This window comes from Rhodococcus sp. 15-649-2-2 (genome assembly GCF_002258645.1).
Classification (GTDB): Bacteria; Actinomycetota; Actinomycetes; order Mycobacteriales; family Mycobacteriaceae; genus Rhodococcoides.
Genome location: NZ_NPFM01000016.1, coordinates 283,815 through 337,226, shown reverse-complemented (window position 1 = coordinate 337,226; position 53,412 = coordinate 283,815). Strand labels below are relative to the sequence as shown.

54 protein-coding genes (1 of these 54 cut by a window edge) are annotated in these 53,412 nt (G+C 63.8%); 29 read left to right on the top strand and 25 right to left on the bottom strand.

Annotated elements, in window-relative coordinates; translation table 11 throughout:
* Positions 1–521 precede the first annotated feature (521 nt).
* The 6 genes from CH305_RS09315 to CH305_RS09290 all read left to right on the top strand — a co-directional run bounded on the left by CH305_RS09315 (position 522) and on the right by CH305_RS09290 (position 8,348).
* The gene (locus CH305_RS09315; RefSeq protein WP_032401456.1) at positions 522–1,544 is read left to right on the top strand and encodes an ABC transporter substrate-binding protein; all 1,023 of its coding nucleotides are present in this window, start codon (positions 522–524) and stop codon (positions 1,542–1,544) included.
* Positions 1,537–3,168 (top strand): iron ABC transporter permease, encoded by a 1,632-nt coding sequence (locus CH305_RS09310; protein WP_256983633.1) that lies wholly within the window; start codon positions 1,537–1,539, stop codon positions 3,166–3,168. The genes CH305_RS09315 and CH305_RS09310 overlap by 8 nt, the downstream gene beginning before the upstream one ends.
* Before the next feature lie 11 nt (positions 3,169–3,179).
* The gene (locus CH305_RS09305) at positions 3,180–4,196 is read left to right on the top strand and encodes an ABC transporter ATP-binding protein (protein WP_094703466.1); all 1,017 of its coding nucleotides are present in this window, start codon (positions 3,180–3,182) and stop codon (positions 4,194–4,196) included.
* A 152-nt stretch (positions 4,197–4,348) separates the two neighbouring features.
* Positions 4,349–4,834 (top strand): MarR family winged helix-turn-helix transcriptional regulator, encoded by a 486-nt coding sequence (locus CH305_RS09300; RefSeq protein WP_032380909.1) that lies wholly within the window; start codon positions 4,349–4,351, stop codon positions 4,832–4,834.
* Positions 4,835–4,837: 3 nt separating this feature from the next.
* Positions 4,838–6,853, top strand: a complete 2,016-nt coding sequence (locus CH305_RS09295) for an MDR family MFS transporter (RefSeq protein ID WP_256983632.1) — start codon at positions 4,838–4,840, stop codon at positions 6,851–6,853.
* Positions 6,854–6,959: 106 nt separating this feature from the next.
* Entirely contained in the window at positions 6,960–8,348 is a 1,389-nt protein-coding gene (locus CH305_RS09290; protein WP_094703465.1) for a PQQ-binding-like beta-propeller repeat protein, read from the top strand.
* A 33-nt stretch (positions 8,349–8,381) separates the two neighbouring features.
* Here CH305_RS09290 and CH305_RS09285 read toward each other — a convergent pair whose 3' ends face one another.
* Entirely contained in the window at positions 8,382–9,935 is a 1,554-nt protein-coding gene (locus CH305_RS09285; RefSeq protein ID WP_094703464.1) for a succinic semialdehyde dehydrogenase, read from the bottom strand.
* A gap of 155 nt (positions 9,936–10,090) precedes the next feature.
* On the opposite strand from CH305_RS09285, the gene CH305_RS09280 reads away from it, so the two are divergent.
* The gene (locus tag CH305_RS09280; RefSeq protein ID WP_094703463.1) at positions 10,091–11,296 is read left to right on the top strand and encodes a lipase family protein; all 1,206 of its coding nucleotides are present in this window, start codon (positions 10,091–10,093) and stop codon (positions 11,294–11,296) included.
* A 73-nt stretch (positions 11,297–11,369) separates the two neighbouring features.
* Positions 11,370–12,122, top strand: coding sequence for a MerR family transcriptional regulator (locus CH305_RS09275; RefSeq protein WP_094703498.1), 753 nt, complete (start codon positions 11,370–11,372; stop codon positions 12,120–12,122).
* Here the strand turns inward: CH305_RS09275 and CH305_RS09270 are convergent.
* Positions 12,091–12,336 carry a WhiB family transcriptional regulator gene (locus CH305_RS09270; protein ID WP_256983635.1) on the bottom strand — a complete coding sequence of 82 codons (246 nt, stop codon included), beginning with the start codon at positions 12,334–12,336 and terminating at the stop codon, positions 12,091–12,093. The genes CH305_RS09275 and CH305_RS09270 overlap by 32 nt on opposite strands.
* A gap of 71 nt (positions 12,337–12,407) precedes the next feature.
* Positions 12,408–13,466 (bottom strand): amidohydrolase family protein, encoded by a 1,059-nt coding sequence (locus CH305_RS09265; protein ID WP_242640230.1) that lies wholly within the window; start codon positions 13,464–13,466, stop codon positions 12,408–12,410.
* A 113-nt stretch (positions 13,467–13,579) separates the two neighbouring features.
* Between CH305_RS09265 and CH305_RS09260 the strand changes: the two genes are divergently transcribed.
* The gene (locus CH305_RS09260) at positions 13,580–13,963 is read left to right on the top strand and encodes a DUF5313 family protein (protein ID WP_094703461.1); all 384 of its coding nucleotides are present in this window, start codon (positions 13,580–13,582) and stop codon (positions 13,961–13,963) included.
* 24 nt (positions 13,964–13,987) lie between these two features.
* Entirely contained in the window at positions 13,988–14,467 is a 480-nt protein-coding gene (gene rraA, locus CH305_RS09255) for a ribonuclease E activity regulator RraA (protein ID WP_037174863.1), read from the top strand.
* Between the two features lie 43 nt (positions 14,468–14,510).
* Here the strand turns inward: rraA and CH305_RS09250 are convergent, their stop codons facing one another.
* The gene (locus CH305_RS09250; RefSeq protein WP_032401466.1) at positions 14,511–15,350 is read right to left on the bottom strand and encodes an alpha/beta fold hydrolase; all 840 of its coding nucleotides are present in this window, start codon (positions 15,348–15,350) and stop codon (positions 14,511–14,513) included.
* Between the two features lie 103 nt (positions 15,351–15,453).
* Here CH305_RS09250 and CH305_RS09245 point away from each other — a divergent pair, with 103 nt between their 5' ends.
* The 3 genes from CH305_RS09245 to CH305_RS09235 all read left to right on the top strand — a co-directional run bounded on the left by CH305_RS09245 (position 15,454) and on the right by CH305_RS09235 (position 17,641).
* A complete protein-coding gene (locus CH305_RS09245) occupies positions 15,454–16,014 on the top strand; it encodes a TetR/AcrR family transcriptional regulator (protein ID WP_094703460.1) in 561 nt (186 codons plus the stop codon).
* Positions 16,015–16,059: 45 nt separating this feature from the next.
* Complete coding sequence (locus tag CH305_RS09240; RefSeq protein ID WP_094703459.1) at positions 16,060–16,428, top strand: glyoxalase superfamily protein; 369 nt, start codon at positions 16,060–16,062, stop codon at positions 16,426–16,428.
* Between the two features lie 64 nt (positions 16,429–16,492).
* Positions 16,493–17,641, top strand: coding sequence for a serine hydrolase (locus tag CH305_RS09235; protein WP_094703458.1), 1,149 nt, complete (start codon positions 16,493–16,495; stop codon positions 17,639–17,641).
* Between the two features lie 3 nt (positions 17,642–17,644).
* Here the strand turns inward: CH305_RS09235 and CH305_RS09230 are convergent, their stop codons facing one another.
* The gene (locus CH305_RS09230) at positions 17,645–18,556 is read right to left on the bottom strand and encodes an aminotransferase class IV (protein ID WP_179278237.1); all 912 of its coding nucleotides are present in this window, start codon (positions 18,554–18,556) and stop codon (positions 17,645–17,647) included.
* A 64-nt stretch (positions 18,557–18,620) separates the two neighbouring features.
* On the opposite strand from CH305_RS09230, the gene CH305_RS09225 reads away from it, so the two are divergent.
* The 4 genes from CH305_RS09225 to CH305_RS09210 are packed head-to-tail and all read left to right on the top strand — an operon-like array spanning position 18,621 to position 21,267.
* Positions 18,621–19,595, top strand: a complete 975-nt coding sequence (locus CH305_RS09225) for an aldo/keto reductase (RefSeq protein ID WP_032401469.1) — start codon at positions 18,621–18,623, stop codon at positions 19,593–19,595.
* Complete coding sequence (locus tag CH305_RS09220; RefSeq protein WP_052058558.1) at positions 19,582–20,067, top strand: GNAT family N-acetyltransferase; 486 nt, start codon at positions 19,582–19,584, stop codon at positions 20,065–20,067. The genes CH305_RS09225 and CH305_RS09220 overlap by 14 nt, the downstream gene beginning before the upstream one ends.
* 30 nt (positions 20,068–20,097) lie before the next feature.
* Positions 20,098–21,054, top strand: a complete 957-nt coding sequence (locus CH305_RS09215; RefSeq protein ID WP_256983631.1) for an ABC transporter substrate-binding protein — start codon at positions 20,098–20,100, stop codon at positions 21,052–21,054.
* Positions 21,055–21,069: 15 nt separating this feature from the next.
* Positions 21,070–21,267 carry a PLD nuclease N-terminal domain-containing protein gene (locus tag CH305_RS09210; RefSeq protein ID WP_032401470.1) on the top strand — a complete coding sequence of 66 codons (198 nt, stop codon included), beginning with the start codon at positions 21,070–21,072 and terminating at the stop codon, positions 21,265–21,267.
* A 4-nt stretch (positions 21,268–21,271) separates the two neighbouring features.
* Here CH305_RS09210 and CH305_RS09205 read toward each other — a convergent pair whose 3' ends face one another.
* Positions 21,272–21,628, bottom strand: a complete 357-nt coding sequence (locus CH305_RS09205) for a hypothetical protein (RefSeq protein WP_143545266.1) — start codon at positions 21,626–21,628, stop codon at positions 21,272–21,274.
* A gap of 118 nt (positions 21,629–21,746) precedes the next feature.
* Entirely contained in the window at positions 21,747–23,588 is a 1,842-nt protein-coding gene (locus CH305_RS09200) for an HNH endonuclease signature motif containing protein (protein ID WP_094703456.1), read from the bottom strand.
* Positions 23,589–23,755: 167 nt separating this feature from the next.
* On the opposite strand from CH305_RS09200, the gene CH305_RS09195 reads away from it, so the two are divergent.
* Together CH305_RS09195 and CH305_RS09190 are read left to right on the top strand one after the other, a co-directional pair.
* Positions 23,756–24,340 carry a hypothetical protein gene (locus CH305_RS09195; protein ID WP_037152344.1) on the top strand — a complete coding sequence of 195 codons (585 nt, stop codon included), beginning with the start codon at positions 23,756–23,758 and terminating at the stop codon, positions 24,338–24,340.
* Positions 24,341–24,402: 62 nt separating this feature from the next.
* Positions 24,403–24,927, top strand: a complete 525-nt coding sequence (locus CH305_RS09190) for a hypothetical protein (protein ID WP_094703455.1) — start codon at positions 24,403–24,405, stop codon at positions 24,925–24,927.
* A 6-nt stretch (positions 24,928–24,933) separates the two neighbouring features.
* Here CH305_RS09190 and CH305_RS09185 read toward each other — a convergent pair whose 3' ends face one another.
* Complete coding sequence (locus CH305_RS09185) at positions 24,934–25,404, bottom strand: hypothetical protein (RefSeq protein ID WP_256983630.1); 471 nt, start codon at positions 25,402–25,404, stop codon at positions 24,934–24,936.
* A gap of 42 nt (positions 25,405–25,446) precedes the next feature.
* Positions 25,447–26,700: a formamidase gene (gene fmdA / locus CH305_RS09180; RefSeq protein ID WP_094703453.1), complete on the bottom strand. Its 1,254-nt coding sequence runs from the start codon at positions 26,698–26,700 to the stop codon at positions 25,447–25,449.
* Positions 26,701–26,840: 140 nt separating this feature from the next.
* Here fmdA and CH305_RS09175 point away from each other — a divergent pair, with 140 nt between their 5' ends.
* Both CH305_RS09175 and CH305_RS09170 read left to right on the top strand, forming a co-directional pair.
* Positions 26,841–27,128 (top strand): FmdB family zinc ribbon protein, encoded by a 288-nt coding sequence (locus CH305_RS09175; protein ID WP_179278236.1) that lies wholly within the window; start codon positions 26,841–26,843, stop codon positions 27,126–27,128.
* A gap of 42 nt (positions 27,129–27,170) precedes the next feature.
* Positions 27,171–28,391, top strand: a complete 1,221-nt coding sequence (locus CH305_RS09170; protein ID WP_094703451.1) for an FAD-binding domain-containing protein — start codon at positions 27,171–27,173, stop codon at positions 28,389–28,391.
* Positions 28,392–28,425: 34 nt separating this feature from the next.
* Here CH305_RS09170 and CH305_RS09165 read toward each other — a convergent pair whose 3' ends face one another.
* From CH305_RS09165 to CH305_RS09155, 3 genes are read right to left on the bottom strand one after another with little or no spacing between them, the layout of a single operon-like run.
* Positions 28,426–29,199, bottom strand: coding sequence for a DUF4097 family beta strand repeat-containing protein (locus CH305_RS09165; protein WP_094703450.1), 774 nt, complete (start codon positions 29,197–29,199; stop codon positions 28,426–28,428).
* Positions 29,196–29,852, bottom strand: a complete 657-nt coding sequence (locus CH305_RS09160) for a response regulator transcription factor (RefSeq protein ID WP_094608999.1) — start codon at positions 29,850–29,852, stop codon at positions 29,196–29,198. The genes CH305_RS09165 and CH305_RS09160 overlap by 4 nt, the downstream gene beginning before the upstream one ends.
* Positions 29,843–31,117 (bottom strand): sensor histidine kinase, encoded by a 1,275-nt coding sequence (locus CH305_RS09155; RefSeq protein WP_218828578.1) that lies wholly within the window; start codon positions 31,115–31,117, stop codon positions 29,843–29,845. Before CH305_RS09155 ends, CH305_RS09160 begins: the two co-directional genes overlap by 10 nt.
* A gap of 135 nt (positions 31,118–31,252) precedes the next feature.
* Here CH305_RS09155 and CH305_RS09150 point away from each other — a divergent pair, with 135 nt between their 5' ends.
* Together CH305_RS09150 and CH305_RS09145 are read left to right on the top strand one after the other, a co-directional pair.
* A complete protein-coding gene (locus CH305_RS09150) occupies positions 31,253–31,885 on the top strand; it encodes a DedA family protein (RefSeq protein WP_032401568.1) in 633 nt (210 codons plus the stop codon).
* 38 nt (positions 31,886–31,923) lie between these two features.
* Positions 31,924–32,106, top strand: coding sequence for a hypothetical protein (locus CH305_RS09145; protein WP_230592311.1), 183 nt, complete (start codon positions 31,924–31,926; stop codon positions 32,104–32,106).
* Here the strand turns inward: CH305_RS09145 and CH305_RS09140 are convergent.
* The 9 genes from CH305_RS09140 to CH305_RS09100 all read right to left on the bottom strand — a co-directional run bounded on the left by CH305_RS09140 (position 32,094) and on the right by CH305_RS09100 (position 41,774).
* Complete coding sequence (locus tag CH305_RS09140) at positions 32,094–32,924, bottom strand: MerR family transcriptional regulator (RefSeq protein ID WP_094703449.1); 831 nt, start codon at positions 32,922–32,924, stop codon at positions 32,094–32,096. The genes CH305_RS09145 and CH305_RS09140 overlap by 13 nt on opposite strands.
* 37 nt (positions 32,925–32,961) lie before the next feature.
* Complete coding sequence (locus tag CH305_RS09135; protein ID WP_094703448.1) at positions 32,962–33,888, bottom strand: hypothetical protein; 927 nt, start codon at positions 33,886–33,888, stop codon at positions 32,962–32,964.
* The gene (locus CH305_RS09130; RefSeq protein ID WP_094703447.1) at positions 33,885–34,889 is read right to left on the bottom strand and encodes an ABC transporter substrate-binding protein; all 1,005 of its coding nucleotides are present in this window, start codon (positions 34,887–34,889) and stop codon (positions 33,885–33,887) included. The genes CH305_RS09135 and CH305_RS09130 overlap by 4 nt, the downstream gene beginning before the upstream one ends.
* A gap of 101 nt (positions 34,890–34,990) precedes the next feature.
* A complete protein-coding gene (locus CH305_RS29025; protein WP_179278235.1) occupies positions 34,991–35,482 on the bottom strand; it encodes a GNAT family N-acetyltransferase in 492 nt (163 codons plus the stop codon).
* 35 nt (positions 35,483–35,517) lie between these two features.
* A complete protein-coding gene (locus tag CH305_RS09120; RefSeq protein WP_094703445.1) occupies positions 35,518–36,609 on the bottom strand; it encodes an ABC transporter ATP-binding protein in 1,092 nt (363 codons plus the stop codon).
* A 21-nt stretch (positions 36,610–36,630) separates the two neighbouring features.
* Positions 36,631–37,797 carry a galactokinase gene (galK, locus tag CH305_RS09115; protein ID WP_094703444.1) on the bottom strand — a complete coding sequence of 389 codons (1,167 nt, stop codon included), beginning with the start codon at positions 37,795–37,797 and terminating at the stop codon, positions 36,631–36,633.
* Positions 37,794–38,939 (bottom strand): galactose-1-phosphate uridylyltransferase, encoded by a 1,146-nt coding sequence (galT, locus tag CH305_RS09110; protein WP_094703443.1) that lies wholly within the window; start codon positions 38,937–38,939, stop codon positions 37,794–37,796. Before galT ends, galK begins: the two co-directional genes overlap by 4 nt.
* Positions 38,926–39,741: a DeoR/GlpR family DNA-binding transcription regulator gene (locus tag CH305_RS09105; protein WP_032378862.1), complete on the bottom strand. Its 816-nt coding sequence runs from the start codon at positions 39,739–39,741 to the stop codon at positions 38,926–38,928. The genes galT and CH305_RS09105 overlap by 14 nt, the downstream gene beginning before the upstream one ends.
* Entirely contained in the window at positions 39,741–41,774 is a 2,034-nt protein-coding gene (locus CH305_RS09100; protein WP_094703442.1) for a beta-galactosidase, read from the bottom strand. Before CH305_RS09100 ends, CH305_RS09105 begins: the two co-directional genes overlap by 1 nt.
* A 211-nt stretch (positions 41,775–41,985) precedes the next feature.
* Here CH305_RS09100 and CH305_RS09095 point away from each other — a divergent pair, with 211 nt between their 5' ends.
* The 4 genes from CH305_RS09095 to CH305_RS09080 are packed head-to-tail and all read left to right on the top strand — an operon-like array spanning position 41,986 to position 47,297.
* A complete protein-coding gene (locus CH305_RS09095) occupies positions 41,986–43,281 on the top strand; it encodes an ABC transporter substrate-binding protein (RefSeq protein ID WP_032401573.1) in 1,296 nt (431 codons plus the stop codon).
* Between the two features lie 58 nt (positions 43,282–43,339).
* Positions 43,340–44,239 (top strand): carbohydrate ABC transporter permease, encoded by a 900-nt coding sequence (locus CH305_RS09090; RefSeq protein WP_032378859.1) that lies wholly within the window; start codon positions 43,340–43,342, stop codon positions 44,237–44,239.
* Positions 44,239–45,168, top strand: a complete 930-nt coding sequence (locus CH305_RS09085) for a carbohydrate ABC transporter permease (protein WP_080737122.1) — start codon at positions 44,239–44,241, stop codon at positions 45,166–45,168. The genes CH305_RS09090 and CH305_RS09085 overlap by 1 nt, the downstream gene beginning before the upstream one ends.
* On the top strand, positions 45,165–47,297 hold the full coding sequence (locus tag CH305_RS09080; RefSeq protein WP_256983628.1) for an alpha-galactosidase: 2,133 nt from the start codon (positions 45,165–45,167) through the stop codon (positions 47,295–47,297). Before CH305_RS09085 ends, CH305_RS09080 begins: the two co-directional genes overlap by 4 nt.
* A 9-nt stretch (positions 47,298–47,306) precedes the next feature.
* On the opposite strand, the gene CH305_RS09075 is transcribed toward CH305_RS09080, so the two are convergent.
* Both CH305_RS09075 and CH305_RS09070 read right to left on the bottom strand, forming a co-directional pair.
* Positions 47,307–48,563, bottom strand: coding sequence for a reverse transcriptase family protein (locus tag CH305_RS09075; RefSeq protein WP_256983627.1), 1,257 nt, complete (start codon positions 48,561–48,563; stop codon positions 47,307–47,309).
* 248 nt (positions 48,564–48,811) lie between these two features.
* Positions 48,812–49,390: a hypothetical protein gene (locus CH305_RS09070; RefSeq protein ID WP_094703441.1), complete on the bottom strand. Its 579-nt coding sequence runs from the start codon at positions 49,388–49,390 to the stop codon at positions 48,812–48,814.
* 142 nt (positions 49,391–49,532) lie between these two features.
* Between CH305_RS09070 and CH305_RS09065 the strand changes: the two genes are divergently transcribed.
* Both CH305_RS09065 and CH305_RS09060 read left to right on the top strand, forming a co-directional pair.
* Positions 49,533–50,054: a DUF3558 domain-containing protein gene (locus tag CH305_RS09065; RefSeq protein WP_256983626.1), complete on the top strand. Its 522-nt coding sequence runs from the start codon at positions 49,533–49,535 to the stop codon at positions 50,052–50,054.
* 25 nt (positions 50,055–50,079) lie between these two features.
* Positions 50,080–50,466 (top strand): hypothetical protein, encoded by a 387-nt coding sequence (locus tag CH305_RS09060; protein WP_094703440.1) that lies wholly within the window; start codon positions 50,080–50,082, stop codon positions 50,464–50,466.
* A 30-nt stretch (positions 50,467–50,496) separates the two neighbouring features.
* On the opposite strand, the gene CH305_RS09055 is transcribed toward CH305_RS09060, so the two are convergent.
* Both CH305_RS09055 and CH305_RS09050 read right to left on the bottom strand, forming a co-directional pair.
* The gene (locus tag CH305_RS09055; RefSeq protein WP_256983625.1) at positions 50,497–52,896 is read right to left on the bottom strand and encodes an ABC transporter permease; all 2,400 of its coding nucleotides are present in this window, start codon (positions 52,894–52,896) and stop codon (positions 50,497–50,499) included.
* Positions 52,893–53,412, bottom strand: the 3' portion of a protein-coding gene (locus tag CH305_RS09050) for an ABC transporter ATP-binding protein (protein WP_094703439.1). Its footprint extends 233 nt past the window's final position; only the last 520 of its 753 coding nucleotides appear in the window; its start codon lies off the right edge, out of view — the gene reads right to left on this strand; its stop codon occupies positions 52,893–52,895. The genes CH305_RS09055 and CH305_RS09050 overlap by 4 nt, the downstream gene beginning before the upstream one ends.

Sequence of the window (53,412 nt, the reverse complement as noted above, 5' to 3'; positions counted from 1 at the left end):
CGAACGGGAAAAAGGGGGCGCCGAAAAAAAAAAAGGTCCTTTCTTCCTCTCACGTAAGCAGCCACCACGCCCCGGTTGTTTTTCTTCCCCACTCCGGGTGTTTAGTTCTTTCCCCCCCCCCCCCCCCCCCCCGGATGTGTGTGGTCGAGAGAGTAGGCGAGGGGTACGACAAGCGAGCGGACGCCGGCGAGTCGCTGCTGATTACGGTCGCAGGACGACCGAGCACCTTGTTGGGTCCGGCAGAGCGAAGACAATGGAACAACTTCGTCGACGTAGCCGACGTCTCGACTCGGAACACGACCCGGCCCTTGCGGGCGATCTGATCCACGGTGCTCGGCCGATGACCCGAAAGTCGAGGATCTTCGAGGCATCGAAGAACTGGTCCAGATCGGCACCCCCTGAAACCATCGATTCGTTCACCCCGACGACATGTGCGGTTCCCACAACACACGTCAGCGCGTCGGTTACGGTCGGAAGCATGAGCAGCTTCCGTGCTCGATATTTCTCAGGAGAAGTCTGAAGTGAACATCGTTTCTCGCGTCGCCGCCAGTGGAATCCTCGGTCTCGCAGCTGCTCTCACCCTTGCGTCATGCTCCGAGCCTGCGGCCCCCGAGGCCGGCGGAGACGGTGCGAGCGGCACCCTCACGGTGTACACCTCGGAGCCGCAGGCCAAGATCGATGCGCTCAACGCCGAGTTCACCGCCGAGAATCCTGGCATCGACGTGCAGGTGTTCCGTGCAGGAACCGGCGATCTCAACGCGCGCATCGCCTCCGAACGGCAGACCGGTTCCATCGGTGCCGATGTTCTGCTCGCCGCAGACGCTCCGACCTTCGAGAAGTACAAGGCCGACGACTTGCTGCTGCAGTACACCCCGGCCGACGTCGATGCGCTCGATCCCGACGTCGTCGATCCCGACGGCTACTACGTGGGCACCCGCATCATTCCGACGGTCATCGCGTACAACACCGGGGCCGTCTCGCAGCCTCCGACGTCGTGGAAAGAACTGGCCGATCCGCGGTACAAGGGCCAGATCACGCTGCCCAATCCCGACGTGTCCGGCGCGGCAGCGTTCAACACCGCGGTGTGGCTCGGCCAGGAAGACCTCGGGCTTCCGTGGCTCACCGACCTCGTTGCCAACGAGCCCGTGGTCGCCGAGAGCAACGGCCCCGTCGCTCAGGCGGTTGCGGCAGGCACCCAGCCGGTCGGGATAGTCGTCGACTACCTGGTGCGCGAACTGGCCGAGAAGGGCTCGCCCATCGCCGCTTCGTATCCGACCGATGGCGTCCCGTACATCTCCGAGCCCGCCGGAATCTTCAAGGACTCGGCCAATCAGGAGGCCGCACAGAAGTACGTGGACTTCCTGGTCAGCAAGCGCGGTCAGGAGATCGCCGTCGAGCAGCAGTACCTGCCGGTCCGGTCCGATGTCGGCACGCCCGAGGGCGCGCCTGCTCTCGACGACATCGCACTGCTGAACCCGGACCTCGACACCATCACCGCCTCGCAGCCCGATGCCGTCGCTACGTTCAACGATCTTCTTGGCTGACCGCGTCACCTGGGTACGCGCCTGCCTGTGGCTGGCCGTCCTGGCTCTGATCGGCGCACCGCTGGCCGCCGTGGTCTCGATCGGACTCGGTGGCAACCACATTCAGGAGCTGCTCGACGGAGGAATCGCCTCGGCTGCGGCCAACAGTGTCGTATCTGCAGGTCTGTCGGCGGCAGCGGCGGTGGCGATCGCGACGATCATGGCCCTCGTTCTCGATCGCACCGATCTGCCCGGTCGCTCGGTACTACGTCTGATTCTGCTCAGCCCGTTGCTGATTCCGCCGTTCGTCGGCGCGATCGCGTGGACGGGACTGCTGGGCCCGAGCGGAATGATCAACTCGTTCTGGAACGAGACGTTCGGCGGCGGACCGCTGTGGAACATCTACGGCGGTGACGGCGTGATCTTCCTGCTGACCGTGCACTCGTATCCGCTTGCGTACCTGATCATCTCGGCAGCACTGCGACGAGTACCGGGCGATCTGGAACAGGCGGCTCGCATTGCCGGAGCATCACCGTTCCGGGCCATGCGCGACGTGACGCTGCCACTGCTGCGCCCGGCCCTGCTGGCATCACTGACGTTGACGGCCGTATCCAATCTTGCGGATTTCGGCATTCCGGCCCTGATCGGATTGCCCGAGCGCTACGTCACGCTCTCGACCATGGTGTACCGATACATCCAGTCGGGTACCGTCGATCGACCGCTCGAAGTGGTCTCGACCATCGGCATCGGACTCCTCGCACTCGCCGTGGTCGCAGTCGCGATCGATCGCATTCTCGGCCGCCGGTCGATTCAGTTGGACGGCGCAGTCACGGCCCCACAGTTACTTCCGCTGGGTTGCAGTCGAATTCTGGCAGGCGTCGCTGCATGGATCCTTGGGCTGGCCCTGACGGTGCTGCCGATCCTGACGCTGGCAACTCAGGCATTGTTGCCGGCCCCCGGCGTACCGCTCACCTGGGGAAATCTCACGCTGCAGAGTATCGAAAGTGCCGTCACTGCACCGGGAACCCTGGTGGGCATTCAAAATTCGGTGACGCTGGCCCTCGGGGCGGCTCTCGTCTGCGGATTCCTCGGCTTGGCCATCGGCGTGCTCACCACCCGCACCCGATCCCGCGACAACGTCGGCCTCGACCTGGCTGCCATGCTGCCGCAGGCAATTCCCGGCCTGGTCATCGCCGTCGGTTGGTTGATCATCGGACGCTACACCGGACTGTTCGACACCAAGTGGGTCATCTTGTGCGCCTACGTCATGGCGTTCCTCGCGATCGTCGTTCAAGCCGTCCGTGCGCCTCTGAGTTCCACGCCGACGGCCCTCGAAGAAGTCGCGAGATCCTCCGGCGCATCACATCTTCGGTCGCTCTGGGACGTGCCGTGGAAGATGGCGATCCCCGCCGCAGTCACCGGAGCGGTGCTCGTAGCCCTCACTGCAGTGCGCGAGCTGACCATGTCGGTGCTCCTCGTCGCTCCGGGCACACAGACCCTCGGCGTATCCATATTCAACCTGCAGCAGGCCGGCGACTACAACGCCGCCTCTGCCCTGTCCCTACTCGTCGCGCTCGTCGGATTCGCTGGTCTGGGCCTGGTCGCCTCCACCCGAGCCGGACGCCCGCAAATCCGACGCCGATAAGAAGGAACCCGATGTCTGCCATCACGATCGAACATCTCGGCCTCCGGTACCACGACGGCACGGTCGGCGTGGAGGGAATCGATCTCGACATCGCCGACGGAGAGTTCGTTGCACTCGTCGGGCCGTCGGGCTCGGGAAAGACCACACTGCTGCGCACAGTTGCCGGCTTCCTGACGCCCACCGCCGGTTCCATCTCCATCGGCCCGGATGTGGTGGCAAGCGAACGCGTTTCGACGCCTCCCGAGTCCCGCAGGCTCGGGATGGTGTTCCAGCAGCATGCGCTGTGGCCGCACCGCACCGTCGGCAGGAACGTCTCCTACCCACTCGAATTGTCCAAGGCATCCAAGGCGGAGCGCACGAAGAAGGTCGCCGACGTGCTCGGACTCGTCGGACTGCCGGGGCTCGAGAAGCGGGACCCCGCCACTCTCTCCGGTGGCCAGCGGCAACGCGTTGCGCTCGCTCGCGCTCTGGTCTCGTCGCCGCGGGCGCTGCTCCTCGACGAAGCTCTCTCGGCATTGGACGAGCCTCTACGCGATCGCCTTCGCCTCGAGCTTCGGGCGATGACGCGCGCAGCAGGGTTGACCGTCGTACATGTGACGCACGATCGCACCGAGGCCCTTGCCCTCGCAGACCGGGTGGTCGTCCTCGATCAGGGCACCATCGCGCAGGTCGGTACACCCGAGGACGTGGTGCGTGCCCCGAAGTCGGCGTTCGTCGCCCGCTTCCTGTCCGACGCCACCCTCATCGACGGCACCGTTGCCCACGGCACCTTCACCTCCGGCTCCCTCACACTGGCATCCGACGGCACCGGACCCGGGACACTCGCGGTCCTGCCGACCGACATCGAGATCGTGCCCGACGGCGGGATCAGCGGCACCGTGACCTCCTCGCTGTTCGGACGTGATGCCTGCGATGTGCTGGTGCGCAGCGACGACGTCGACTTCCGCTGCTCGGTTCGTGGACCGCGTCCACAGGTGGGCGACACCGTCGCCATGACCGTCCGGCGGTCGTTCTTCTACCCGCACTAGCTCTCCTGGACCGCGGACCGTTCGGATCTCCCCCCGAGCCCCAGCAGACCCGTCACTGTGATGCACCAGACAGGAATATTATTTGCTTAGCGCATGTATGTATATATATGGTTGCAGACAGCAAGTAAATCGAACTCAGTGTTGGAGTACTCATGGCAGTTCAATCCACGACGGCGGAGTCGCTGGTCGAAGAGGTCTTCCTCTTCGGGCGCACGCTGAAGCGGGCCGTGACCACCGGAGTCGAGGATTCACCGTTGCCACAGGCGCTGACCGGAGTTCTGGCCATCCTTGCCACCGAAGGTGAATGCAGACAGACCGACCTCGCCAGCAGGCTCTGCGTCAGCCAGTCCGCCCTCAGCCGGCAGATCGCGGACCTCGTCGACCTCGGCTACATCGATCGGCACCCCGATCCGGACGACCGAAGGGCGTCCCGGGTCTGCGTGTCGGACGAAGGTCAGGCTCGACTGAAACAAATTTGGGACAGGCGAGCACGACGCCTGGCAGAGATGTTGAGCGAGTGGAGTGAAACCGAGGCCCTCGATGCCCTCGATTCCATCCGCAAGCTCAACGACACGTTCACCGAAGACGCCCACGCCCAGCACCAGGACGTGGCCCGCATTGAATTGATTGCGAGATAAGACATGACCACAACAGCGGAGAATCCGCCCAATCAGGCAGTCGCCGATCCCGATGCGATGTCGCATCGCCAGATCCTCGAGGCCCTCACCGGTCTGCTGGCCGCGCTGTTCACCGCGCTGCTGAGCACCACCATCGTTTCGACCGCACTCCCGACCATCATCGGTGACCTGAAGGGCTCGCAGACCGCGTACGCCTGGGTCATCACCACCGCACTGCTGGCCAACGCCGCGTCGACGCCCATCTGGGGCAAGCTCGCCGACCTGTTCAACAAGAAGGTCCTGGTTCAGAGCGCGATCGTCATCTTCGTCGCCGGCTCGCTCATCGCCGGCTTCGCGCACAACGTTCCGCTGCTGCTCGCCGCTCGTGTGGTGCAGGGCATCGGCATGGGCGGTTTGACGGCACTCGTCATCGCCATCATCGGCACCATCGTCTCCCCGCGTGATCGCGGTCGCTACTCGGGTTACACCGGCGCTGTCATGGCCGTGTCGATGTCCGGTGGCCCCATCCTGGGCGGCGTCATCGTCGACAGCCCCCTCGGCTGGCGCTGGTGCTTCTTCGTCTGCGTGCCGCTCGCTGTCATCGCCCTCGGCCTGCTGCAGAAGACACTGCACATCAAGACCGTCCGCAAGGACAACGTCTCCATCGACTGGCTCGGCGCACTGCTGCTGACCGCGGGCGTTTCCGTTCTCCTCGTGTGGGTTTCGTTCGCAGGCAAGGCGGACTACTACGACTGGATCTCCCGTGAGACCGCTTACCTGGTCGGCGGCGGAGTTCTGCTGCTCGTCCTGACTATCATCGTCGAGGCTCGGCACAAGTCGCCGATCATCCCGCTCAAGATCGTCACCGAGCGCACCACCGGCCTGGCCATCGTCGCGTCCATCGCCGTCGGTGTCGGCCTCTTCGGAGCCACCACCTTCCTCGGCCAGTACTTCCAGACCGCTCGCGGCTACACCCCCACCGAAGCCGGATTGCTCTCGATCCCACTGGTGTTCGGCATGCTCGTCGCCTCCGTCGGCTCGGGTCAGCTCATCACCAAGTTCGGAAAGTGGAAGCCGTTCATCGTCACCGGTTCCGTTCTGCTGGTCGTCGGATTCCTGCTCCTGGGCACGATCGATCACGCCACCAGCCTGGTCACTGTCGGAATCTTCATCACCATCGTCGGCCTGGGTACCGGCATGCTGATGCAGAATCTCGTTCTCGCAGTGCAGAACACGGTCAGCGTGCAGAACGTCGGTGCAGCATCGTCGACGGTTGCCTTCTTCCGTACCTTCGGCGGCGCGATCGGCGTCTCGGTTCTCGGCTCCCTGCTGGCTACCCGAGTGGCCGAGAAGTCGGCGTCCGGTCTGACTCAGCTCGGCGTGGACAGCTCGGCCAGCGGCGGCGGCTCACTCGATCTGACGTCACTGCCCGCACCGATCGTCAGCGTCATCCGCACCGCCTACGGTGATGCGACCGGACGCATCTTCATGATCGCCGGCTTCGTTGCGATCGTCACGCTGATCGCAGTGATCTTCATCCCGAATCGCCCACTGCGCCAGACGATCGACATCGCCTCGACTCCCGCAACAGGACCGGTGGACGAGTCGAAGGATCAGTTCGCCGAGATCCCGTCCTTCGGTGCAACGCAGGAGTACGTCTCGACCGACTACGAGACAGAGTACGAAACCGATCGTCGCATCGAGAGTCGCCGCATCGAGGGTCGGCACGAGGCCCAGCCGGGGCAGCGCCCCTTCGAGGGTCTGAGCACCGACGCACGTGATCGACTGCTCGCCCTGCTGTTGCCCGAACCCAAGGACACGTTGGCCGCACTCGACGAGGCCGAGACCATTCGCGCCGAAGTTGTTGCACTGCAACAGGAACTCGATGCGAAGATGATCGACTTCGACGCAGTGTGCGAGCGGCTTCGTCGCCTCGGACTCAGTGAGGAGCAGATCGCTCGGGTGTTGGGAGACAACCACATTCCCGACAGTCGCAATCACTACGCCAATGCCGGACTGAACGGCCACAGCGTCAACTAGGCCCAGCACGACGAAGAATTCCCCGCACCCCGTCAGGAGTGCGGGGAATTTTCGTTCTCTATGCTGGCGGAACAGACCGCCCACCTTTTTCCCGGGAGCACCTTCCATGACACGACGTTCCCAGTTGTCCGCCGCCGCGGTGCTCCTGGCAACAGCCATCGTCTGCGCGGCGTGCGCGGCCGAGAAGCAGCCGCCTCCGGCCGGCACACCGGTCGACGGTGCCACCGGAGCGGCACCCGGTCTGGGATGGACCCTGTCGCCCTCGGACCTCGACGTGTCGGACGGGCAGTTCCGCGATCCCGTGCGAGGCAGCACGACCGACTCGATGGAATCCGGCTCCATCACCGACGGGTCGACGGTCGTCACCCTCGTCGGCCGTCCGGACGGACGAGAGTACCTCGATGCCACCCTGGTGGGTCTCGACATCGCCGACGGGGCGGTGCGCTGGCGTGTTCCGGCGGACGACATCGTGGGCTGCGGCAGGGAATTCGTCGACGGCGACGTCGTCTGCTATCGCGGCAACGACGGGTCGGGTTCCGAAATCCTCACTGTAAGCGGCGAATCCGGAGAGTCGACCACTCGGGACGCAGCATTCCCCATCACGAATCTGACGACGTCCGGCGGCCGCGTCTACACCTCGCATGCGGCGGACGAGGGTGCCGAGCCAACAGTATCGCGCGGCACCGCGGACGCTCTCGACGCCGACTGGTCGGTGCAGTTCGACTCGGCGCAGTCGCTTCACGCCTCCACGCTGCACACGGATAACGGAATCGGACTGTTCGACGACGATCAAGGCCTCTTCGCCTTCGACCTCGACACCGGCGACAATCTCTGGTCCAGAACAGCTCCCGATTGCGTTCGGTCCGGCGCTGCCTCGCTCGACGGCAGAGTTCGGGTGGTACGGACCGACTGCTCCGACCCCAGCACTGTCACGGGCTCGGAGGTCGTCGATACCGATGGAACCGCGCTCGCTGCAACGGCTTCCGTCACCCTGCAGCAGCCGTCGTTCGATTCTCCGGCCGAGTCGACACCGATACTGCTCGGCACCGGCGGATACCGACCGTCGGTTCCCGATCCGGTGTGGACCAACGACGGTCTGGTCTGGGCTGTTCCAGCGGACGTCTCCGAACCCGCCGCGCGATTCCTGGAAACGAACGGGCTCGCCTACGCCGTCGCGGGTTCGGTGGCGCTGCTCCGCAACAACGACACGGCCACCGAATCCGCAATCGACCTCGACACCGGAGCCACGTTGTGGAGTCGCGAGTCCGGCGGATTCGCCGAGGTCGGCGCACTGGACGGCGACGTCGCCACTCTCTTCGGCCCCGAGGTACTACGCGGCATCGACGTCAGAACCGGAAACACCGTGTGGGACATACCCACGACCGCACTCGACGACGAGGGAATCGATCTGCAGTCGTGGCCGACGTTCGACCGAGTCGGAACCGACTCGGTCTACAGCAGGGCACTGAGCATGTCGGTTCTACGAGCTACGTAGAACCTCCCCCGTCGTCGACGCCGCGGGGCCGGTCTACCGACCCGGGATGTACTTCAGCGCCTTGACGAACGGCGGCATGATCTTCGCCCACAACTTCGGCGGAAGTCCTCGCGGTCCACCGAGATTGAGCAGACGCGTCGTGGCGATCGTCTGCGATTCCGTGTACTTGAGCAGGCCCTCGGTGCCGTGCCTGCGGCCCATCCCGGACACACCCATGCCGCCCATCGGCGCGCCGGTGGTTCCCCACGTCGGCGCGTAGCCCTCGTCGACGTTGACGGTGCCCGAATGCAGCCGCGCCGCAATGGCTTCACCCTGCGCCTTGGTCTTCGCCCACACACTGGCGTTGAGTCCGTACTCGGTGTCGTTGGCCTTCTCGATCGCCTCGTCGACGTCGGTGACGGGGTAGATCGACACCAGTGGCCCGAAGGTTTCGGTTGCCGCGCACTCCATGTCCTCGGTGACGTTCGCCAGCAGCGTCGGCTCGTAGAACAGCGGGCCGATGTCGGGGCGAGCCTTGCCGCCTGCGATCACGGTCGCGCCCTTGACCTTTGCGTCGTCGACGTGAGACGAGACGGTCTTGATCTGATCCTCGGAGATGAGGCTGCCCATCTCGACGCCGAATTCGTAGTCGGCTCCGAGGGTCATGTTGCGCACCCGCTGACCGAACTTCTCGGTGAACTCCGCGGCGATCGACTTCTCGACGTAGATACGTTCGATGGAAATACAGAGCTGACCGGAGTTGGAGAAGCAGGCTCGGACGGCCGCGTCGGACACTTCCCGCAGGTTCGCACCCTTGGCCACGATCATGGCGTTCTTACCGCCGAGCTCGGCGGAGAACCCGATGAGTCGACGCCCCGCCTGCTCGGCCAGCAGCTGACCGGTGGCAGTGGAGCCGGTGAACATGACGTACTCGGTGTTCTCCACCAATGCGGTTCCCACCACCGAACCCGGCCCCGGCACCACGGCGAACAGGTCACGAGGAAGACCTGCCTTGTAGAGCAGTTCGACACAGGCGAGGGCGCAGTACGGCGTCTGACTGTCGGGCTTGAGTACCACTCCGTTGCCGGCCAGCAGGGCCGGAATGGCGTCGGACACTGCGAGGGTCATCGGGTAGTTCCATGGGGAGATGATCCCGACGATTCCCTTGGGCTGGTATCGAACTCGCGTCTTGGTCAGCACCGGCAGCATGCCGGTGACCTTCTTGGGTGCCAGCAGCTTCGCGGCGGTGCGCGCGTAGTGCCGCGAGGTCATCGCAATGTCGAGAACTTCTTCGAGAGCCGCGGCACGAGACTTGCCGGTCTCGGCCTGCGCCATGTCCATCAGCTCGTTGCGATGGGCGAGCACGAGGTCTCGGTAGCGGTGGAAGATCTCCGCGCGCTCGGACACCGGGCGCTTGGTCCATGCCGCCTGAGCTGCGCGTGCGCGTGCAATCGCTGCCGTCGCATCAGCAGCGGTACCGACCGGGATGGTCGCCAGCTCCTTGCCGGTGAAGACCTCGGTGATCGTTTTCGTCGGACGCGCTTCGGCGTCGGGAATGGCGATGAGATCAGCGAGCCGAGAGAAGGTCGAGGCGGACGGTGCAGGCATTTCGATGTCCCTACTGGTGAGTAGTGTTCGGAGTAACAGACAACCTACCTGGTCTTCGGCTCAGTTCACAGGGTCGAAGTCGGCCTATCCTGTGGCACGATGGGCAGTGGTCTACCGGACGTCGGGGCGTACGGAGCTACTGGGGTGGGAAATACATGCGCAAGGCATTCGTTTTGGCCGGAGCTGCAGCATTGATGCTGTCGTTCGCAGGGTCGGCTCAAGCAGATCCACTTCAGGACTTCATCTCGCCGCCGAGCGATCCCGATGCATATCTCCCCACCTCACTCGGTGATCCATGGTTCGATCCGCCTGCCGGATACGAGAATCTCCAGCCGGGAGCAGTGCTCAACCGTCGTGATGTCGCGGTGACACCCGGGGCGTCGTCGGTGCAGTTGCTCTTCCGCTCGACCGACTCCAAGAACCAGCCCATCGCGGCGTCGACGACGGTGCTGACTCCCAACGCACCGTGGACAGGAGGCGGTGACCGGCCCGTCATCGCGTACAACGAGGCAACGGACTCGCTCGGAAACAAGTGCGCGCCGTCGTACACCCTCCCGCGGGGCAACAACAAGGAGATCGATCAGGTACGGATTCTGCTCGATCGCGGCTACGCCGTCGTCGTCACCGACTATCAAGGACCTCGGCAGGCCTACTCGGCCGGTCTCGTCTCCGGACACACCGTGCTCGACGGCCTGCGCGCCTCCCAGAGCGCGGGAGTGGGCGCGGATGCACCGATCGGCATCACCGGCTACTCCGGCGGTGCCATCGCCTCGGGTTGGGCAGCGCAGTTGGCTCCCGAATACGCACCGGAGTTGAACATCGCCGGCGTCGCGTTCGGCGGTCCGCCGACCGACTACAAGATTCTGCAGACCTCGTTGAACGGTCAGATCGGATCGGGCTTGTTCACGGCGGCGACAATCGGACTGTCCCGGGAGTACCCCGAGATGCGGCAGCTCGCCAACGACAACGGCAAGCGACTGGCTCTGGCGCAGAAGGATCAATGCGTGGATGTGTTGTCCTACACGGGACTACTGCTGTTGGATCAGCGAAACCTCTCCAGCGTCCCTGACGTCTTCGAGCACCCGATCACCAAGGCCGTCGTCGAGGAAAACCGGATGGGCCAGAAGAAGCCGGACGCGCCGACGTACATCTACCAGGGCCTACAGGACTTCCTCATCCCCAAGGAAGGCGCCGAGGCCGTGCAGGACCAGTGGTGCGCCGCAGGCGCTTCGGTCCATCTCGAAGAGGTCCCGGGAGACCACACACTCGCCCAGTCCAACGGCCGTCCCGGCGCATACGATTGGCTCGCACAACGTCTCGCCGGCGTGCCGACCTCCGGCTGCGAACGCGTGATTCGCTAGTAGACTCGAGCTTCGTCTTGACCCTCACGCCACGGGAGGCAGCACAGTGTCCTTCGTGAGTGATTCGGCAGGCATGCAGGTCGGCGCGGTCTCGAAGTTGGTGGGTGTCAGCGTCAGAACGCTGCATCATTACGACGAGATCGCGCTGGTGTTGCCATCTGGGAGAACCCCCAAGGGCTATCGGACGTATTCGTCGGCCGATGTCGAACGGCTGCATCAGGTACTGACCTACCGCGAACTCGGGTTTCCGCTCGAGGTCATTGCAGCGTTGCTCGACGACCCGGCGGTCGACGCCATGTCGCATCTACGTCGGCAGCGCGACCTGCTCAGCGAGCGGATCGATCACTTGCACGCAATGGCTGCGGCCGTGGACAAGATGATGGAGGCGAAGAAGATGGGTATGCAACTGACTCCCGAGGAGCAGCGCGAGATTTTCGGAGACAACTGGCCCGGCGAGGAGTACGCCGAGGAGGCCGAGCAACGCTGGGGCGAGACGGACGAGTGGAAGCAGTCGCAGCAGCGAACGGCGTCGTTCACCAAGGACGATTGGAAGGCCGTCAAGGAAGAGACGGACCTACTGGAAGCGGATCTCGCTGCCGCGATGCAGCGGGGTGTGTCGCCGGACTCCACCGAGGCCGGGGAACTGGCCGAGCGTCATCGGGCATCGATCGAGCGGTACTACGACTGCGGTTACGAGATGCAGGTGAACCTGGCGGAGATGTACATCGCCGACGAGCGATTTGCCAAGCACTACAACGATATTGCCGCGGGACTGGCGCAGTACCTTCGCGACGTCATTGTCGCGAACGCTGCCCGTCAGGGTTGACGCGGGCCATCGCGGACCGCTCGTGTGCGGTCGATCCACCCCAGACTCCATGCCTTTCGTCCGTATCGAGTGCATGTTGCAGACAGCGCGCGATCACGGGGCATCGATCGCACACGAGCTTGGCCTGTCGCTCCAGGTTTCTCAACGAGTATCCCCGCAGCCCCCGGGGCGGGTAGAACATCGAGACCGGCATCGAGCGGCAGGCAGCATTCATCTGCCAATCCCACTGTTCGGAGATCGGTTGCAGTGCTTGCGCTTTCATCGGCATTACCCGCCTCCTTCGGATCAGAGTTTCAGCAGTCGGCGGGCGTTGACGGATGTGGCCGCGCGCCAGTTCTCGAGTCCGCCGTTCGCAGCACCGGCGTCGAGTGATCGCACTTGCTCCTGCACGCCGGTGATCGGCGTGAAGCAGTAATCGCTGCCGTACACCAGCCGATCGGGTCCGACGGTGGACAACAGCGCGGGCAGCTGCCGCGGGACCGGCGTACCGGCGAGGTCGAACCACAAGCGCTGCAGTACATCCGGCGTCGTCGGTGTCCCCAGGCCGACCTGCGTCCGGAAGAAGTCGACCCGATCCGCCAGTAGCGGCAGTACTCCGCCGCCGTGAGTGAACACCCAACGGATGTTAGGGAATCGGTCGACCACACCCAACAGAATCAGGTCGACGACGGTTCGCGCTGTGTCGAAGAGGAATTCGATCATCGGGGCCGGGCGCGCGAGAGACACGGCAGCGGAATTCGGCGGAGAGGTCGGATGCACGAACACAACTGCCGATCGCGCATCCAACGCGGCGAGCAGTGGCGTCAGCACGGCGTTGCCCAGGTACATCCCACCGGCGTTCGACATCACCGTCACTCCGTCGGCACCGAGCTGATCGAGCGCACGAATTGCCTCGACCGTCGAGTCGACGACGTTCGGGAGCGGTAGCGACGCAAAGAATCCGAGTCGGGGTCGACTCGCGACCACCCCGGCCCCGAAGTCGTTGACGCGTCGAGCAAGATCGGCCGCCTTGCCGTCGTCGCCGAAATGCACTCCCGGTGACGAGACGGACAGGATCGCTCTGTCGATCCCGCAGCCGTCCATCATCTGCAGGTGTTCGACCACCGACCAGCTCGGCCACTTCGGCATGCCGTCGGGAAATGCGATGCCCGACGCGAGGGCTTCGCGCAGGTAGAAGTCGGGAACCATGTGCGAATGGACGTCGATCACCCCGGTTGCGGCCGGGCCGGTGGAGGCCGATGCCGTAGCGGAGGTCAGTGTCGTAGCGGAGGTAAGTGTCGAGAGGGCAACCCCGGAGATCGTCGCGGCACTGAGGGTGCCCAGCAGGGTTCTGCGATCGATCACAGTGGAAGTCCTTCTTGTCGACGCCTCCGACTCAACTGACGTTATCGTCACATATGAGATAAACCGCAGTCAACGGTGAGATCTACCAACGAAGACGGGACTAGCATTGCGCGATGACCACCGAACGTACGACGCCCACCCCGCTGCAGTTTCTGGGCTATTCGTTCGGACGCACCCTGCCCGAGTCGATGCAGGACTGGGTTCGCAACGATCTCGTGGGCAACGGTGCGCAGGTCCGCTACATCGCCCGATTTATCGTGCCGATCATTCCGCTACTGCTGCTGTTCCTGCTGATTCCGGGTCCGCTGTGGATGTCGCTCGCGATGATGTCGCTGCTGTTCATCCCGCTGGTGTACTTCTCTATCGCCCTGATGAACGTCTATCGGCGGCATCGTCTGCTGATCCACGGCCTCGACCCGCAACTGATCAACGCCAAGGCGCAGAGCCGCGTCGACCGCACTCGCGACGACTACGAACGGCGTCACGGCCGCGGCTGACGAGCGAGCGATAGTCTGTGCCGCATGACTTCACCTGTGGAATTCAAGGCAACAGCTGATCTGGCCGACGAGATCGGTCCCGAGATCCGCAGCTGCGACACCCAGTTCATCCAGTTCGGCAAGCACACCGAGTTCGCGGGACCCATCACCACCATCCGCTGCTTCCAGGACAATCTTCTGGTCAAGCAAACGCTCAGCGAGCCCGGCAACGGTGGCGTCCTGGTGGTCGACGGCGATGCCAGCGTGCACACCGCGCTCGTCGGCGACATCATCGCCGGCCGCGGTGTCACCAACGGTTGGGCGGGCGTCATCGTCAACGGTGCGGTGCGCGACTCCGCGATCCTGCGCACACTCGAGATCGGCGTCAAGGCGCTGGGGACCAACCCGCGCAAGAGCACGCAGACCGGCTCGGGTGAGAAGAACGTGCCGGTCAGCTTCGGCGGCGTCACGTTCAACCCGGGCGAGATCGTCTACAGCGACCACGACGGCGTCGTCGCGGTCTAGCCCACGAACGGCGGCAGGCCGTAATGCCTGCCGCCGTCGGCTCTTACTTCACGAACGCGAGTAGCGCGTCGTTCACTTCCTGGAAGTGCGTCCACAGCAGTCCGTGGGGTGCGCCCTCGACCTCGACGTACGTGGCCTCGGGGAACGCCTCGTGGAACGGACGGCCCGTCGAATCGATCGGCAGGATGTTGTCCGCGGTTCCGTGCAGGATCAGCGTGGGCTTGCCGGATTCACGTACCTTCGCGACATCCGCGCGGAAGTCCTCGAGCCAGGTGGGTACGACGGCATAGGCCGCGACAGGTGCGCTGGTGGTGGCGGTGTTCCAGCTCGCGCGCACCGTGGCCTCACTGATTCGGCTGCCGAGGTTTTCGTCGAGGTTGTAGAAGTCCTTGTAGAAATTCTCGAACCAGGTGAACCTGTCTTCGCGGGCAGCGGTCTCGATACCGTCGAACACCGACTGCGGAACGCCGGTGGGATTGTCGTCCGTCTGCAGCAGGAACGGCTCCAGAGATGCGAGGAATGCAAACTTCGCCACGCGGTCGGTGCCGTACTTCGCGGCGTACCGAGCCAGTTCGCCTGTGCCCATGGAGAATCCGACCAGGATGACATCGTTCAGATCCAGCTCGGTGAGCACCTTGTCCAGGTCTGCAGCGAAGGTGTCGTAGTCGTAGCCGACGGTGGGCTTGCTCGACTGCCCGAACCCACGACGGTCGTAGGTGATGACGCGGTAGCCGGCGTCCAGTAGTGCGCGCGACTGACGTTCCCAGGAGTTGCCGTCGAGCGGGTAGCCGTGGATGAGCACAACGGGCTGTCCGGAGCCGTGATCCTCGTAGTAGACCTCGACGGGGGTGGAGTTCTCGGTTCCGACGTTGATGTACGCCATGATCCTGCCTTCCTGTGTCCTGAACATCGAGCGGGAGAACGGTCGTTCTCTCGGCATGTGGACTACTGTAGAGAACGTTGGTTCTCTCGGCAAGGGGTAAGCGATGACCAGTACGGAAATCGGACGGGCACAGGTGGTGAACGCCGCGGACGAACTGTTCTATGCGCGCGGCATCCAGGCGGTGGGCATGGACGAGTTGCGTGCCAAGGCCGGCATCTCGCTCAAGCGCCTGTACACGCTCTTTCCCTCGAAAACCGCCATCGTCGCCGAGGTTCTTCGTGGTCGCACCCGGCAGTGGACCGACGGCATCCACGCCGAAGCAGAGCTACACGGATCCCCTCGTGAGAAACTGCTGTCGATCTTCGACTTCTTGGACCACTGGTTTCGCCAGGACGACTTCCGCGGGTGTGCCTTCATCAACTCGTTCGGCGAACTGGGCGCAACCATGCCCGAGGTCGCCGACGCCGCACATCAGCACAAGAAGAGTTTCATCGAGTACGTCACTGCATTGGCCGTCGAAGCCGGATGCGAGCCGACCGTCGGGCTGCAGATCGCCTTGCTCGCCGAAGGCGCTCAAACTACCGCAGCCATTACCGAACTGGCCGAATCTGCTTCTGCAGCAAAGGCTGCGGCCGGGGTGCTTCTGGATTCGAGCCAACGGTAGCGCAACCCTGGCGCGGGCGGCGCTGGACATGCCACACTCGATGTCATGAAGGCTTTCGGCTCCGCAGTTCCGATTCTCCGCATCTTCGACGACGTCGAAGCGCGTGCGTTCTATCTGGACTATCTGGGCTTTTCGGTCGAATGGGAACATCGATTCGAGCCGGATCTGCCGCTGTACATTCGTATTTCACGCGGAGAGTGCATCCTGGATCTGTCCCAGCACTACGGCGACGGCACACCGGGATCGTCCGTCTGGATACCGATCGCGGATGTCGTGTCGTTCAATGCCGAACTCCTGCACAAGAAGAACCCACGCAGCCGACCCGGAATCGATCGCGATGCGCCGGGTGGGCCGACCATGACAGTGATAGACCCGTTCTCGAACAACCTCCGCTTCTGCCAGGTCGATCGCTGACTCATCGAAAATCACTGACATTTGACACTGAAAACCTTCGCAGGGTGGCGATAGCGTCGAAGACATGAGCAAGCAACGAATCCTCGCCGCCCTCACCGTCTCGACGTCCCTGCTGGTCAGCGGATGCACATCATCCGACGAGCCGTCAGCCGTCGAGCCGACCACCACGACGCCCTCGAGCGGAACCATCAAGACCGACGACGTCCAGGCAGCCTTGGACGCCCTGGTCGACGCCGGGTCCGTCGCCGCTGTTGCGCAGGTGCGCGACGGCGAGGATTCCTGGTCGGGAGCGGCCGGTCTGGTCGAACGCGGTGGAACCGAGGCTGCGTCAGCCGACGACCCCGTCCGGATCGCCAGCGTCACCAAGGCAATGGTTGCCGCAGTGGTGCTCCAGCTCGTGGACGAGGGGAAGCTCGCGCTCGATCAGCAGGTCGACGAGCTGCTTCCCGGTGTCCTGCCCAGGCCGGTGACCGTTCGCCAACTACTCGATCACACCAGTAGTGTTCCCGACTACTTCACCGGATTCGATTCCGCCGAGCAGATCGCCGCCCGCGCGAACGATGCCGTCACCGACGACGAGTTGGTCTCTCAGGCACTGGCCATGCCCTGGACGAGTGAGCCCGGTCAGGAATTCAACTACGCCAACACCAATTACGTCCTGCTCGGACAGATCATCGCCGACCTGGATGGCAAGTCCATCGGACAGTCGTTGCAGGACAGGATCTTCGATCCGCTGGAGATGGCCGACTCGACGTACCCCACCGATTCCACACTTGACCCCGATGCTCTGCACGGCTACGCGCTGGAGAACGGAAACTACACCGACGTCACCGATTACGACGCCAGTATCTGGTCGTCGGGAGCTGCCGTGGTCTCCACCGTGGCCGACATGAACACCTTCTTCAGAGCGCTGTTCGACGGCACGTTGATCCCGCAGAACCTGATCGACGAGATGCAGGTGATAACACCGTCCACCTACGGACTCGGCCTGCTGCTCGGCGGCGATGCCTGCAATCCTGGCGCGGGTGAGCTCGTGTTCGGCCAGCGCGGCAACGGGTTCGGCTACCGCACCTTCCAGTTCTCCAGTCCCGACGGACACCGTCAGGTATCGCTGGCCTGGACCACGGCGGCTCCGAATCCGGCCGCCGACCCTCTCGAGCAGCCGGCCACGAACGCGTTGATCACCGGACTCGCCTCGACCTGCCCGGCGTAGCACTCACAGCACACTCACCCAACCGTGGACCTCGTCGCTGGTGAGCGCGGCCTGGTGACGCTTACGGAGAGTCAGCGTCACTGGCCCGCTTTCCTTCGATCCGACTGCACGACCGTCGATTTCGTACACCGGGGCAACTCCGGCCGAGGTGCCGCAGACGAAGACTTCGTCGGCGATGTACAGCTCGGTGAGGTCGACGGTTCGCTCCTGAACCGTCAGTCCTTCTTCGCGCGCCAACGTCAAGATGGTTCGACGATTGATACCGTCGAGAATGTCGCTGGTGACGTCGGGGGTGACGAGCACTCCGTTCCGCACGAGGAAGATGTTCGCGGCACTCAGCTCGCAGACGTGGCCGTTGATGTCGAGAAAGATGCAGTCGTCGAAGCCACTGTCGATCGCATCCTGTTTCGCCAGAACGGAATTGACGTACGCTCCGTTCACCTTGGCGCGGGACGGAATGGCGTTGTCCGGGATACGCCGCCACACACTGGTCTTCAATCGCATCCCGTCCTGCGGGACAATGGGATTGGCGTCGTACAGGAAAATGGACACCGTGGTGTGCAGGCCACGCACCCGCGTTCCAGGGATCGACTCGTCGACGTGGACGGTAGCTCGAACGTAGACCTCGGTCGTCGGAGCGTTGGCGGCAACCACGTCCCGCGTTGCCTGTACGAATCGCTCGAACGTCCACTGCGAGGCAAACGTGTCGATGCCGATGATCTTGCAGGATTCGACGAGTCGCTGATAGTGATCGAGCAACCGGAAAGCGGTACGCCGTTCACCGTCCACCTGGACCGGGAACACCGTGTAGACACTGAGCCCATACAGAACGGCCGAGGTAGCAACCCCGAGCGTTGCGTCCTGCGCGTCCACCAAGCGATCGCCGAAATACACCTTCGAGTGCGGAAGAGCCATGCGGTGATGCTAGTCGTGGGGCAAGTCCGAGCGACAACGGTTTTCCCGTCGTAGTGTCGAGTACATGAGCGCACGCACCATACCGACCCGAACTCTCTGGAACGACGGCCCCGAGGTGGGTGCCATCGGCCTGGGCTGCATGGGAATGACCTGGGCATACAAGGCCGACGATCGGACGGAGTCCCCCGATCGCGTCATCGGGCACGCCTTGGACCTGGGTGTGAATTTCATCGACACGGCCGATGTGTACGGACCGTTCACCAACGAGGAAGTCGTCGGCAAGGCCATCGGTAGCCGACGCGACGAGGTGATCCTCGCGACCAAGGGTGGTCTCGTCTCCCACGTCGGCGACGCCGGAGAGCCGGTCATTTCGGGCCCCAACGGCAAGCCGGATCACCTACGTTCGGCAATCGACGATTCACTCCGCCGCTTGGGCGTCGACCACATCGATCTGTACTACCTCCACCGTCCGGATCCCGAGGTGGACGTAGAGGACAGCATCGGCGCGATGGCCGAGGCCGTGCACGCCGGAAAGGTTCGAGCGCTCGGTGTCTCGGAGTTCACCGTCGAGCAGCTCGATCGAGCCCAGCAGGTGCACCCGATTTCTGCCGTGCAGTCGGAGCTGTCCCTGTGGACGCGCGATCACCTCGCCACGTCGCTGAAGTGGACGCAAGACAACGGCGCGGCATTCGTGCCGTTCTCACCCCTTGGCCGCGGCTTCCTGACCGGCAACTTCCGCGGAACAGCGCCCGCCGCAGACGATTTCCGTGCTCGCCTGCCGCGTTTCAGCCAGGACAACCTCGACGCGAACCTCGTGATCGTCGACGCCATCGCAGCCGTCGCCGACGAGCTCGGTGCGACGCCGGCGCAGGTGGCCCTGGCCTGGGTTCTGGCGCAGGGTGAGCACGTGGTCCCGATTCCCGGCACCCGACGCACCTCGCGTCTGGACGAGAACGCGGGCGCAGCCTCGCTCACCTTGAGCCCGAACCACCTGGCTGCCCTCGACGCTCTGCCGGCTCCCGCCGGTGGTCGCTATTGAGATAGTTCGCGTCGCCCCTGCGGCCGATCTGGGCCTCGCCGAGCAGATCCTCGCGGTGCAGAAGAGTTCGTACGCAGTCGAAGCGAGACTGATCGGCGACGACCGCATCCCGCTGCTGCACGAGTCGGTGGACGAGCTGTGTGCTGCACAGGTCCACTGGCTCGTCGCGCGGCAGGGTGACGAAATCCTAGGTGCCGCAGCGTGGTCCGAGTCTGAGATCGATCGGCTGGTGGTGGCACCACGCGCACATCGCCAGGGCATCGGACGAGCATTGGTCGTGGTGGTGATCGAATCGATTGCGGGACAACGTATACAGGTGGCTACCGGGCGAGACAATTCACCGGCGCGCAGACTCTACGAATCGTTCGGCTTCGTGCACACCGAGAATCAACAGGTACTGCCAGGGTTGTGGCTGGCCCGCTACGAACTCGCGCATGAGCGGGACGAGCACGTCGACAGGGGACGGTTTTAGGGCCACCAGAACAAAGGGTAGCCTATCCCAATGCGCTCTCGAATTTTGACGTCCGCAATGCTCGACCGCCGTGGGTTCTTCCTGGCTGCCGGGGCGGTTGCGCTCGCTACCGCCTGCTCGCCTCGGGGCCAGGACGCGGCGGCCGCGACCTCGCAGACAGTGCGGATGACGGGCGACGGATTCGATGTCACCGTTCCCGCGCGCCCCACCCGCGTGGTCGTGATGGAGGGACGGGGAGATCTCGAATTCGCTCTGCTGGCCGGATATCCCATCATTGCTACCGGCAACACCTTCCAGCCCGGCGCGCGTCCCGCGGGACAGTTCGAGGGATTGCTCGACGCGCAGACCCAGGTCATCGGTGGACCCGACGGTCCGACGGCAGAGGAGATCGCGGCGCTGTCGCCTGACCTCATCGTGATGCGTGCCAACGGATGGCGACTCGACTGGTACGGAAACGAACAGCTCACCAAGATCGCGCCTGTCCTTCCCGTCGACGTGAACGAACCGGATTTCGAGCGGTACACCGTCGACCAGTTCTCGGCCATCGGTCTACTCGACACTGTGCAGCCGCGTCTGGACGAGTACCAGCGGACCATCGACGACGCGGCCGCGGTCACGAACGGTCGCAGAATCGCCCTCATCACCAGCGAACCGGTTGCCAAGGGATACGTCATCGTATGGACCAACTACCTCGGTAATGCGGTGGCCACGGACATGGGATTCACTGTCTTGCAAAACAACCCCGAGGACGAGGAGGGAAATTATCGCCTGTCGGTCGAGAATCTGAACCAGATCGCGGATGCGGAGTTCATCTTCCACCAGACGACCGATCCAACCCAGATCGACGGAATCGCCGCGTGGCAGAACCTCCCCGCTGTCGCCGCGGGTCGCAGTGCGGTAGTGGATCCACAGCTGAACAACGGATTGGTCATCACCGCAACCAGTTTCGCGAACAGGCTGATCGAGGTTGTTCGCAACGCGGATTGAGCTACCTTAGGAGCCATGGTTTCTGCCGGTGTCGCGATTGCAATCGCTTTGTACGCCATGGCACTTGCCTCGATCCTCCGTGACCCCAGCACGGGGCTTGTGGCCACGCTGGCGTGGGCATTCGCCGCGTTGATTCTGCCGATCATCGGGCCGATCATGTGGTTCGCCGTCGGCAAGCGCTATCCCTACGGACCGAGCGGCGGCAACAGATGACAGTTCAATATTCGATCGCGTTGCGCAGGTCGATGTTCACCAGATGCCTCACTTGGTCGCGAAGCCACTCGACCGCCTGCTGATCGGGTGCCGGCGTGTGGGCCAACAGCGTCCAGCGCAGACGAGTTTCTGGAGTCAGGTCGAACTGCAACAGGATGTCGGGGAGACTCTGCCACGGCGAGCTCCAGACAACGCGGTCGAACTCGCTGCTCTCGACGATGCGAGGTAGCGGCTGATCCTCGAACATCACCGGCCAGGCGAACCCCTGATTCTTCGGATGCAGATCTGGGCGCATGAGTGCTTTCCAGACGAAGAAGACCGGCGGCGACAACACCGCAGTCCTGCTCGCGAGAACCATCATCGACCCACCGTACGCAGGTACCGACTAGGGAGCCCTTCTATTTTCGCGCACGGCCGGTGCGGGCGCGATGTACCGACGACAGACAGACAGAGCTCTGCCGTGATGCTGCTGTAGGTCGTCACGCGGGTTGTCGTGGCTCCTCGTCTCCGGTGTCGCCAGTGTCGTCGTGGTGTTCGGGCGGATACAGGACTTCTTCTGGATGGTGTGCGTGATTGATCAGCCCACGGCGCTTGGGGTCCATTCCCGATGGTGGATGCCACAGGGTGCGGCCCGGATAGCGATGTCCTGCTCCGGTTTTGGTGGTCGCCCACTTGCCGGGGCCGGTGCCGACGAGTGCGTGGTGCATGTCGCAACCGAAGGTGAGGGAGTCGATGTCGGTGTAGCCGCCCTCGACCCAGTCGTCGACGTGATGGGCTTGGCACCAGGTCGCAGGGCGGGTGCAGGAGGGGAAGCTGCAGCCGCGGTCGCGGGCGATGAGGACGATGCGTTGGTCGGCGGAGGCGATGCGTTTGGATCGGCCGAGGTAGAGGGCGCGTCCGTCGTCGTCGAAGATAGTCAGGTAGTGGTGGGCGTGGGACGCCATACGGATCGCATCGCGGATGGACACGCGGGATCCGGTGCCGGTCATGGCGTAGCCGCAACCCGATTCGAGATCTTTCAAACTCATGGTGACAATCGCGGTGACGGGCAGGCCGCGATGGGTGCCGAGAGTTCCGGAGGCGAGTGTGTGCCGCAGTGCCAGTTTCAGGGCGTCGTGACGACGTTCGTTCTGGGTGCGCGTATCCCGCGCGGCGGCAGCGTCCCGCACTGCGGTGTCCGGTGCATCATCGTCATCGTCACCGACGGCGTCGGATCCGGAGTGACCGCCGGGTTCAGCAGTGCCTGCAGTGTCGTCGGAGCCGTCGTATCCGTCGGAGTCGCGCGTGTCGTCGGGCTCTGTGCGGCAACCACAGTCGGCACCGACTCCGCAGTCGCCTTCGCAGCATTCGTCGTCACCGCAGTCGCAATCACCGCAGTTGTCGTCACTGCAGTCGCTGGCCTCGTTGCAGTCCGTTCCATCCCACAACCCCGCATCGCTCGACCCTGCATCACCGGACGTCGGCTCGGGCCGTGATGCAGTGGACTTGCTGTCGCCTTCGCCCCCGTGGACGACCGACGTCGGGTCGGCCGGGTTGTTCACTCCCGGCTTCGCGGCTTTGGAGAACAAAGCCTCGAGGTAGGCCCGTAGTTCGGGGTCGACGCAGAAGCTTCCTTCCGACATCCCGTCGGCACCCTGCTCACCGAGATAGAAGAACGCATCGCGTCGTTTGCGTGGCTTGGGCTTCCCGTCCTCGTCCTCGTCCTCGTCGTAGTCGCCGTCGGGGTTGAGGATCGAGTCCAGGTGCGCCACCAGCGGTGCGAAGTCGTCGGGGAGTCTGGTCGAGGCGTAGCCCACCAATTGCTGTTCTGCGAGATCACGGGTCTGCGGGTCGACACTGGCAGGCAAGTGCTTGAAGAATTCGCGGATCATCTGCACATGCTTGGCATCGAGCAACCCCGCCCGCAATGCTGCCGCGGTATGCGGCAACAACGGAGGGAGGACTTCACCGGACAGTGCGGTGCGATCACCCAACTCCGCAGCCAGACGCACTTGAGCCCCGGCTGTTCGTGGGGTGATCCGCAGCATCCACGCCACCGACGACGGCACCGAGCCTGGGTACACATCGAGGCCGTGTTGAGCGATCAACTCGTTGAGCCAGGTGTACGAGTACGCCGTCACAGACCTCGTGAGTGTTTCCATGCGTTGGATCACCGCACGCCGGTCGGCGTTCGTCCACGACACCGACCCCTGCCCGGCCAGTTCGGCGACCGCGGACTCGACCCGGTCCACCAACACCGACAACTCGGGATCGGACACGACAGGGGGAGGCGGCACCGTCTCGATGCCGTCCACCCCTGATCCGCCGTCCCCCGAAAGCATGAACAGAATCTATCGCGACCCACCGACACACTTTCGAACACACGTTCCCAATTGACGGTTACACCACCGCGAGTAGTCCGATCCACCGGGTTGCTCGGTAGCGTCGTGGCAACGCATCAGATTGCGCCCAGGATCAGAAAGCTTGGTATCGACAGGAAGTGCACAGCATGACCGTGCGACCGTCCGACGATGCAACTGCCGCCGATTGGCTCGTCCACGCTGACCGCGATTGGTGGGACCTTGTCACCAGGGGCCCACTGGGGTACGAGAGCTACGCGCGGCTACGGTTCATCCCAGATCCGGAACACCCGACTCAACGCGAGGGCGAGGCTGACGTTCCATACGACGAGCGCTCGGAGACAGACCAATTGGCGATAGTCGTCGCGACACTGGCGAAGCACACGACGACACCACTGGACTGCTACTTCTGTGTGTGGGAGGGATGGGGCGTTCCAACGGTTCGGGGTGCCGCACGAATCAACTTGCCCGAACGGGGAGCGTTCCTGTTCCGAGGACCTGCGCTGGACCTGCTCAACTGGGAGCAGGCGCTCGATCCCCCGGGTTCCGAGAGTTTGCCGATTCCCTCGTTCGTCTGGCCCTCCGACCGCGCCTGGTGCATCGCCAACGACGTCGACCCCCACTTCGCCACCATCGGTGCCAGCTCATCAGCGATCGAGGACGTTCTCGCTGATCGTCGAGTCGACACTGTCAGCGACGATCCTGCCCGCCCACAACCCTGGTACAGCCATTGAGACACCATCGCGCCCAGTGGTCGAAAGACTCGCTGCAACAGGATGTATCGGAAGCCCTGTGGGTGGACGACAACCTGGGCGTCGTCCGGACGACGACGGTGGGCTCGCTTGTCCCCACTGTGTTCGACTCCTATGCCCGGATCCTGTATCCCCCTCTCGGTAGCGCGCCTCGTCCGACTCCGGCGAAACCCGTTGCACCCTCACGTGATCAGCTGGCACCCGTCCTCGAGGTACTCACTCGAAATACGACAACACCGAATGACTGCTGGTACGCCGTCTGGGAAGGCAACACCGTTCTCGACGTCATTCGCGACGCGGCACCGACCGCAAACATCGCCGGCTACAACTACTTCCTGTTGAGGGGACCGGTCGCACGCGCAACGGACACCCTCGGTGGGTTGTCACCGAATTTGTGGTGGCCCGCCGATCACGCGTGGTGCATGGCTCAACACTTCGACTTCCCCTGTGCGTATCTCGGAGGCAGCACGAAGACCGTTACCGACATTCTGGCGCTCGACAAGCTCGAAACCTGTTCCGTCCGCGTCGACCAGATTGTCACCGCGGGCCACGACGAGCACAACTACTGAGATGCCTCAACTATCCGGCGTAACAGTCTCGACAATCGATGCCTTCCATCGAACCCCGAATCCCGCAGGTCCTGAATCCCTTTGGTGATACTTGAGCGCACCGCTGTACGTCACGCTGAACATGCCCGGGTGTCGCGTGGCGGTCCACTCCTCACGTTGCACGAGAAGACCCGCCCGATCCAGGATGCGGAGACTGCCCTGCGGTCTTGTCTTGAAGTCCAACCACAGATACCTGTCCCACACCAAGCAACCACGCAGCACCACGTCACCAACCACGGCACTGTCGCTCATCATCGTGGTGAAGCCGTCGCCGAGATGAGCCACCCACTCAGTTCTGCCGTCGATATCCACGGCCTCGACCCGAGCCGGCACCTCGGTGCACACCTCCGCGGGGAGTTCCATCTGCTCGGGTGACGCCCAGTACGTCGTAGGTGTGAACACCGCGCCCACGGCAGGCTCGTCAGGCCACGGTTCCATGTCCTCCAGCATCCACAGTTGCGACATCTCGAGCGAAGTAGATCAGAACTGCGCTCTCGGCGCTCCCATTCCCGGGTCGATTTGGAACGGACCGCTTGCCGAGGGCGCGATCGGGAAATCGAAGATCGCAGTGGGGATGTACACGGTGGCACAGGAGTTCGGTATGTCCACCACCCCGGACAGGCGTCCTTCGATCGGGGCCGAGCCCAGCAGCAGGTACGCCTGCTCGGGGCTGTAGCCGAACTTGGTGAGGTAGTCGATCGCGTGCATGCACGCGTTTTGGTACGACAGGTCGGAGTCCAGATACTTCTGCTCACCGTCGACGGTCACCGAAATGCCCGAGAAGGCAATCCATTCCGAGTACTGCGGTGCAGTGTTGCCGGGCATGAAGATCGCGTTTTCGCTCACCCCGTAGGTCTCCATGCCACCCTTGATCAGGTCGACGTGCAGGTCCATGAAGCCGCCCATTTCGATTGCTCCACAGAACGTGATCTCCCCGTCTCCCTGCGAGAAGTGCAAGTCTCCGAACGACAGCTTCGCCCCCGGCACGAACACCGGATAGAAGACGCGGGTGCCCTTGGTGAGGTTCTTGATGTCCTGATTTCCGCCGTTCTCGCGGGGCGGTGCCGTCCGCGCGGCTTCGCCTGCAACGCGGGAGAATTCGTCGCCGCTCAACGATCCCAGAATCGCACCATCGAGTTCGGGAGCGAGAGCCAGCGGCGGGACACGGTTGGGGTCCGTGGCGATCAGCGCACCTTCACGAGCGTTCCACTTCGCCAACAATTGCGCCGAGGGTGCGGTCCCCATCAGGCCGGGATGGGTGATTCCGGTGTACTTCACGTGCGGGACGTGGCGAGATGTAGTGGTCTGCCCGGAAAAATCCCAGATCGCCTTGTACGCATCGGGGAATCGATCGGTGAGGAACCCGCCGCCGTTCTGCTTGGCGAAGATGCCCGTGTAACCCCAGCCCTGGCCGGCCAGCGGACCCGAATCCTCCTGCGGGATCGGACCGACGTCGAGAATATCGACGATCAACAGATCACCGGGCTCGGCTCCCTCGATATGGAACGGCCCGGACAGCGTGTGCACGTTGTTGAGCGGCGCATTCAGGATGTCCTCGGCCGAATCGTCGTTGCGGATGGCCCCGTCGAACCATTCGCGACAATGCGCTCGAAAAGACGTGCCGGGTTTGACCGTAACCGCCGCCGGGATATCGGGATGCCATCGGTTGTGGCCGACGATCTCCTGTTCGGTGAAGCTCTTCGACGAGTCGAGCGGAAACAGCAGTTCGGGCACTGGACACCTCCGGTTGCGCGGATTCTCCTCCCTCGATCATTGCACCGTCGTGAAGTATCCGGCTCGATATGCCGTGTAAATCTTGTATGACGTTGCGCCGGAACGCCACTGATTCGGCACCTCGCGCTACTCTCGGATGCGTGCCCACCTACAGCTTCCGCTGCGCACAGCGTTGCGCCCCCGTCGAGCAGAGATTCACCATGGCCGACGTTCCCGGCGAGGTGCCGTGCCCTGACTGTGGCGAGGCAGCTGCACGACAGATCTATTCTCCGGCCCTCGGCAGAGGAAACAGCGCTGCAATGAAGGCACACGACGCCTCACGCGCCACCGCGGACAAGCCTGCCGTCGTCTCGTCTCTGCCGGCCGCGGGCCGATCCGCAACCAGGACGACATCGAACCCGCTCCACCGCCGCCTGCCCCGCCCCTGACAGCTGCGTTTCCCTTCCGGGCCGACGGGGAAGTCCGACGGCATGCCCGAGCTACCCCCTCCCCCGTCCATCGCCGACGGCGCCGCCACCGACGATGTCGTCGCCTGGGTTGCCGAGTATCTGGGTGATCTGACGCGCGAGGGGCCGGATGGCATCACGGCGGGGGGCATCCGCGGCGGGCAGTCCGCTGCCGATACCGCCCTGGCTGGGCTGGACATCACCGGCTATGCCCGCGACCGCAGCACCGTCCTCCCGGTGAATCGCCGCGGTGCAAGCCGCATGTCGCCGTACATTCGCCACGGGCTGCTGACGCTTCGAGAAGTCTGGGACGCGGTCGCCGACGCTCCCCCACGCGACCGTTCCCGGTACCGCGACGAGCTCATGTGGCAGGAGTACGCCCGCCATCTCTACGCACGAGTCGGTACCGACTTGGGGCGTTCGCTACGGCGTGAGCAACCGCGGCAGCAGAACTGGACGGCGCAGCCCTGGGCCGAGGAGATGAACTGCATGTCTTCGGTGGTGGGTGAATTGCACGAGGACGGTTGGCTGGTCAACCAAACACGCATGTGGCTGGCCTCCCAGTGGGCAGTCCGTGCCGGAGCGACGTGGCGCGACGGCGAGGACGAGATGTTCGCCCACCTGCTCGACGGCTCTCGTGCCGCGAACCGCCTCGGCTGGCAGTGGACCGTCGGTACCGGAAGTGGGAAGGTCTACGGATTCAGCCGATGGCAGGTGAACAAGCGCGCCCCGTCGCTGTGCCGCAATTGCGCGCTGAAAGATGCCTGCCCCATCGAGAATTGGCCCGACGACGATCTCGGGCCGACGGTCGACGGGCCTGATCTGAACAAGGCTCCGATTCCCGCGGGCCCGGCACACATGGAAGGCGATGGTGCAGAACAGGTCTGGCTGACGGCCGAATCGCTCGGCACCGCAGACCCAGCACTGGCTGCGAATCCCGAGCGACCTGCCGTCTTCGTGTTCGACGAACCACTCCTGCGGAGACTGCGACTCTCCGGCAAGCGACTGGTGTTTCTCGCCGAGACACTCGGCGAGATCGCGTCGACCCGAGCGTTGGAGGTACGTCGCGGCCGAGTCTCCGACGAGCTCTCCGGACGATCGCTGGCCGCCACCTGGGCACCCGTTCCCGGCTTCTCCCGCATCGCCGACGCCATCGCCCCGGTCGAGTTGCATCCATGGCCCTGGCTGACGCGTCCCACCACATCCTCGGTCCGTTCGTTCAGCGCATGGCGTCGGAGTCATTGAACAGCAGCCATCGAACAGCAGCCGTTGACTGGAACTATCTACGCTGCACCGAGATCTGGCCTTCCTCACTGGTGATCGACACCGATCGCGGCGAACTCGGATCGTCGACCACGTCCGTCTCGACCTCCCCCTTCTCCGACGACGCATCGACGTCGTAGAATTCGGCCGCCGGAAGCTGGATCGTGCTGTCTCCCATCGTGTTCTGCACGAGCACCGAATCCGGTGGAACTCGCGAGTCCAGAACGACCTGCCCGAATGTCGTGTCGACCTCGATCGCAGACACCGCCGCGTCGGTGATGTCCACATCACCGAATCGGGTGGTCACATCCAGGGTTCCTGCGGAACCACGAGCGATCACCGCCCCGGACGCGGTTGTCACCGATGTCTGCGCATCCACGTTCGAGAGAACGACATCGCCCGCCATTCCGTTGATATCGAGTATCGACCCCGCGGGAATCCGAAGCTCGACATCGACGTCGCAGCTGCCACGATCTCGGTACGAACATTCCACCGCGATCTTCGATCCGTCGTCACTGATATCGACCGTCGGGATATCTCCCCGGTAGGACCCGTCGGCCCGGACGTGCACATCGGAATCGGGGCTCATCGACACCGTCACATGGGCAAACCTCGTCGTGAAAGCAAGGTTGTTCCCGGACACGGCATGGTCTTCGGTGTAGTCGAAAGACTGCATCTTCGGCGTGGTGAAGCCGTATGCAATCGCTGCCGTCGTAGCTGCACCGGCGGTGCCCACGACAACTACGGCAACCGACACGGCAACGATGTTGCGCCACAACACTTTCTTCATCGAATAGCTCCCAGGTATCGTAGAACGGCCATGACGCGGCGATGATCAGCGCTGTCGCCGAGCAGACCGAGCTTGGCGAAGATATTTCCGATGTGCTTCTCGACGGCTGCCTGACCGACCACCAGCGCGGCCGCGATGCCGGCGTTGGACTTACCTTCGGCCATAGCCGTCAACACTTCTCGTTCCCGCGGCGTCAACGAATCGAGAGGATCCGATCGCGGTGCGCGTGCCAGAATCTGCTGCACCACCTCGGGATCGATGACGGTACCGCCGTCCGAAACCGTCCGCACGGCGTCGGCGAAGTCGTCCACATCGGCGACACGATCTTTCAACAGGTACCCGACGCCGTCGGTACTCTGCCGGATCAACTCGGCCGCATACCGTTCCTCCACGTACTGCGAGAGCACGAGAACACCTACGGCGGGCCATCGTTGGCGAATGACCAACGCCGCGCGCAGACCTTCGTCCAGAAAGGTGGGCGGCATCCGAACATCGATCACGCACACGTCGGGGAGCGGGTCGGCAGCAGACATCGAAGCAAGTAACTCCGACGCATCGCCCACCTTGCCGATGACGTCGGCTCCACTGTCGGTGAGCAGTCGAGCGACACCCTCTCGCAACAGAACCGAATCGTCGGCGATGATCACTCGCACGGGATGCTCACCTCCAGACTTGTCGGGCCGCCGGTCGGTGAGATGACCGACAGGGTGCCGTCGATTCCGCTGAGTCGGTCCGCGAGACCGGCCAAGCCTCCGTTCGGAGCGATATGCGCACCGCCGCAACCGTCGTCGACCACCTTCACATGCACAGCGGACTCACTCCTCGTGACGTCGACTCGAACGCGGCCGGCGCTCGCGTGTTTACTGACGTTGGTCAGGGCCTCCGAGACGACGAAATAGACGGTCGCTTCGGCGGTGGCGTCCGGTCGTTGCGGCCCGGACAGAGCCGGGTCCACCTCGATCGTCACCGGCACCGAACACAGGGCCGCGACAGACGACAGTGCCGCATCGAGTCCTCGGTCGGTCAGGATCGGCGGATGCAGACCACGGGTGAGGGTTCGGATCTCGCCGATCGCATTCTTGGCTTCCCGGTGAGCGTCGTCCAGCAGTTCCTTCAGCACCGCATCGTCGTCCGCAGAGACGCGCGACTTCGCCTGCCCCAGTGACATCGCCACCGAGACCAGGCGCTGTTGGGCGCCGTCGTGCAGATCGCGTTCGATGCGGCGGCGCTCGGCATCTGCGGCGTCGACGACCCGTGCCCGGCTCACCGTCAGCTCGTCCACCCTCCTACTCGATTCGGACTGTCCGAGAAGCGCTGCGGCACTCCACCAGTCGAGTCTCGCCAAGCCGGTCACCAGCAAGGGCAATCCCGCAACGAAAGTGGCCAGGGCAGCGACGCCGACCAGTGCGACGAGCGGGTAGCCCACCCGATCACCGATTTCGAGCTGATTACCGACCGGGTTCGTCACGATCCACGCGAACGGTGCCGCTGCGAGAACGGGGAGAACCAGAAAGAGCGCGGGCAGCAGGAACACCAGGACAGCCGAGATCGGAATGCGAACAAGCCAGTAGCACAACGACTTCCATAGTCCGACGTCGCGGACGCACCAGACGAGCTTGCGCCAGCTGGTGGGATAGACGGTCACCGCCGGTCCCGCGATGGCGATACCCCTGGTGAAACCGATTCCGGCTCGAGCGGCGATATCCATCCATCGAAGCACCACTATCGTCAGCGCGAAGACCAGCACTCCGCTCAGCGCAAACGGGAGTGCGCACACAGCGAGTACCAGCAGGCCCAGGATCATCCAGCCGCCGAGGCCGGCCAGCATCGACGCAAGCAGCGAGCCCAGCGCCAGCCACCAGTTCGGAGATATCCAGGCCCTGAGCGGATTCAGGGGAATCGGTAGTGCCTCGTTCATGCGGATCAGCCTAAGTGGGCGCCTGTCGACTTGTCCCCACTGTGAACCCACGGCGCATGGTAGGGCACGCACTACCATCGATCGGTGGGACGACCGTGGTGTTTCCCGCTCTGCGGGCGAGAATATTCGACGGGTATGAACTTCAACCTATTCGACGTCGATCGCCTTTCGACCGTGCCGGTCTGGGTCGTCCTCGCAGGTGTCGTCGTGTTGCTGGCCTTCGAATCCGGCTCTCTGCTCGGTCTTTTCACGCCCGGGAACAGTGTGCCGATCACGCTCGGAGTACTGACATCGATAGACGTCGTACCGTGGTTTCCCGCTGTCGTCACTGCGGCGGTGGCGTCGAGCACTGGAGCTCAGTGGGCGCTCTGGCGCAGTCGCCGCAGCAAGACGATTCTCGGGTCGGGCCGGATCGAATCCGCGTTGCCGCGCACGCTGACCCGGGTGGTCCGCGGAGTGACTGCTTCGGCACAAGCACGACCACGCACAGTGGCGGCCGCAGGCCATCTCGTCGGAGGCATCCGCACCATCGCCCCTCGACTCGTTGCTGCCACCACCCTGCGACGGCGTGAATACGCGGTGATCAGTCTCGTCGCGGCCGGGGTCTGGGCCACCGCGTTGGTGAGTGTCGGCGCATGGCTGGGCGACCACACAGCCATCCGGACGGCTCTGGGATACGCCTGGATTCCGGCCGTGACGGTCGTGGTTGTCACCCAGCTCAGGCGTCGAACACGCTGGTCTTCTCCCGAACTTGTCGGAGCCCGGTGATATCAAGGATGTAGAAGAAACGACAGAAGGGAATTCGCGTGTCCACCAGCTTCGATACTTGCCACGGCACACTCGTGATCCACGCGGTCGGCGGTGCGGAGTGCACGGAGCCGGACTGCGTGGACCTCGAGTACGTCCGTCACTTCCTGGTGCTCGAGTGCGAAGAAGTCACCGGCGGCTGCCAGTGCACCGCGCTCGTCGAGCTCGCTCAGGCATCCTGACGTCGGACCACCGGCTGCTGGAGTTCGGTAACCCAGTTCTCCTGCGGCTGCGGCTCCGACACCAGGTAGAACTCCCGGCAGACGCCTGAGAGCTCATAGCCGTTGGCCTCGATCCACGCTATCAACTGCTCCCACGTTTCACCGATCGTGGCCATCGACCCGTGGTGCACGGTCGTGGCAGCCAGATCGACCGGCGGCAGTTCCCGTACCTCGTATCCCTCGCCGGCCACGACCTCAGGCCCCACCTCGAACGCGGCGTGCACGGTGATGCCCGTGCCGTCTCCGTCTTCGACGGCCTCGTACATGGCGATCGACGAAGGGCCGAACGTCACGCCGTGCCCGTCGAGCGTCTGAGCGAGTCGGGCATACATCGGGCCGATGACCGGGCCGATATTTGCGGGCCCGAACCCGGCGGCGGTCTCGGTGACGGCAGCGATGCGAGTGGCCGGCAACGATTTGGTGTCCACGGTGATCATCGAAATCCCTTCGGTGTGAGAGAGCCGCGCATCGATGCGACGCAGCCGAGCGGCGTCGAGATCGAGTCGACGGGCGACGTCATCGCGCTTGGCGGCAAGCATCTCGCGTAGACGGCCGTCGCTGACCTGGGCATGCACGATCTGCGTAACCTCGTCGAGCCGGAACCCGAGGTCCTTGAACATGAGAATGCGTCCCAGAACCTCGAACTGCGAGCCGTCGTACGAGCGGTATCCGGTGAACGGATCCACCCGCGCCGGCGTCAACAACCCGATCTCGTCGTAATGCCGAAGCATCCGAACCGAGACCCGGCCGATCGATGCGAACTCTCCAATGCTGAACATGACCCTGAAGACGATCCCCTCTCACACTGTGTGAGGGTCAAGCTTCTCGCGCAGAGCGCTCCTGATCCAGCCAGAACAACTGCCGATCGGCGCAGTCGTCGAACTCGCGCAACGAACAAGTCGAGCAGTAACGAAGATGTTGCGATTCGGGAGGAAATCTCCGCCGATAGGCATCGAGCCGGGGATCGGGCTCCGCATCCACGCCGGCCTCGCCCGGTGTGCTCTGAAAAGCCAAGCAGCAGCCGCCTTTACGACCGACGTAGCTCGGTCCACCGACATGGTCGACGAGCTTGATCTCGGGCGTGATGCGCCATGGCGCGGCAGAGGCGGCGAGGGCACGCCGCACGCGAGCGATCAGATCTGGATCGGGTCCCACGTGGAGTTGGTGCAGCGTGGTGAGTCCGAACTCGTCGGCTATCTCGGCCCACAGCGCGGCCCTGCCCACTTTGCCCAGGCCGCGACAGGCATCGAGAACAGGTTCCGACGCCGCAACGAGTGATTCGACGGCCATCTCGGCCAATCGATCATCGTCGCCCACGACGTGTATCCCTGCCTGGCCTGCCCAGGGATGACCGTCGACGACGGCAACCGGGGAGCTGCCGAAGTCGATCAGCTGAGCCCAGCCGTCGGGATGGAGACCGAACCTCACAAAGTCGGCACGCACCAGCACCGCAGCATGACCCGCGGCGAAGACGTAACCGACCGCGTCGGCAAGGCGTCCCGCAAACCACGAGGCCACCCACTTGGTTGCGGCTGCCGCCGACGCGCCGTCCTCGACCATGATCCGGGCGTGCACGTCCCGGAGAAGACGGGCGTCGTCGTCGAGTAAGTCGGCAATGGTGACCCACTGCCGTTCGTCGGCGGGTTCGAAACCGTCGTCGTGGCGAGTCTGCCGAGCTACGAGGTGCTGCTCGAGCCATGCCTGCGGAGTCTCGGCAACCAACGGAATCGAACCGACCTTCACAGCAGGTTGGCCTCGGCCCAGTCGAGGTTGGCCTGGGCAGTGAGCGGCGAGCCGTAGAACAGGTCACCGTCGATGGTGAACACGTTGCCCGCGCGGGCCGCAGGCAACGCTTGCCACAGCGGCGACTGGATCAGGCCGGCACTCTGCGCCAGATTCGGCTCGACTCCACCCTCGACGGGGTTGACGCGCAGAACGATGATGTCTGCGTCGCTGAGCATGCCGATCTCTTCGTACGAGATGTCGGAGCGACGCGATTCGACATCGGGCGGTACGGCATCGGCGAAGGCAAGGCCCAGATCCTCGTGCAGAACTTGATTGGTCTGCATGTTCGCCTGCGCGATGTAGAACACTCCCGCATCCATCGGTCCGACGTACGCGAATCGAGCGCCGTTCCAGCGGGCAGACATGCGCTCCGCGACCGCTGCTGCTCGCGCGTCGTATTCGGATATGAAGCGGTCGGCAATGTCGGCTCGATCGAATGCGTCGGCAATCAGTCGGAGCTGATTGCGCCATCCCGAGCCGTCGGAGAACTCCTCGGGCAGCGAGAACACCGGCGCAATCGCAGACAGAGTGTCATATTCCTCCGCACCGCTGTAGCTGGCCGAGGTGTGCAGAATCAGATCGGGACCGAGTTCGGCGATCTCCTCGAAGTTCGGTGGATAGGTGGCCAACGACTTCACACCCTCGAGGCGTGACGCCTGGTACGGGGGAAAGGCACCGCCGCTCGACGTCGCATATGCCGCGGCGACCGAAAGGCCCAGCGTCAACGCCATGTCGGTGTCCGTCGCGTAGATCGCCAGCAACCGTTCGGGCGACAGCGGGTAGTCGACCTCGCCGAAGGCACCAGTGAACGACCGCGTCGTCGGTGCCGAATTCTCGGCGGACCCCGTAGCGCTGCATGCAGTCAACAGCCCTGCTGCGCCGAGCAGAGTCAAGAATTCACGCCGCGTTGCGGCCTCGACAGAAGGGGCGGGCACTGCGCACGGCAACGTGATTGTCATGTGTGGGCTCCTCGAGCAACCAGCCAATAGTGAAGGCTAACCTTACCATCGCGGATGCGATGCCAGGGGTGTCCGCCTTACCGAGAATCGAGGGTCGATGGTCAGCGCGCGACGCTGATTCGATATCTGACCTCCGCCACGCGGCGGTCGAGTAGCTCACCACCGGCATGCTCGAGTGTCGCGATGGACGCGCAATTATCGACCTCACACACCGCCGTGATCTCCGAGAAGCCAAGACTCGCTGCCACTTCGAGCATGTCGGCGAGCGCTCCGGTAGCAACTCCACGGCCACGTTCCGACGGCCGCACCCCATACCCGAGGTGACCCAACCGCTCGATGTCCTTCTCAGTGCCGTGCCTCAGCGCAATTCCGCCCAGCACTCGCTCGCCCTCCACCATCCAGCGATAGGTGCACATCGTGTCGCCCCGAAGCCGATCGATCCAGTCCGAGAAACCCTGCTCGGTGGCGACATCGTCATCTGCGGTCAAGCCGAACCCGTCCTCGTGGAGGCCCGGACCCCAATCGCTGTGCGCTTCCAACCAAGCTTCGCGCAGGTCGACCGTCGGAGCGGCCAGTGTCGAGTGAACCGTCACAGATACCCGCCTCCGTTTTTGATCAGTCCACCAGCTCAGGGGCGCAGATTCAATCCCGTCTTCGTCGAGAAGTAGTGCACCGTCTCGGCGCGCGGGGCAATTCGAATGACGTCTCCCTGGGAGGGGGTCGCGATGTCGGGGATCCGGGCGATGATCTGCGCCCCCAGCGTGCCGAGATTCGACGCGTCCTCGACGGTGCGGCCGTAGATGTAGGCATCTGCACCGAGTTCCTCGACGACGTCGACGACGATGTCGGTACCGGAATCGGACAGCGTCCACGCTTCCGGTCGCACGCCCATCGTCACGCGGCTGCCGTCGATGCGGTCGGCAATCGATCGCTCGATGGGCACCGTCAGCGATCCGATTTTCGCGGCACCGGCGACAACGTCCACCTCGAACAGGTTCATCGCGGGCGAGCCGATGAAGCCTGCAACGAACGCATTGACCGGGCGCTCGTAGAGCTCCTTCGGGCTGGCGCACTGTTGCAGCACACCGGCTTTCATGATCGCCACCCGATCGCCCATGGTCATGGCCTCGACCTGATCGTGGGTGACATACACCGTGGTGGTGCCGAGCCTGCGCTGCAGCAAGGAGATCTGTGTGCGGGTCTGGACACGTAGCTTGGCGTCGAGATTCGACAGCGGCTCATCCATGAGAAACACCTGCGGGTTCCGCACGATCGCACGGCCCATCGCAACGCGCTGACGCTGACCACCGGAGAGCGCCTTGGGTTTACGGCCGAGGTAGTCGGTCAGGTCCAGAATCTTCGCCGCTTCCTCGACGCGTCGGCCCACCTCTGCCTTGTCCATACCGGCGATCTGCAGCGCGAAGCCCATGTTCTTCGCGACGGTCATATGCGGGTACAGCGCGTAGTTCTGAAACACCATCGCGATGTCACGTTCCTTGGGTGCCAATGAAGTGACGTCGCGGTCACCGATCTTGATGGCACCGTAGTCGACGTCCTCCAGCCCGGCGAGCATGCGCAGCGAGGTGGACTTTCCGCAGCCGGACGCGCCGACGAGAACGAGAAATTCGCCGTCCTCGATAGCGAGATCCAACGACTCGACCGCTGCGACATCCGATCCCGGATACAGCTTGGTCGCTCCTTCGTACGTGACCTGTGCCATGGGAGTGCTCCTTTGTAGAGGTTAGAAGAATCGATGCGCGGAGCCGGCGGGCTCGGCACGGAGAAATGTGGGCTGTGGCAGTCCGGCTCGTGCTGCACTGGAGTCGATCTCGACCACCACGGCGTCGACGATGTCCGACGGCACCAGGGCAATGGCCGATCCGCCGAATCCTCCGCCGGTCATGCGAGCCCCATGAGCACCTGCGCGAAGCGCTGCGTCCACGGCACTGTCGAGTTCCGGAGAGCTGACCTCGTAATCGTCTCGCAACGACACGTGCGAGGCCGTCATCAACTCACCGAGTTCGGAGCCTGCGGCACCGCGGTCCAGTAGCTCGGCTGCCTGCTCCACCCGCCCGATCTCACTGATGACGTGGCGAACTCGGGAGAGCAGAGTGTCGTCGACGAGGCGCGAGGCGGTCTGCTCGAGATCGAGGCCGCGCAGCGTCGTGACCCCCAATTCGGCGTACGCGGTGTCGAGCGACTTCCGACGCGCTCCGTACTGACCGTCGACCAGCCGATGTGGTGCGTTGGTGTCGATCACCAGCAGCCTGGTTCCCGACGCATCGAGGTCGAGGGGAATCTGACGCGTCGACCCGTCGAGACAATCGAGCAGCAGCGCGTGTCCCGGCTGAGCCGACATCGCAATGTTCTGATCCATGCCGCCCGTCGACGCACCGGCGATCTCGTTCTCGGCTCGAATGCTGGCGTCTATCAGAATGTTTCGATCGACCTGCAGATCGAACAACTCGCTGAGTGCCAGGGCGAACGAGCACTCGAGGGCTGCCGAACTCGACAGGCCCGAACCCACCGGCACCGAGGAGTGCACGGCAACATCGACTCCGCCTATCCCGTGCTCCTGTAGCGCCCAGGCCACGCCTGCCACGTACGCGGCCCATCCCGACGGTGTGCCAGGGCCGATTTCCGCGAGCTCACCCGTCCACGACTCGTCGGTGTGTGTCGACACGGCGCGCATCACCGTGTCCTCGCGACGACGTACCGCGACCGCGGTGGCGTACGGCAACGCGAACGGCAATACGAGACCGCCTGCGTAATCGATGTGCTCACCGATCAGATTGACTCGGCCCGGAGCGATCCACACGCCATCGGGTTCACCGCCGAACGCGCTGCGAAACAGCGCTGCGGCCCCGTCGGCGAGATCTTCCTCGGCGACGACATCGAGCCACGTCATCCGAGAACCTCGCGCAGTCGATCGGCGATCCGTTCCGGCGTGGTGTCGTTGACCCACGCACCCATCGCCGATTCGGATCCAGCCAGGAACTTCATCCGACCCGGTGAGCGCATCATCGAAAACAGTTGCAGGTGAAGCCGTCCCAGCTCGCGGCCGGCTCCCACGGGAGCTTGGTGCCACGCCGAGATGTACGGCACCTCGTCCACACCCTCGAAGAACGCATCGACTCCGCGCAACAGATGCCGGTAGACCTCGGCCAGTTCGTCACGCTCGGCATCGTTCAACTCGGCGAGGTCCGCCACATCGCGACGAGGGGCGAGGTGAACCTCGACCGGCCACCGCGACGCTGCAGGGACGTAGGCGACCCAGTGCTCGGCGTCGACGACAATGCGTCGACCCGAACGCAGTTCGGCAGCGAGGACATCGGCCAGCAGTACTCGTCCGGTGTTCTCGAAGTGCTTGCGAGACTGTCGCATCAGCGCATCGGTCCGGGGCGGGAGGTAGGGGTAGGCGTAGATCTGACCGTGCGGGTGCGTCAGCGTGACACCGATTTCCTTGCCACGGTTCTCGAAGCAGAAGACCTGCTGCACGCCGGGGATCGCGGAGAGCGCAGCGGTGCGGTCGGCCCAGACGTCGATGATGGTGCGGACCCGGGAGAGCTCCAGAGCGACGAAAGAAGCATCTGGATCGCTGGCGAAACAGATCACCTCGCAGCGGCCGGTGCCGGGCGCGAGCGGCCACAGCGCCTCACCGTCCACCTCTGTCGGAAGCGTCTGCTGTGCAGCAGTTTCCGATAGTGACGGGAATCGGTTCTCGAACACGACCACGTCGTAATCCGCAGCCGGAATTTCCGTCGCCGGCCGGTCCGGTAGGCTCGGAGCCAGCGGCGACGCGTCGGCCGGCGGCAAGAACGTCCGGTCCATCCGCTGAGCGGCGATGACGATCCATTCGCCGGTGAGAACGTCGAATCGCATCTGCGACTGCGACATCGACGGCGCGAGGGCACGAGTATCTACCAGGTCGCGGGTGGCTCCACCGGACACATACGGCTCGGTGTCGTCGTAATAGATCAGCTCTCGACCATCGGCCAGAGTGGTCGACGTCTTGCGCAGTGCGTGCGTCGTAGCGTCATGCGCGGTCATCGAGTACTCGTTCCTCGTTCGTGTCGACAGGGCCTCCGGCGATCACCACGTCGTCGACCACCTCGGACAACGCGTCCTGCACGCCGGAGTCGAGTCCGGCATCGGTGACGAACACGTCGACGCGCGAGAGCGGGATGGTGTTGGCGAGCGCACGGACACCCCACTTGGTGTGGTCGGCCAGCACGATGACGCGGCGGGACGACGCCACCAGCGCCTGATTGGTCTGTGCCTCCATGAGATTGGGGCAGGTGAGCCCCGATTCGATGTCCACCCCGTGCGTCCCGAGGAACAGCATGTCCAGGTGAATGCTCTGCAATGCGCTGACCGTGAGCGGACCGACCAGCGCGTAGGAAGGCGTGCGTTCCCCGCCGGTCAGCAACACGGTTTGATCCGTCCGGCCGCCGGTGTGAAACAGATCGGCAACAGGAAGGGAATTGGTGACGACGGTGATGTCCGGGACGTCGAGCAGTTCCTCAGCCAGCGCATGCGTTGTAGTGCCGCCCGAGATACCGATGGATGTCCCCGGCCGCACGAACCGCGCAGCGGCCTTCGCAATGGCGGCCTTGGCGTCGCGATCGAGTTCCGACTTGGCAGAGAAGCCTGGCTCGAACACGCTCGCCGATCGGGGGAGCGTGACGCCGCCGTGCACCCGCTCGACCAGACCCCGGGCGACGAGTTCGTTGATGTCGCGTCGAATGGTCATGTCCGACACCGACAGCGCTGCACCCAGATCGGCGACCTTGACTGCGCCCGAGGCCGTCACCTGGTCGAGGATCTTCTGCTGACGCTGATGGGCGAGCATCAGCGGGTCTCGGCGATCACTGCGCTGCCGCCTGCGGCCACGATCAGCTCACCGTCGACCTGTGCCCCACCGACCAAATCTGTACCTGTGGCCGGCACGCTGACCTTGTCGCTCCCGTGGTTGAGTACGAAGAGCCAGGACTGCTCCCCTGCCGATCGTCGCACGATCTCCACATCGGATCCGAGGTCGCGTCGGGTATCGATTTCTGCTGCAGCGCAGAGCTTGTCGGCCAGCGTGGCCCAGCCCGCCGCGTCGGGGACGGTGGCCGCGTACCAGGCAGCGCCGGAGCCGACTGCGCGCTTGGTCAGCGCGGGAACTCCGCGCAAGTGGCCCTGCGTATGCCGCGCGAGGACCTCGACATCCTCGGACGCAGTGAGGTATTCGCTCCAGATCTCCCCGAGGGTCTCGTCGTCGAGAATCAGGGTCTCGCCCTCGGCGAGCGGGAAGAACTCCTCGACTCGGACCCCGAGCAGCTCGCGGAAGGCACCCGGGTAGCCGCCGAGTCGCACGTGATCGTCCTCGTCGGCGATTCCCGAGAACGCAGTGACGAGCACCTGCGCACCTGCTTCGGCAGCGTCGGCTATCCGCGCAGCGGTCTCGTCGCTGCACAGGTAGAGGGCCGGAACCACGATCACGTCGTAATCGCTCAGGTCCGTCGACGACGGGACGACGTCGCAGGTCACGCCCGCGGAAGTGAATCCGCGATGTGCGCGTCGAGCAATCTCCATGGGCTGCATCGCCATCGACGGATGGCCCTCCTGCTCGCACGCCCACTGCGAGGCCCAGTCGAAGAGCACGGCAACCCGAGCATCGACGGTGCTGCCTGCCACCGGGGCCATGCGACGCAGAGCCGCGCCGAGCTCGACGACCTCGCGCCAGCGGGCGGAGTCCTCACCGGCATGGGGAACCAGAGCCGAATGGAACTTCTCCGCACCCGCCTTGGAGGCACGGAACTGGAAGTAGGCGATACCGTCTGCTCCGCGAGCCATGTGCGCCAACGAGTTACGCATCATCTCGCCGGGAACCTTGGCGCGGTTGATGTGCTGCCAGTTGACGGCGCTGGTGGAGTGCTCCATCAACAACCATGGTCGACGGCCTGCCACGCCACGGGTGAGATCGGCCGAGAACGAGAGCTTGTGATGTGCTGCGGCGTCGCCTGTTTCGGGTCCGACGAGGTAGTGGTCGGTGGAGACGATGTCCTGCTCGGGGGCCCACGACGCATAGTCCATGTTGCCGGCGAGCGCGGGGCCCTGTCCCATACCCACCATGAAGTTCGTGGTCACGGGAATCTCGGGTGTGACGCGATTCAGCACGGCCTTCTCGGCGCGGTACTGCTCGAGCAGTGCGTCGGAGCAGAAGCGTCGCCAGTCGAGCTGGTGAGTCGGGTTGCCGAACGTGGTGCTCACCGATGGAGGAACGATCTCGTCCCAGTCGCTGTAGCGCTGGCTCCAGAAGTCGGTGCCCCAGGCGGTGTTGAGGGTCTCGAGGTCGATGTACTTGGCGCTGAGCCATTCCCGGAACGCGTAGGCACTGTCGTCGGAGTAGCACAGGGCGTTGTGGCAGCCGAGTTCGTTGGAGACATGCCACATCGCCAGCGCGGGGTGCTCACCGTAGCGGTGCGCCATCTTCTCGACCAGCGCGAGTGAATGTTCTCGGTACACAGTGGAACTGGGGCTCCACGTCTGACGACTTCCGATGGCGTACCGGTAGCCGCGATCGTCGACCGGACGCATCTGCGGGTAGGCCGTGGCCAACCAGGGTGGGGGCGACGCGGTAGCCGTGGCCAGATCGACCCGAATCTCGCCCTGGTGCATCAGGTCCATGACCCGATCAAGCCACTCGAAGTCCCACGTCGTCGCGGTCGGCTGGAGGCGCGCCCAGGAGAAGACACCGACGGTCACGAAGTCGACACCGGCCTCGTGCATCAGCTCGACGTCGCGATGCCACACGTCCTCGGGCCACTGCTCGGGGTTGTAATCGCCTCCGAAAGAAATTCCCCGGGTCGGCCAGGTGCTACGTCGCGCTGTGTCCATGCTCACAATATGAACGAGCAGCTCTCAGATGTCAACATGAATGAACATTTTCCCACTGACGCAGGTGAAGGGACCACCAAGAGCTTGACAGACGCTGCCGAGTCATGTTTCTGTAACCTGCATCACCCCGAACGGTCAGTAAACGCACATCGTTCAACATCGTGGATGTTCATTTCTGATCGTTATCGACATTTTCCGGCGAAGGATTCTCATGAACCCACACGAGTGGCCGCGTACGTGGCAGCCGTCTCGGCGCGACTTCCTCAGGTCAGCGCTCGTTGCCGCCGGCGCAGTGACCGCCGGTGGCGTGCTGTCGTCGTGCTCGAGCAGTCTCGATCCCAACACGGTCACGCTCGGCTCGCGGCTGTCGGACAAGAACTCCAAGGTCGGAGTCGAGGACTTCGTTGCCATGTATCGGCAACAGACCGGTGGCGACATCCGCGTCAACACCGTCGATTCGACGTCGTTCCAGGAAAACGTCAACAACTACCTCCAGGGGACGCCGGACGACGTGTTCACCTGGATGGGCGGCTACCGAATGAAGTACTTCGCAGACAAGGGTCTGGTGGAGGACGTCTCGAATGTGTGGGCGAGCAACGGCGGCGGATACAGCGACAGCTTCAAGGAGAACTCGACCGGATCCGACGGCAACCAATATCTGATTCCGTTCTTCTACTACCCCTGGGCAGTGTTCTACCGGCCGAGCCTGTGGGCCGAGCGCGGATACGAACCGCCCAAGACCTACGACCAATGGGTCGCGCTGAACAAGCAGATGCAGGCCGACAACATCACCCCGATCGGCTTCGGTGCCCGTGACGGCTGGCCACCGATGGGGACGTTCGACTACCTGAACCTCCGTCTCAACGGCGTCGACTTCCACCGCACCCTGTTGGCCGGTGATGTCAGCTGGACCGACAACCGCGTCCGCACGGTGTTCGACACCTGGCGCGAGCTCTTGCCGTTCCATCAACCGCAGCCGCTGGGCCGCAAGATCGCCGATGCGCAGACGGCGTTGCTCAACAAGAGCGTCGGGTCCCTGGTCGCCGGCATGTTCGTCGCACAGAGCTTCCCCGCCGGGGCCGAGCGCGACGATCTGGACTTCTTCCCCTTCCCCGAACTCGACTCCGCCATAGGCAGTTCCGCGGTCGAGGCACCGATGGACGGCTTCATGATGCGCGCCGATCCGCGCAACCGTCCCGCTGCCGAGAAGCTGCTGACCTTCCTCACCGGACCCGAGCCTGCAGTGGCCTATGCGAAGCAGGATCCGCAGGCCATCCCCGCACACCGTGACGCCGACCTGTCGGATTTCCCTGCGCTGGTGCGTAAATCGGCAGACCTCGTGCAGAACGCCGGATCCATCACTCAGTTCTTCGACCGCGACACCCGACCCGACTTCGCGTCCATCGTCATGATCCCGGCTCTGCAACAGTTCATCGGCAACCCGAACGATGTCGACGGATTGGTCCGCAGCATCGAGCGCCAGAAGTCGGCGGTGTTCGGAACATGATCGTGCGCAGTGTGATTCGGCCCCCATCATTCACTCGACCTCGAGATCAGGTAATGCCATGACCGCACCCGAACGGGTCAAGTCGCCGAAGATTCGGCGCAGTGTTCGCGAGAAGTGGACCATCGCACTGATGCTCGGCGTTCCCGCGATGATCGTCATCGGTCTCGTCTGGATCCCCACCGTATTCACGGTGATCCTCTCGTTCGCACGCTGGGACGGAATCGGCGGCACGTCGAGTATCGAGTGGATCGGTACTCAGAACTACGTCGACGCGGTCCAGGCGTATCCGCCGTTCCAGCAAGCACTGCAGAACAACGTGCTGTGGCTAGTCTTCCTGTTCCTCGTCCCCACAGTCATCGGCATCCTGCTCGCGATTCTGTTGGACAAGAATCTCAAGGGATCTCGGCTCTACCAGAGCATCTTCTACATCCCCGTGGTGCTGTCGATGGCCCTCATCGGCTTCATCTGGCAGCTCATCTACTCCACCGAGGGCGGCGTCCTCAACAGCCTGCTCGGCACGGACGTCGACTGGCTCGGCGATCCGGACATCAACATCTGGGCCGTCATGGTCGCAGCAGGTTGGCGTCACACCGGCTACATCATGCTGTTGTACTTGGCCGGTCTGAAGGCCATAGACCCGTCCGTCCGCGAGGCCGCGGTGATGGACGGTGCCGGGCCGATTCGCACGTTCTTCAGCGTCATCTTCCCGCTGATGAAGAACACCAACCTGTTGATCATCGTCATCACCGTCATCGAGGCGCTGCGCGCTTTCGACCTGGTGTGGGTGATCAACAAGGGCCGCAACGGTCTAGAGCTGATCTCGGCTCTCGTGACGGCGAACGTAGTCGGTGAGGCGAGCCGGATCGGATTCGGTTCGGCATTGGCCACCATCATGCTCGGCATCTCGCTCGTCTTCATCGCCCTGTACCTCGCCATCGTTCTTCGGAGCAAAGACTGATGACCACTTCACTCACGCGCACAGCACCTCCCGAGCGCGATCCACTGACCCGCAACCGCGCCGCCGTCGCCAATCGTCGACGCGCGGGCACCGCACAGATCGCGATCTACGTGCTGCTGACGGTCATGGCGCTGGCCTGGCTGTTCCCACTGGTGTGGGCGGTGTACAACTCGTTCCGCGACTACGACTACGTGCTGCTCAACGGCTACCTGTCGGTGGGCGGCTTCACGTTGGACAACTACATCGATTCGTGGCAGATCGGCGGCATCCCGCACTACTTCCTCAACTCGATGATCATCACCGTTCCGTCGGTGCTGCTCATCCTCTTCTTCGGCTCAATGGCGGCGTTCATCCTGGCGCGGTTCAGCTGGAAGTTCAACATCTTCATGCTGGCGGTGTTCATCGCAGGCAACCTGCTGCCGCAGCAGACTCTGCTGACCCCACTGTTCCGGCTGTACAACGCAATTCCGGTTCCATACTGGATGAGTTCCTCGGGCTCGTTGTACGACAGCTACTGGGGCCTGATCATCGTGCACGTCGCGTTCCAGACGGGCTTCTGCGTCTTCGTGCTCAGCAACTACATGAAAACCGTGCCGTACGAACTGCTCGAGGCCGCGACCGTCGACGGAGCCGGGTTGTTCCGGCAGTACTGGCAGGTCGTCATGCCGCTGTGCCGGCCCGCGCTGGCAGCCCTCGCCACCCTCATGGTGACGTGGATTTACAACGACTTCTTCTGGGCTCTGGCCCTGATGGTCAGCGGTGACAAGCTTCCGGTGACAACGGCGCTGCAGAATCTGCAGGGCAGCTTCTTCACCGACACCAACCTGCTGGCCGCGGGCTCGGTACTGGTCGCACTACCGACGGTGTTGGTATTCATTGCGCTGCAACGCCATTTCGTCTCCGGACTTACGATGGGTGCCAACAAGTGAGTTTCGTAGTCCTGCGCCGTGACGGTGTCATGGTGATCCTCGGACCGTCGTCCACCGCCGTTCCCGCAGTGCTGCACTGGGGCTCCGATCTCGGTGAGCTCACCGATTTCGACCTCACCGAACTGCGCAGGGCCGCAATACCGGCGGTTCCGCATTCGAGTGTGGATGTGCCGCGGTGGCTCACCCTCGCACCAGGCGGTGACGACGCCTGGCAGGGCACCCCGGCTCTGGCGATGCATCGTGACGGTTCGGTGCAGTACCCGCGCTGGGCAGACGTGAAGATCTCCGCTACCGAATTCGGTTGCACTGTGGACGCTTCCGACAGCGCGCTGGGCATCTCGTGGTCGATCGAGTTGTCCCTCGAGGTCGGTGGATCACTGCGCATTCGGCAGGGTGTCCGTAACGTCGACGGTAGACCCCTGACCGTCGACGGCGTTGTGACCTTGATGCCGTTGCCGGACAACGCAACCGAACTCCTCGATCTGACGGGCCGTCATTGCCGCGAACGCACCCCGCAGCGTCGACGGTTCGACCACGGTGCGGTAGTGCGCGCGTCACGCCGCGGACGAACGGGGCACGACGCTACCCTGGTTCTCACCGCAGGCAGCGAGGGCTTCGGCTTCCGTAGCGGCGAGGTGTGGGGTGCGCACGTCGCGTGGAGCGGCGATCACCTGCACCTGGCCGAGCGGCTTCCCGAGCGGGCCGGTCAGGCCTCTGGCGTTCTGGGCGGTGGTGAACTGCTCGCTCCCGGTGAGGTGGTGCTGCAGACCGGCGAGACCTACTCGACGCCGTGGGTGCATTTCGTTTATTCGGCTGTTGGACTTGACGGTTCGGCGCACTCGCTGCACCGCTGGACGCGCTCCCGTCCGGCGCATCCCTCGTCGCCGCGGCCGGTGGTGCTCAACGTGTGGGAGGGCGTCTACTTCGACCACGATCTCACCCGGCTTCGCGGTATCGCCGATGTCGCCGCGCGCGTGGGCGTCGAGAGATTTGTGCTCGACGACGGTTGGTTCCGTCACCGACGTGACGACCGAGCCGGTCTCGGTGACTGGCAGGTGGACGAGGGAGTCTGGCCCGATGGGCTGGCACCGCTCTTCGATCACGTTCGAGCGCTCGGGATGAGCCCCGGCCTGTGGTTCGAGCCCGAGATGGTCAACCTGGACTCCGATATCGCTCGGGCACATCCCGATTGGCTGCTCGCCGCTCCTGCCCGCATCCCGCTGGAGTGGCGTCATCAGCACGTACTGGATCTGACCCGCGACGACGTATTCGACTATCTCCTCTCGGCCATCGATGCGGTGTTGACCAACGAGCGGCCGGACTACGTGAAGTGGGATCACAACCGGGACCTGATGCTGGCGGTCGATTCCGACGGTCGCGCTGCGGTGCATGCACAGACCTCGGCGTTCTATCGATTGCTCGACGCCTTGCGATCCCGCCATCCACAGGTCGAATTCGAATCCTGTGCATCGGGCGGTGCTCGCATCGACCTGGAGGTGCTCGAGCACACGGACCGCGTCTGGGCGTCGGACACCAACGATCCGCTCGAACGTCAACGGCTGCAGCGTTGGACCACCCAGCTGCTGCCGCCGGAACTGATCGGCTCGCATGTCGGGCCGCAGATCGCGCATACGTCGGGTCGGTGGTCCACTCTCCAGTTCCGTTGTTTGACATCGCTGTTCGGCCACGCGGGGTTGGAGATGGACGTCACCGAGCTCTCGTCCGAGGACCACGAGTACCTGACGTCGTGGACCGGGCTGTACAAGGAATTGCGCGGGCTGTTGCACACCGGCGATGTGGTGCGCGCCGACCATCCCGACCCGAGCGTCTGGGTACACGGAGTCGTGGCAGCTGATCTGTCGGAGGCTGCATTCTCGGTAGTGCGGATGGATACCTCACCCGAGGACCGCACCGATCGGGTCCGCCTCCCTGGTCTGGATCCACATGTTCGGTACCGCGTCGAGTTCGTCCGGGAGCTCAGCGACCTGGGCAACGGCATCGAACTTCCGCCCTGGATCGCCGACGGCGGAATCGTCGAGTTGTCGGGTTCGATGTTGGCGCAGGCAGGCGTGGCTCTTCCGGTGCTGTTCCCTCAGACCGGAGTGTTGCTGCGGGTGCGGGCCGTCTGAACTGCGGCTTCAGGCCCACTCGACCTGGGCCGCCATGCTCAGCAGCTTTGCTCGACGCGTTTCGTTCGTCTCGCCGATCCGGGCGATGCGTCCGTAAACGTGTGCTCGAAAGTCGTTGTGCTCATGCAGGTTCTGCTCGGCTGGTCCGGTGCTGATGCAGTTGTGCAGCAGTGCCCTGAGATTGTCGTATTCCTCTCGGGGCACTGCCGGCCACGAATTGACGACGAGCCCGGTCAGCTGTTGCCGCTGATGAGCGCGTCGAACCCTGGTCTTGTCGGGATGAATCGTGAAGCCTTCGTCGTGGGCGATCTGGGAAATCAGCCACAGCAGTCTGTCGACGTCGATGTCTGCACCACCCGAGAACGCCAGATCGTCGGCGTATCGGCTGTAGCGGGCACCGACGGACCTGGCCAGGCCTGCCGCTCGGATATCGAGTTGTCTTGCAGCCAGATTCGCCAAGGCCGGTGATGTGGGCGCGCCCTGCGGCAAGTGGGTGGCTCGAAGCCGCGCCGCAGTGGGACGGTCTACCCCGACCAATTCGCCGGCAGGGGTGACTGTCGTGCAGAGTGCGGCGAGATTCGCAGCGACCTTCCTGGGATAGCCGACCGCCTCGAAGATCGCGACCACGCGATCGAACCCGATGGACGGAAAGAAGCGTCGGAGATCCACCGAGATCACCACGTCGCGTTCGGAATGCGGCATCGCGAAGGTACGCGGACTGCGCGCCTTCCGAAAGCCATGCGCCGCTGGATGGGCAGGAATTCGATCGAGTATGCGGCGCAGTATCTTTCGTTGAATCTCACGCAAGCGTGGTTTCGGGACCTCCAGCAGTCGGATGCCCTGACGTTTGTCGAGTCGTGCAGATCGGTAGTGCTGCAACGGGAACGGCGCAGTACGGAGCCGGCCCTGCAGGTCAGCGAACCATTCGATTTCGGAGATCGTCAGGTCGAGAGACCGAGCCAGCTGGCCGGTGGTCTCGTACCGCGGTACCTCGAATCGCCAGGGCTTGTCACTGTTACGAGTCGGTCTCTGTGACGAAACCGACGGTTCCGGAATGAACGGAAGGTCGCGCAGCAGAACGAAAATCGACGCCTCGTCGAACGGCGGACTCGGATACAAGTTGATTACCCGATCCGCCAACCATGACGCCTTGGCCGGGACGAGTGGCTCGAACGCCTCCTCCAGTCCGGACCGCGTCCATTCGGCCTCGGCAGCCAGGCGTGCCAGTGCCGCCGCTGCTTTCGGGGTGAACTCCCGCACGGTCACGGATGTTTACCGATCACGTGCGGCGCTGTGACATGCAACGGCACGGGGCGACCGAAATCTTTCGTCCTCGGAGCAGGCGGGCACGCGTAGCGTGCGGAGCTGCTTCGGACGCAGTGCTCGATTCTCGTGATGTACCCAGGGGTTACCCCTGAGACCGGTCCCGCGGACCAACTCTCGCCCACGCGCCGCTGCATCCCTCCACCATGCCAAATCGAGGCCGATCTGTCAGCGCGTTGCCCGCGGGACCGTCACGGAAGGATCGATTCGAGTGCGCCCATCACGATGGTCGTCAACGACAGCCCACCGGTTCCGAACGCTGCGGCGACGACGATGCCGACGAGGGCATCTTCGCGGGACGGCGTCGGCGGTTCGATCGTCTTGTTCACCATCTTGAAAGGCAGCGACCACAACACATCGACACCTCCACCGAAAACGCAAGTCAACACCCCGAACTCGTTGTCGCCCCGATCCGACGAACCATCGAACAGCACACTGTCTTCCAGGTTCTTGGCGCGCAGCGACAGAGTACGTCCGCCGTACTGGATGCCGACGCGGTAGGACCGCTTGAAGAGCCTCGCGCGGCCGGGATCGAGAACAATGTCGCGGCCGTCGATGCTCGCCTGCAGGTTTGCGGCGCTGCGCGTCCCGATCGGTGCCGAGTCCGAGAACCGAGGCCCGGTGCGTGAAATCGTGACGGTCATGGGTACGCCCTCGCGATACGAACCGCATACCTCGTCGTCCCGGTAGATCAAATCCAGTTCCCCGTAGATACCCGTCTCGACCAGCACGGTAGTGAAGCCTGGGTTGCCGTCGTCGCAATCCTCCACGTCTGCCAGCCTGTCACAGATTCTGAGACTCCCGAATTGCTGACACTTGGGAACCGACGCTGGTTGTGCTGCGTCCAAGAACGTAGGTGTTTTCGAGGAACGGACAAGAGCAATGCGCAGGGCACGTCGATGGATCCCGATGATGGCGACACTTCTGCTGATCGCGGGCTGCTCGAGCACCACCGAAGGGGAAGCGTCGCCGCGGGTGGAGACAAGCACCACCGTCGCGACACCCACTACGCCATGGGATCCCTGCACCATCCCCGACGAGGCCATCGAGCGAGCGGGATTGAACGTGGAGACGAAGGAGTCGGGAATCTTCGGGCGGGATCAGAATGGATTCAAGATCTGTGGGTGGGAGAGCCAGCCATCGGATAGCAAGTACTACTTCTCGATATTCGTCGGATTGGAAGGTATCGACTACATCGACGATACGAGCAAGTTCGACCGACTCCAGTCCGTTCGAGTGGGAACACGCGACGCCACTCAGTATCAGCAGCTAGGTGCAGATGCGTCCCTCAATTGTGGCGCTGCCTTCACTGCTGGGGCCGAACTGATCATGACGACACTGAACACGAGCGCATTGGTCGATCTCGTACCGTACGACCCTTGCACTGAACTCAGCGAACTCACCGCCAGCCTCGATTCCGAGCTACCCAACTAGACCTGCGATCCGAGGAGTTCAGACTATGACCGACGCCGATCCGAACCTCATCGCCCACTGGCAGGGCCTAAACGCCCAAGCGGAAGCCGGCATGATCACCATTCCAGCCGATGTGGCCGCGAAATGCGACGCCGCTTGCGTCACCTACCTCGAGCATCTCGACAAGATGAAGATCGACGCGACGAAGCTCGCCGTGGTCACTTCTTGGGGTGACTTGCCGTCCGCACAGGCGTTGCGTGACAAGTTCCTCGCGAAAGCCACCGGTACCGATCGGTCTCTCGATGTCATTCTTCAGCAGCACATCGACGTCATCGAATCGATGCGGATGCTCTTTCGTCGCTACTTCGACGAGACGGCCGATACCGATGACCGGACATCCGCGAACATCAGTGCACTCGCTCCAGAAAACTGAATGCGCACATAGATTCTCGGTTACCCACGTCTATCCGGTCCGTACCCGTAGTCCCCGTCGGGTCACCAGCACGGTTGCGGCCGTCGCCAGAGCCCAACATCCCGAGACCACCCACAGCACCGTCGACCACGACATCTGCAGACCCACCTCGGTTTCGGTCACCTGAGACAAGCCGGCCGCCATCGCTAACAGTGGAGGCACGGTGACCATCACCCCGAGCGCAGAGCCGATCAGAACAATCACACCAGTCTCGCCGACGGCCGTCGTCAGCAGTTGCCGGTCGGTTCCACCGGACGCTCTCAGGACGGCAAAATCGGCCTTGCGTCGGTACGCCGACACCGCCGTGCTGTTAGCCACCGCGAGACCGCTGTACCCGACGCCCATTGTGATGAGCACGGCCGCAAACCAATTGGTGAGTCGCGCGTCGACCATGTAGTCCTGCAACGCGAAACTGTGTGCGTCTTCGACCCTCGCACCTGCAGTCAAGTGTGTCGGTGCCATGTCTTCCCGAACGAACACGACCTCGGTCAACGCCGACGGATCATGATCGCGTACCAGTGCGCGCGGCAGCACCAATGCACCACGAGCGGGGTCGCGCGGGAGCACCTGCGACACCACCACGCTCTCGGAACGACCGTCTGCAAAGGTCACCGACATCTGCTCACCGGCCCGCACATCGAACAGACTCGCTGTTGCCTCGTCCAGTACTGCCCGCCCCGGTGCGGCGTACCGTTCGTCGAGGCTGCCGACGGCGTCGACGACGGTCACGGTGCCGTCAGGTCCCGGAACGAATACGCGTGACGGTAGCCCGGCAGTTGTTCCTACCGGTCCCGCCGCTGTTTCGGCTACCACCTGATCGCTCAGACCCGCGGTTCCATCGGGGGTCACGGCTGCCAGTCCGCGCAATTGCTCGGTCTGCTCGGCCGGATACGCCACGGCCATCGTCTGCACCATTCCGCTCAACAGCACAGCGAAGCCGACGGAGGCAATCACCGGAGCCACGATAGCGGCCGCACGGCGTGACCCCGTGGTCAACTCCGCTCTGACCAGCATCGACGCGGCCGACCGAGAGCGCCGTGTGAACGGCCGAGTCACCAAGCCGGCGATCGGCCCGATCACGATCGGCGCAAGTAGCGCCGCAGCCAGGATCAGCAGCATGGCCGCAGCGACCGCGGTATTCACTCTGCTGTCGGTAGCCGCTGTTGCTGTTGACACCGTCGCACCCAGACCACCGATGAGCGAGGCAAGCCCGATGAGCCAGCGCAGCGTCGTCATGGGACGTCGTTCGACGGCGGCATCGAGAAGGGCCTCGATGGGATCCACTGTGGCGGCCGATCGAGCTGGCAGCCAGGCACCGATCAACGCCACGGCGATGCCGATGCTCACCGCTACCAGTAGCGGCCACGCCGATATCCGAACCTGCAAGTCCGGCGGTTGAACGTCGAGTTTCAGCAGCAACATTCGCAGCGCAGGTGACGCTGCGATGCCGAGGCCTGCACCGACGAGACCGCCCACGAGGCCGATCACCGCGGCCTCTCCGAGCACCAAGCGTCGTACTTGTCCCGTTGCAGCACCGATGATTCGCAGCAGGGCGATCTCCCGTCGGCGTTCGGATGTCGCGAGGGCGAATGTCGATCCCACAACGAAGACGGTGGTGAACAGTCCGATGGTGGCCATCGCGACGATCAGCTGAGTGCCCAGATTCCGCCGGTGCGAGACGAACTCGGGCTCCAGCGCTGCGCGATCGGTGCCGGCGGCTACTCGTCCCCGGTCACCCAGCTTTTCTTCGACCCCTGTCTCGAGGTCGTCCAACCGCGCATCGGACGTCGCTACGACGCCGATCGCGCGTACACCGGGGTCGAGCTGAGCGGCACGTTCGTCGGTGAAAAAGAGCCCCGGCCCGTCCTGCGTTCCCGCCACCGCGAAGTTCTCGAGCCCCGCCGCCAGGTTCACCGAGACCGTGTCGCCTACCGCGAGACCCAGTGAATCGGATACGACAATCTGGTCGGGGTTCGTCGGTGCAGCCCCCGATGTCAACCGAAGCGGTGTCAATTGCGCACTTGCCCAACCGTGTCCAGCGTCCTGCGCTCCCTCGTCCTCGACCGGCGCACCGTCGATGAACGGCTGGGCATAGAAAGACCTGTCGGTGACGACCGCCTCCACTCCGGGCACGGCACCGAGATCGGCGGCAACCTGCCGAGCCCGCTCTGCACTCCAGGGAATGAAGTCCGCCGTGTCGCCGAATTCGTTCACGGCCTGCGCGGGCAATGCGAGTAGCGCCGCACCCTCCAGCCGCGGCTGAACCGTCGGTCGTGCGGAGTCGTAGATGATGAGCGTTGCGCTCATCAGGGCAACACCGAACGTCGTGGCCAGCAGTGTTGCCAGAAAGCTTCTCCAATGAGTGCGAAGGTTCGCCGAAGCCAGCATCATCCGTCCAGTCCTGCCATCCGAGCGGCAATCACGGCCGCAATGTCCGGTCGCTCCCGTTCGATCTCCAAGGAATCGACGATGAGCCCGTCCTCGAGAAAGATTGCTACGTCGGCGTAAGAAGCGGCAAGTGGGTCGTGCGTGACCATCAGAGTGGTCTGCTGGTGATCGTCGACGAGCGTGTGCATCAGCGACAGAACATCTTTCGATGAGCGCGAGTCCAGGGCACCGGTCGGTTCGTCCGCGAAGAGAACGTCCGGCCGGGTTATGAGCGCCCGCGCCAGGGCAACTCGTTGCTGCTGACCGCCCGACAATTCAGCAGGACGATGGCCCGCGCGATCCTCGAGCCCCACTGCCACGAGTGCCGCCGTCACTTCCGTGGCCGGGACACGAGTACCCGTGAATCGTGTTGGTAACTCGATGTTTTGCGCTGCGGTCAACGAATCCACGAGATTGAACGCCTGAAATACGAATCCCACTCGACGGCGACGCAATTCGGTGCGCGCCTTCTCGTCGAGC

Coding starts and splice junctions, on each gene's coding strand:
- CH305_RS09270 (WP_256983635.1), bottom strand. CDS start 12,336: ATGAATGCTGCCTGCCGCTCGATGCCGGTCTCGATGTTCTACCCGCCC.
- rraA (WP_037174863.1), top strand. CDS start 13,988: ATGACTTCACCTGTGGAATTCAAGGCAACAGCTGATCTGGCCGACGAG.
- CH305_RS09285 (WP_094703464.1), bottom strand. CDS start 9,935: ATGCCTGCACCGTCCGCCTCGACCTTCTCTCGGCTCGCTGATCTCATC.
- CH305_RS09275 (WP_094703498.1), top strand. CDS start 11,370: ATGCAGGTCGGCGCGGTCTCGAAGTTGGTGGGTGTCAGCGTCAGAACG.
- CH305_RS09245 (WP_094703460.1), top strand. CDS start 15,454: ATGACCAGTACGGAAATCGGACGGGCACAGGTGGTGAACGCCGCGGAC.
- CH305_RS09090 (WP_032378859.1), top strand. CDS start 43,340: ATGACCGCACCCGAACGGGTCAAGTCGCCGAAGATTCGGCGCAGTGTT.
- CH305_RS09215 (WP_256983631.1), top strand. CDS start 20,098: ATGCGCTCTCGAATTTTGACGTCCGCAATGCTCGACCGCCGTGGGTTC.
- CH305_RS09205 (WP_143545266.1), bottom strand. CDS start 21,628: ATGATGGTTCTCGCGAGCAGGACTGCGGTGTTGTCGCCGCCGGTCTTC.
- CH305_RS09085 (WP_080737122.1), top strand. CDS start 44,239: ATGACCACTTCACTCACGCGCACAGCACCTCCCGAGCGCGATCCACTG.
- galT (WP_094703443.1), bottom strand. CDS start 38,939: ATGACCGCGCATGACGCTACGACGCACGCACTGCGCAAGACGTCGACC.
- CH305_RS09140 (WP_094703449.1), bottom strand. CDS start 32,924: ATGTTCAGCATTGGAGAGTTCGCATCGATCGGCCGGGTCTCGGTTCGG.
- CH305_RS09055 (WP_256983625.1), bottom strand. CDS start 52,896: ATGATGCTGGCTTCGGCGAACCTTCGCACTCATTGGAGAAGCTTTCTG.
- CH305_RS09150 (WP_032401568.1), top strand. CDS start 31,253: ATGAACTTCAACCTATTCGACGTCGATCGCCTTTCGACCGTGCCGGTC.
- CH305_RS09105 (WP_032378862.1), bottom strand. CDS start 39,741: ATGCTCGCCCATCAGCGTCAGCAGAAGATCCTCGACCAGGTGACGGCC.
- CH305_RS09185 (WP_256983630.1), bottom strand. CDS start 25,404: ATGGAACCGTGGCCTGACGAGCCTGCCGTGGGCGCGGTGTTCACACCT.
- CH305_RS09165 (WP_094703450.1), bottom strand. CDS start 29,199: ATGAAGAAAGTGTTGTGGCGCAACATCGTTGCCGTGTCGGTTGCCGTA.
- CH305_RS09305 (WP_094703466.1), top strand. CDS start 3,180: ATGTCTGCCATCACGATCGAACATCTCGGCCTCCGGTACCACGACGGC.
- CH305_RS09300 (WP_032380909.1), top strand. CDS start 4,349: ATGGCAGTTCAATCCACGACGGCGGAGTCGCTGGTCGAAGAGGTCTTC.
- CH305_RS09100 (WP_094703442.1), bottom strand. CDS start 41,774: ATGGACACAGCGCGACGTAGCACCTGGCCGACCCGGGGAATTTCTTTC.
- CH305_RS09295 (WP_256983632.1), top strand. CDS start 4,838: ATGACCACAACAGCGGAGAATCCGCCCAATCAGGCAGTCGCCGATCCC.
- CH305_RS09210 (WP_032401470.1), top strand. CDS start 21,070: ATGGTTTCTGCCGGTGTCGCGATTGCAATCGCTTTGTACGCCATGGCA.
- CH305_RS09060 (WP_094703440.1), top strand. CDS start 50,080: ATGACCGACGCCGATCCGAACCTCATCGCCCACTGGCAGGGCCTAAAC.
- CH305_RS09260 (WP_094703461.1), top strand. CDS start 13,580: ATGACCACCGAACGTACGACGCCCACCCCGCTGCAGTTTCTGGGCTAT.
- CH305_RS09170 (WP_094703451.1), top strand. CDS start 27,171: ATGCCCGAGCTACCCCCTCCCCCGTCCATCGCCGACGGCGCCGCCACC.
- CH305_RS09280 (WP_094703463.1), top strand. CDS start 10,091: ATGCGCAAGGCATTCGTTTTGGCCGGAGCTGCAGCATTGATGCTGTCG.
- CH305_RS09235 (WP_094703458.1), top strand. CDS start 16,493: ATGAGCAAGCAACGAATCCTCGCCGCCCTCACCGTCTCGACGTCCCTG.
- CH305_RS09200 (WP_094703456.1), bottom strand. CDS start 23,588: ATGCTTTCGGGGGACGGCGGATCAGGGGTGGACGGCATCGAGACGGTG.
- CH305_RS09225 (WP_032401469.1), top strand. CDS start 18,621: ATGAGCGCACGCACCATACCGACCCGAACTCTCTGGAACGACGGCCCC.
- CH305_RS09095 (WP_032401573.1), top strand. CDS start 41,986: ATGAACCCACACGAGTGGCCGCGTACGTGGCAGCCGTCTCGGCGCGAC.
- CH305_RS09250 (WP_032401466.1), bottom strand. CDS start 15,350: ATGGCGTACATCAACGTCGGAACCGAGAACTCCACCCCCGTCGAGGTC.
- galK (WP_094703444.1), bottom strand. CDS start 37,797: ATGACGTGGCTCGATGTCGTCGCCGAGGAAGATCTCGCCGACGGGGCC.
- CH305_RS09240 (WP_094703459.1), top strand. CDS start 16,060: ATGAAGGCTTTCGGCTCCGCAGTTCCGATTCTCCGCATCTTCGACGAC.
- CH305_RS09130 (WP_094703447.1), bottom strand. CDS start 34,889: ATGACAATCACGTTGCCGTGCGCAGTGCCCGCCCCTTCTGTCGAGGCC.
- CH305_RS09195 (WP_037152344.1), top strand. CDS start 23,756: ATGACCGTGCGACCGTCCGACGATGCAACTGCCGCCGATTGGCTCGTC.
- CH305_RS09065 (WP_256983626.1), top strand. CDS start 49,533: ATGGCGACACTTCTGCTGATCGCGGGCTGCTCGAGCACCACCGAAGGG.
- CH305_RS09230 (WP_179278237.1), bottom strand. CDS start 18,556: ATGGCTCTTCCGCACTCGAAGGTGTATTTCGGCGATCGCTTGGTGGAC.
- CH305_RS09290 (WP_094703465.1), top strand. CDS start 6,960: ATGACACGACGTTCCCAGTTGTCCGCCGCCGCGGTGCTCCTGGCAACA.
- CH305_RS09155 (WP_218828578.1), bottom strand. CDS start 31,117: ATGAACGAGGCACTACCGATTCCCCTGAATCCGCTCAGGGCCTGGATA.
- CH305_RS09120 (WP_094703445.1), bottom strand. CDS start 36,609: ATGGCACAGGTCACGTACGAAGGAGCGACCAAGCTGTATCCGGGATCG.